45 protein-coding genes and 1 tRNA gene (2 of these 46 only partly in view) are annotated in these 57,671 nt (G+C 72.2%); 28 read left to right on the forward strand and 18 right to left on the reverse strand.

All coding sequences use genetic code 11. The features are described 5' to 3' along the window. Positions 1–487 carry the 5' portion of a TetR/AcrR family transcriptional regulator gene (locus tag AB0H64_RS06180; RefSeq protein WP_357620636.1) on the reverse strand. 98 nt of this gene lie to the left of the window's left edge, so 487 of the gene's 585 nt are visible here — the first part of the coding sequence; its start codon is at positions 485–487; the stop codon falls past the left edge of the window. A gap of 75 nt (positions 488–562) precedes the next feature. On the opposite strand from AB0H64_RS06180, the gene AB0H64_RS06185 reads away from it, so the two are divergent. From AB0H64_RS06185 to AB0H64_RS06200, 4 genes are all read left to right on the forward strand, one after another. Next, the gene (locus AB0H64_RS06185; protein ID WP_357620638.1) at positions 563–1,522 is read left to right on the forward strand and encodes a carbohydrate kinase family protein; all 960 of its coding nucleotides are present in this window, start codon (positions 563–565) and stop codon (positions 1,520–1,522) included. Between the two features lie 34 nt (positions 1,523–1,556). Then, complete coding sequence (locus tag AB0H64_RS06190; RefSeq protein WP_357620640.1) at positions 1,557–2,771, forward strand: aminotransferase class III-fold pyridoxal phosphate-dependent enzyme; 1,215 nt, start codon at positions 1,557–1,559, stop codon at positions 2,769–2,771. 218 nt (positions 2,772–2,989) lie between these two features. Next, positions 2,990–3,265 carry a 4a-hydroxytetrahydrobiopterin dehydratase gene (locus tag AB0H64_RS06195; protein WP_357620642.1) on the forward strand — a complete coding sequence of 92 codons (276 nt, stop codon included), beginning with the start codon at positions 2,990–2,992 and terminating at the stop codon, positions 3,263–3,265. Between the two features lie 98 nt (positions 3,266–3,363). Continuing rightward, positions 3,364–3,981, forward strand: a complete 618-nt coding sequence (locus AB0H64_RS06200; protein WP_357620644.1) for a hypothetical protein — start codon at positions 3,364–3,366, stop codon at positions 3,979–3,981. Positions 3,982–4,382: 401 nt separating this feature from the next. Here the strand turns inward: AB0H64_RS06200 and AB0H64_RS06205 are convergent, their stop codons facing one another. Continuing rightward, complete coding sequence (locus AB0H64_RS06205; protein ID WP_357620646.1) at positions 4,383–5,228, reverse strand: fused MFS/spermidine synthase; 846 nt, start codon at positions 5,226–5,228, stop codon at positions 4,383–4,385. Positions 5,229–5,276: 48 nt separating this feature from the next. On the opposite strand from AB0H64_RS06205, the gene AB0H64_RS06210 reads away from it, so the two are divergent. The 5 genes from AB0H64_RS06210 to AB0H64_RS06230 all read left to right on the forward strand — a co-directional run bounded on the left by AB0H64_RS06210 (position 5,277) and on the right by AB0H64_RS06230 (position 11,534). Next, positions 5,277–6,788: a penicillin-binding transpeptidase domain-containing protein gene (locus AB0H64_RS06210; RefSeq protein WP_357620648.1), complete on the forward strand. Its 1,512-nt coding sequence runs from the start codon at positions 5,277–5,279 to the stop codon at positions 6,786–6,788. 82 nt (positions 6,789–6,870) lie between these two features. Then, positions 6,871–7,518 carry a hemolysin III family protein gene (locus tag AB0H64_RS06215; protein WP_357620651.1) on the forward strand — a complete coding sequence of 216 codons (648 nt, stop codon included), beginning with the start codon at positions 6,871–6,873 and terminating at the stop codon, positions 7,516–7,518. Positions 7,519–7,626: 108 nt separating this feature from the next. Continuing rightward, the gene (locus AB0H64_RS06220; RefSeq protein ID WP_357620653.1) at positions 7,627–8,160 is read left to right on the forward strand and encodes an HdeD family acid-resistance protein; all 534 of its coding nucleotides are present in this window, start codon (positions 7,627–7,629) and stop codon (positions 8,158–8,160) included. A gap of 74 nt (positions 8,161–8,234) precedes the next feature. Beyond that, complete coding sequence (lat, locus tag AB0H64_RS06225) at positions 8,235–9,509, forward strand: L-lysine 6-transaminase (protein ID WP_357620655.1); 1,275 nt, start codon at positions 8,235–8,237, stop codon at positions 9,507–9,509. Positions 9,510–9,767: 258 nt separating this feature from the next. Continuing rightward, the gene (locus AB0H64_RS06230; RefSeq protein WP_357620657.1) at positions 9,768–11,534 is read left to right on the forward strand and encodes a hypothetical protein; all 1,767 of its coding nucleotides are present in this window, start codon (positions 9,768–9,770) and stop codon (positions 11,532–11,534) included. A 62-nt stretch (positions 11,535–11,596) separates the two neighbouring features. Here AB0H64_RS06230 and AB0H64_RS06235 read toward each other — a convergent pair whose 3' ends face one another. Continuing rightward, positions 11,597–12,856, reverse strand: coding sequence for a nucleotide sugar dehydrogenase (locus AB0H64_RS06235; protein ID WP_357620659.1), 1,260 nt, complete (start codon positions 12,854–12,856; stop codon positions 11,597–11,599). A gap of 216 nt (positions 12,857–13,072) precedes the next feature. Here AB0H64_RS06235 and AB0H64_RS06240 point away from each other — a divergent pair, with 216 nt between their 5' ends. From AB0H64_RS06240 to AB0H64_RS06285, 10 genes are all read left to right on the forward strand, one after another. Next, complete coding sequence (locus tag AB0H64_RS06240; RefSeq protein ID WP_357620661.1) at positions 13,073–14,128, forward strand: ice-binding family protein; 1,056 nt, start codon at positions 13,073–13,075, stop codon at positions 14,126–14,128. Between the two features lie 38 nt (positions 14,129–14,166). Then, complete coding sequence (locus AB0H64_RS06245; RefSeq protein ID WP_357620663.1) at positions 14,167–14,892, forward strand: hypothetical protein; 726 nt, start codon at positions 14,167–14,169, stop codon at positions 14,890–14,892. A gap of 98 nt (positions 14,893–14,990) precedes the next feature. Further along, positions 14,991–16,145, forward strand: coding sequence for a dTDP-4-amino-4,6-dideoxygalactose transaminase (gene rffA, locus AB0H64_RS06250; protein ID WP_357620665.1), 1,155 nt, complete (start codon positions 14,991–14,993; stop codon positions 16,143–16,145). After that, positions 16,145–16,918, forward strand: a complete 774-nt coding sequence (locus AB0H64_RS06255; RefSeq protein ID WP_357620667.1) for a GNAT family N-acetyltransferase — start codon at positions 16,145–16,147, stop codon at positions 16,916–16,918. The genes rffA and AB0H64_RS06255 overlap by 1 nt, the downstream gene beginning before the upstream one ends. Further along, on the forward strand, positions 16,915–17,412 hold the full coding sequence (locus tag AB0H64_RS06260; RefSeq protein ID WP_357620669.1) for a GtrA family protein: 498 nt from the start codon (positions 16,915–16,917) through the stop codon (positions 17,410–17,412). Before AB0H64_RS06255 ends, AB0H64_RS06260 begins: the two co-directional genes overlap by 4 nt. A gap of 78 nt (positions 17,413–17,490) precedes the next feature. Continuing rightward, positions 17,491–18,558 (forward strand): glucose-1-phosphate thymidylyltransferase, encoded by a 1,068-nt coding sequence (locus tag AB0H64_RS06265; RefSeq protein ID WP_357620671.1) that lies wholly within the window; start codon positions 17,491–17,493, stop codon positions 18,556–18,558. Positions 18,559–18,602: 44 nt separating this feature from the next. After that, positions 18,603–19,316 (forward strand): class I SAM-dependent methyltransferase, encoded by a 714-nt coding sequence (locus tag AB0H64_RS06270; RefSeq protein ID WP_357620673.1) that lies wholly within the window; start codon positions 18,603–18,605, stop codon positions 19,314–19,316. Positions 19,317–19,373: 57 nt separating this feature from the next. Then, the gene (locus AB0H64_RS06275) at positions 19,374–21,506 is read left to right on the forward strand and encodes a DUF4082 domain-containing protein (protein WP_357620675.1); all 2,133 of its coding nucleotides are present in this window, start codon (positions 19,374–19,376) and stop codon (positions 21,504–21,506) included. A gap of 81 nt (positions 21,507–21,587) precedes the next feature. Beyond that, positions 21,588–22,583, forward strand: coding sequence for a fatty acid desaturase (locus tag AB0H64_RS06280; protein ID WP_357620677.1), 996 nt, complete (start codon positions 21,588–21,590; stop codon positions 22,581–22,583). Beyond that, complete coding sequence (locus tag AB0H64_RS06285) at positions 22,580–23,569, forward strand: class I SAM-dependent methyltransferase (protein ID WP_357620679.1); 990 nt, start codon at positions 22,580–22,582, stop codon at positions 23,567–23,569. Before AB0H64_RS06280 ends, AB0H64_RS06285 begins: the two co-directional genes overlap by 4 nt. 66 nt (positions 23,570–23,635) lie before the next feature. On the opposite strand, the gene AB0H64_RS06290 is transcribed toward AB0H64_RS06285, so the two are convergent. From AB0H64_RS06290 to AB0H64_RS06305, 4 genes are all read right to left on the reverse strand, one after another. Further along, positions 23,636–24,622, reverse strand: a complete 987-nt coding sequence (locus AB0H64_RS06290; RefSeq protein WP_357620681.1) for an NAD-dependent epimerase/dehydratase family protein — start codon at positions 24,620–24,622, stop codon at positions 23,636–23,638. Positions 24,623–24,627: 5 nt separating this feature from the next. Beyond that, entirely contained in the window at positions 24,628–26,007 is a 1,380-nt protein-coding gene (locus tag AB0H64_RS06295; RefSeq protein ID WP_357620683.1) for a nucleotide sugar dehydrogenase, read from the reverse strand. Between the two features lie 174 nt (positions 26,008–26,181). Further along, positions 26,182–27,174, reverse strand: coding sequence for a glycosyltransferase family 2 protein (locus AB0H64_RS06300; protein ID WP_357620686.1), 993 nt, complete (start codon positions 27,172–27,174; stop codon positions 26,182–26,184). A gap of 189 nt (positions 27,175–27,363) precedes the next feature. Beyond that, the gene (locus AB0H64_RS06305) at positions 27,364–31,104 is read right to left on the reverse strand and encodes a DUF4082 domain-containing protein (protein WP_357620688.1); all 3,741 of its coding nucleotides are present in this window, start codon (positions 31,102–31,104) and stop codon (positions 27,364–27,366) included. A gap of 387 nt (positions 31,105–31,491) precedes the next feature. Between AB0H64_RS06305 and AB0H64_RS06310 the strand changes: the two genes are divergently transcribed. From AB0H64_RS06310 to AB0H64_RS06325, 4 genes are all read left to right on the forward strand, one after another. Next, positions 31,492–33,795 carry a hypothetical protein gene (locus AB0H64_RS06310; RefSeq protein ID WP_357620690.1) on the forward strand — a complete coding sequence of 768 codons (2,304 nt, stop codon included), beginning with the start codon at positions 31,492–31,494 and terminating at the stop codon, positions 33,793–33,795. Positions 33,796–34,000: 205 nt separating this feature from the next. Next, the gene (locus tag AB0H64_RS06315) at positions 34,001–35,332 is read left to right on the forward strand and encodes a polysaccharide biosynthesis C-terminal domain-containing protein (RefSeq protein WP_357620692.1); all 1,332 of its coding nucleotides are present in this window, start codon (positions 34,001–34,003) and stop codon (positions 35,330–35,332) included. Between the two features lie 54 nt (positions 35,333–35,386). Beyond that, positions 35,387–36,523, forward strand: coding sequence for a glycosyltransferase (locus tag AB0H64_RS06320; RefSeq protein WP_357620694.1), 1,137 nt, complete (start codon positions 35,387–35,389; stop codon positions 36,521–36,523). Positions 36,524–36,755: 232 nt separating this feature from the next. Further along, the gene (locus tag AB0H64_RS06325) at positions 36,756–38,960 is read left to right on the forward strand and encodes a hypothetical protein (protein ID WP_357620696.1); all 2,205 of its coding nucleotides are present in this window, start codon (positions 36,756–36,758) and stop codon (positions 38,958–38,960) included. 47 nt (positions 38,961–39,007) lie between these two features. On the opposite strand, the gene AB0H64_RS06330 is transcribed toward AB0H64_RS06325, so the two are convergent. Further along, on the reverse strand, positions 39,008–40,273 hold the full coding sequence (locus AB0H64_RS06330; protein WP_357620698.1) for a hypothetical protein: 1,266 nt from the start codon (positions 40,271–40,273) through the stop codon (positions 39,008–39,010). 397 nt (positions 40,274–40,670) lie between these two features. Between AB0H64_RS06330 and AB0H64_RS06335 the strand changes: the two genes are divergently transcribed. Genes AB0H64_RS06335 through AB0H64_RS06355 form a run of 5 tightly spaced genes read left to right on the forward strand, consistent with a single transcriptional unit; the run spans position 40,671 to position 46,241 of the window. Further along, positions 40,671–41,831, forward strand: a complete 1,161-nt coding sequence (locus tag AB0H64_RS06335) for a glycosyltransferase (RefSeq protein ID WP_357620700.1) — start codon at positions 40,671–40,673, stop codon at positions 41,829–41,831. Beyond that, positions 41,828–42,781 carry an NAD-dependent epimerase/dehydratase family protein gene (locus AB0H64_RS06340; protein WP_357620702.1) on the forward strand — a complete coding sequence of 318 codons (954 nt, stop codon included), beginning with the start codon at positions 41,828–41,830 and terminating at the stop codon, positions 42,779–42,781. The genes AB0H64_RS06335 and AB0H64_RS06340 overlap by 4 nt, the downstream gene beginning before the upstream one ends. A 43-nt stretch (positions 42,782–42,824) precedes the next feature. Then, positions 42,825–43,814 carry a GDP-mannose 4,6-dehydratase gene (locus tag AB0H64_RS06345; protein WP_357620704.1) on the forward strand — a complete coding sequence of 330 codons (990 nt, stop codon included), beginning with the start codon at positions 42,825–42,827 and terminating at the stop codon, positions 43,812–43,814. Continuing rightward, positions 43,811–44,851, forward strand: coding sequence for an MraY family glycosyltransferase (locus tag AB0H64_RS06350; protein WP_357620706.1), 1,041 nt, complete (start codon positions 43,811–43,813; stop codon positions 44,849–44,851). The genes AB0H64_RS06345 and AB0H64_RS06350 overlap by 4 nt, the downstream gene beginning before the upstream one ends. Before the next feature lie 4 nt (positions 44,852–44,855). Next, a complete protein-coding gene (locus AB0H64_RS06355; RefSeq protein ID WP_357620708.1) occupies positions 44,856–46,241 on the forward strand; it encodes a polysaccharide biosynthesis tyrosine autokinase in 1,386 nt (461 codons plus the stop codon). On the opposite strand, the gene AB0H64_RS06360 is transcribed toward AB0H64_RS06355, so the two are convergent. The 10 genes from AB0H64_RS06360 to AB0H64_RS06405 all read right to left on the reverse strand — a co-directional run. Continuing rightward, positions 46,219–46,794 (reverse strand): hypothetical protein, encoded by a 576-nt coding sequence (locus AB0H64_RS06360; RefSeq protein WP_357620710.1) that lies wholly within the window; start codon positions 46,792–46,794, stop codon positions 46,219–46,221. The genes AB0H64_RS06355 and AB0H64_RS06360 overlap by 23 nt on opposite strands. A gap of 2 nt (positions 46,795–46,796) precedes the next feature. After that, the gene (locus AB0H64_RS06365) at positions 46,797–48,527 is read right to left on the reverse strand and encodes a DUF4012 domain-containing protein (RefSeq protein WP_357620712.1); all 1,731 of its coding nucleotides are present in this window, start codon (positions 48,525–48,527) and stop codon (positions 46,797–46,799) included. A gap of 46 nt (positions 48,528–48,573) precedes the next feature. Beyond that, positions 48,574–49,437: an LPXTG cell wall anchor domain-containing protein gene (locus AB0H64_RS06370; protein ID WP_357620714.1), complete on the reverse strand. Its 864-nt coding sequence runs from the start codon at positions 49,435–49,437 to the stop codon at positions 48,574–48,576. 527 nt (positions 49,438–49,964) lie between these two features. Beyond that, positions 49,965–50,159: a response regulator transcription factor gene (locus tag AB0H64_RS06375; protein ID WP_357620716.1), complete on the reverse strand. Its 195-nt coding sequence runs from the start codon at positions 50,157–50,159 to the stop codon at positions 49,965–49,967. Positions 50,160–50,346: 187 nt separating this feature from the next. Beyond that, positions 50,347–50,419 (reverse strand) — tRNA-His (locus AB0H64_RS06380). A 126-nt stretch (positions 50,420–50,545) separates the two neighbouring features. After that, positions 50,546–51,139: an oligoribonuclease gene (orn, locus tag AB0H64_RS06385; protein WP_310716412.1), complete on the reverse strand. Its 594-nt coding sequence runs from the start codon at positions 51,137–51,139 to the stop codon at positions 50,546–50,548. Positions 51,140–51,208: 69 nt separating this feature from the next. Next, positions 51,209–52,495, reverse strand: coding sequence for an APA family fibronectin-binding glycoprotein (locus AB0H64_RS06390; protein ID WP_357620718.1), 1,287 nt, complete (start codon positions 52,493–52,495; stop codon positions 51,209–51,211). Between the two features lie 61 nt (positions 52,496–52,556). Then, positions 52,557–53,936: a hypothetical protein gene (locus AB0H64_RS06395; protein ID WP_357620720.1), complete on the reverse strand. Its 1,380-nt coding sequence runs from the start codon at positions 53,934–53,936 to the stop codon at positions 52,557–52,559. 21 nt (positions 53,937–53,957) lie between these two features. Further along, positions 53,958–55,718, reverse strand: coding sequence for a serine/threonine-protein kinase (locus AB0H64_RS06400; protein WP_357620722.1), 1,761 nt, complete (start codon positions 55,716–55,718; stop codon positions 53,958–53,960). A gap of 190 nt (positions 55,719–55,908) precedes the next feature. Next, a protein-coding gene (locus AB0H64_RS06405; protein WP_357620724.1) for a protein kinase crosses the window boundary here: on the reverse strand, positions 55,909–57,671 show its 3' portion. The gene runs 766 nt beyond the window's last position; the window shows 1,763 of its 2,529 coding nt (coding positions 767–2,529); its start codon lies off the right edge, out of view — the gene reads right to left on this strand; the stop codon is at positions 55,909–55,911.

The following is a 57,671-nucleotide window of genomic DNA, read 5'->3' on the forward strand; positions in this document are numbered from 1 at the left end:
GGGCGAGCAGGTGCTCCGTGACGTCGTCGAGGTTGTCCTCGGTGGTCAGCTCGCCCGCCTCCCGCGCCTGCGCGAGCAGGGTCCGCACGGCCGAGCGCAGCTCGCCGCCCTCGGCGCGCTGGACCTCCGCCAGCCGCTCGGCGGCCAGGCTGCGGCTCCAGAAGCTGACCTCCAGGCGCGTCTCCTGGGTGCGCTCGGCGTCCAGCGGCAGGTTGTCCAGCAGCACCTCGCGCAGCGCCGCGAGCCCCGTGACGCCGTCCACCTTGCCGGTGATGCGGTCGCGGATGCGCTGGTGGGACTGGCGCAGCGCCGACAGCAGGATCTCGTCCTTGTCGGTGAAGTAGTGGGCGAGCACGCCGTTGGAGTAGCCCGCCTCCTTGGCGATGGCACGGGTGGTGGCGGCGTCGATGCCGTCGCGGACGATCACCCGGCGGGCCGCGGAGAGCAGCTCGCGCCGGCGCTCGTCGTGGTCAACGATCTTCGGCAAGGCGTCGTCCCCCTTCGTGCTCCGTACCGCTCCCAGCATATTGACTTTTTATTCGGACGTCTGTCTATTTAGACCATGACCGTCGCCACCGTCGGCGTCCACATCGTCGACATTCTCGCCAGGCCCGTCGAGCGCATCCCCGAGGGCCAGGACACCGTGCTGGTGGACCAGATCCGCCTGACCGCCGCCGGCGCCGCCGCCGGGACCGCCGTGGACCTGGTCAAGCTGGGCAACGAGGTCGTCACCATGGGCGCCGTCGGCGACGACGAGCTCGGTGACTTCCTGCTGGCGGTGCTCGCCAAGCGGGGCGTGGACGCCTCGCGCCTGGTGCGCAGGCCGGGGGAGCAGACGGCCGCGTCGATCCTGCCGATCAGGCCGGACGGCGGCCGGCCCAGCTTCCACGTGCCCGGCGCCAACCTCGGCGTGACGCTCGCCGACCTCGACGTGGAGGCGCTGCGCGGGGCGCGGGCCGTCCACCTGGGCGGGATGGACGTGACGTTCGGGCTGGGCGATCCGCGGTTCTTCGAGCTGCTCGACTCGCTGCGCGCGGGCGGGACCGTCGTGACGATGGATCTGCTGTCGGAGCTGCCCGACCTGCTGGGCATGGCCAGGGCGTTCCTGCCCCACGTGGACTACGTGCTGCCCAACGAGTCGCAGGCGCTGCTCATGGCCGGGCTCGAGCACGGCGACGGCAGTGCGGCCGGAACGGAAGGTGACGGCGGGGACGTGGCCGAGGCCGCGCTGGAACTGCTGGCCGACGGACCGCGCGGGGTGATCGTCACGCTCGGCGGCGACGGCAGCCTCGTCGCCACCGCCGACGGGGTCGAGCACCTGCCGGCCCTGAAGGTCGAGGTCGCCGACACGACGGGCTGCGGTGACGCGTACTGCGCCGGCTTCGTCACCGGCCTGCTGCACGGGCAGGACGTGCTGGGCGCCGCCCACTGGGGGACGGCCGCCGCCGCCCGCGTCGCCACCGGCCTCGGCTCCGACGCGGGCATCACCGACCTCGACTCCACGCTCGCCCTGCTGTCCTGACGAGTGTCCTGACGAACCGAGAGAAGGCTGACCCATGAAAGACGCCGAGCTGCGCGCGCGGGCGCTGAAAGTCGTCCCCGGCGGCATGTACGGCCACCTCAACGCCGCCATCTTCGCCCCCGGCTACCCGCAGTTCTTCGAGCGCGGCGAGGGCTGCCGGCAGTGGGACGTGGACGGCCGCGAGTACATCGACCTCATGTGCAGCTGGGGCCCCGTCGTGCTGGGCCACCGGCACCCGCGCGTGGAGGAGGCCGCGGCCCGGCAGCTCGCCCGGGGCGACTGCCTGAACGGGCCGGGCCCCGTCATGGTGGAGCTGGCCGAGCTGCTGGTGGACCTGGTCCCCAGCGCGGACTGGGCGATGTTCTCCAAGAACGGCACCGACGCCACCACCCAGGCGCTCATGGTGGCCCGCGCGGCGACCGGCCGCACGAAGGTGCTCATGGCGCACGGCGCCTACCACGGCGCCGACCCGTGGTGCACGCCGTCGCCCGCCGGCACCACCCCGAACGAGCGCGCCGACCTGGTGGAGTTCACCTACAACTCGCTGGAGTCACTGGAGGCCGCGGCGGCGACCGTCGAGGGCGACGTGGCGGCGATCATCGTGACACCGTTCAAGCACGACTCGTTCGAGGACCAGGAGCTGGTGGAGCCCGCCTTCGCCAGGGGCGCGCGGGCGCTGGCCGACCGGCTCGGGGCCGCGCTGGTGATCGACGACGTGCGAGCCGGGTTCCGGGTCGACCTGCGCGGGTCGTGGGAGCCGTACGGGGTGCGCCCCGACCTGACGGCCTGGTCCAAGGCCATGGCCAACGGTTACCCGATCGCCGCCGTGACGGGCACCGACGCGCTGCGCGGCGCGGCCCAGACCCTGTACTCGACGGGCTCGTTCTGGTTCTCGGCGGTGGCGATGGCCGCGGCCAAGGCGACGATCGAGACGCTGCGCGACGAGGACGGCATCGCCGTGATGGAGCGCGCCGGCACGCAGCTGCGCGAGGGGCTGTACGCGCAGGCCAAGGCGCACGGCTTCACGGTGAACCAGACGGGCCCGGTGACGATCCCGTGGCTCAGCTTCGACGGCGACGCCGATCTGTCCACGGCCCTGTACTGGAGCGACGCCTGCCTGCGGCACGGGGTCTACCTCCACCCGTGGCACAACTGGTTCATGTCGGCCGCCCACACCGAGGAGGACGTGGCCCGCGCCCTGGAAGGGACGGACCTGGCCTTCGCCGAGACCCGCGCCCACCTGGGCTGACCGGTCCCGGGTGGTTCGCGGCCCTGCTGGGCGGCTGCGCCACCGGCGGCGCCGAGGAGCCGGCCGCGCCCGTCGCCTCCGCCACCGGCTCCACGAGCTCCACGAACCCGTCCGGGGTGGACGTCAGGAAGCCGCTGAAGGTCACCATCTTCAGCGGCGACGTCAGGCATCCGCGCCGGCGCCCTCAAATGATCGGACCTCTCCGGTAGCGTGAGCTCATGGACGTCGAGAAGAAGCTCGCCGAGCTGCCCGCCTGGCATCGTGAGGGCGACGAGATCCGCCGTACGGTCACCGCGCCCGACTTCCCCACGGCCATCCGGATCGTGGACGCGATCGCGGTCAAGGCCGAGGAGCTGAACCACCACCCCGACATCGACATCCGGTGGCGCAAGCTCCACCTGGCCCTCACCACGCATGACAAAAACGCCCTGACCGAGACGGACTTCGCACTGGCCGCCCTCATCGACGGGATCGTCGCCGAACACGGTGCGTAGCCGCGCGGTCACCCGCTAGAGTGGTGGCCCTCCACGAGCCGGCCGTGACCCGCTCGTGACGCGATCCTTTGTCACCACCCCGGGGGTTTTCCATGCGCATGCCCGTTCCCATAGTGCTGCTCGCCGTTCTGGCGGCAGGCTGTGCACCCACCACGGCCGGTCAGGCCGGCACCGCCCAGACCCAGGACACTCCGGCCCAGGAGGCGGCGGCGCACACGCCGTCGCCGGCGCCCAGCCCCGAGGGCGGGCACCGCGGCGCGGCCGCCAAGTCGGGCTCGCTGTCGTCGAGCGGTGACTTCACGCCGGACGGCAAGCGCGCCATCGTCTACGACCGCAAGCTGGCCCCCCAGGGGGCGCGGGCCAGCGTGACCGTCGAGTCGTCCAGCGGTCAGACGCTGTCCTCGCTCGTCGTCGAGGGCCTGCTGCCCGAGCGCGCCTACGGCGCCCACCTCCACACCAAGCCGTGCGGCGCCAAGCCCGACGACTCGGGCCCGCACTACCAGCACGAGAAGGGCGAGGCCAGCGCCGCCAACGAGGTCTGGCTCGACTTCACCACCGACTCCACGGGCGCCGGTCGCGCCACCGCGCGCAACGCGTGGACGTTCTCCCCGGACCGCCGGCCGCACTCGATGGTGATCCACGCCAAGCAGACGACCGCCAGCGGGCCCCAGGCCGGCGTGGCGGGTGCGCGCGTCGCCTGCCTCACCCTGGGCTGAGCCGCCGCGCCACCACGCACCACACCGCACCGGCCGCCGCCCGAAGATCGGGCGGCGGCCGATGGTCGCTGATCGGTGGTCCCTGTTGGCGGCCTGCGGTCAGGCGTGTCCGGCCGGGACGGTGCCGAGGCGGCCGGCCTGGAAGTCCTCGAAGGCCTGTTTCCTTGTGCAGGAGGCCGGATCCTGTGACATTCCTCAGTGTGTACCTATGACTCAGCGGATCGCCCTGGATCCGATCAAGATCCGTGGCGGAGGTCAGAAGGGCCTGGACTGGACCCGGTCCGCGTCCTCCCGGTTGGGTCGGAGGAGTGGATCACGCTCCCGCCGCGCGGGGAGGCAATGCCCTCCTGATCTGCCCTAAGTCGCCCGTGGCACCGTGCGGAGAGCCGTGGACTGGCGGGTCAGCCGAAGACGGCCGGAGGCGGGACCGGGGCGAGGACCGGGTCGCCGTCCCTGATGGGCGCCGCCCCTGCGACGAAGCGGGTCAGCGCGTCCCCGTGCAGGCATCGCGCCTGCGTGAGGCCGCCGGCGGCGCGGCGCGTGAGGAGATCGACCGGCAGGGCCGTCCGTGAGGCGGCCAGGATGAGGTTGCCGAAGCGCCGCCCGCGTAGCACGCCCGGCTCCGACAGCAGAGCCACGTGGCCGAACGTGCTCTGCACCGTGGCCGCCAGCCGCCGGGCGAAGGCCAGGCCCTTGCCGTCGGCGAGGTTGACGAGCAGCGTGCCGGACGGCCGCAGGACCCGGGCGAGGTCGTCCATGTACTCGGCCGTCGCCAGCTCGACCGGCATGGTCGCCCCGGCGAACGCGTCGAGCACGACCAGGTCGGCCGAGGTGTCCCAGACCCGGGCGACCCCTTCGCGGCCGTCCATGACGAGCACCTTCAGGCGCGGCACCGAGCGCAGGTCGAGCTGCTCGCGGATCAGGTTGACGAGCAGCCCGTCGGGCTCGACGACGATGTGGCGGGAGCCGGGGCGGGTGGTGGCCACGTAGCGGGGGATCGTGCAGGCGCCGCCGCCCACGTGGAGGCAGCTCAGCGGTCCCTCCGGGAGCACGTCGATGACATCCGCGATGAGCTGTACGTACTCGAATTCCAGATATGTGGGGTCTTGTAGGTCCACATAAGACTGCGGTACGCCATCCTTGGACAGCACCCAGCCGTCCGGCCTGTCCAGATCCCGGAGCAGTTCGATCTCGCCGAAGGTGACCGGATACAGGCCGGGCATCGGTTCGCGCTGTGCTCGTGCCACGTTGCTGCCTCCCTGGGAGAACACCGTATGCGACGAAGAAGGCTGATCGTGCTTACCGTCGCGGTTCTGGCGATATTGGGCGCGTACGGCTTCGCGGTCGCCTCGGCCGCCCGGGTGCGGGGCACGGCCCGGCAGGCGGCCGACTCCTACTTCGCGGCCTGGCGGGAGGGGGACGTGCGGGCCATGGCCCGCCTGGTCTACCAGGCGCCCCCCGACTTCGTCTCCCGCCACCTGACCTTCAGCGAGGAGCTGCACGTCCAGAAGATCGAGCTGCGGCCGGGGGCGTTGAAGGGAACGGGGGAGGGGACGGCCGAGGTGCCGTTCACCGGGACGCGCACGCTCCGGGAGTTCGGGGCGTGGCCGTTCGCGGGCACGCTGCGGCTGGCCGTGCGGGACAAGACGTGGAAGGTCCTGTGGAGTCCCGAGACGCTGCACCCGCTGCTCGCCGGCGGCGGCACCCTGAAGATCGTCGAGCTGGAGGACGTGAAGGCGGAGTTCCTCACCAGCGAGGGCGACAGCATCCCGCACGACAGCTACGCCGACGCCTACCTCGAACGGCTCGCGCCGGAGTTCGCCGTCGCGTCCGGCGGCCGTGCCCTGGTCGCCGCCGCGCCGGGGCAGCCGGAGCGGCGGCTGCTGACGCACGCCCTCGACCCGGTGGTGCAGCGCACCACGCTCTCGCGGCCGGTGCAGGCGGCGGCGGCACGGGCGCTGGACGGGGTCGAGGACGCCGCGATCGTCGCGCTGCGGCCGAGCACCGGCGAGGTGCTGGCGGTGGCCGACCGCCTGGGCGACGGCCACAGCGCCTTCGACGACCTGTTCCCGCCCGGCTCCTCGTTCAAGACGATCACCGCGGCGGCCCTGCTGGCGAGCGGCCTGGACCCGGCGGCCGAGCTGCCCTGCCCGGGGGACTACCAGATCCCCCTGCACCGCTCGTTCCACAACGCGGGCTTCGCGGACCACGGCACGGTCAGCTTCACCGACGCCTTCGCCCTGTCGTGCAACACCACGTTCGTCGAGCAGGTCACCACCCGTCTGGCGGCCGGCGACCTGCTGGCGACGGCCGGGCAGTGGGGGTTCGGCAGGTCGCTGCCCACGGGCGCGGGCGGCACCTGCGGCACGATGGAGGAGCCGGAGGACACCGACTGGCTCGGCGCCGACGCCATCGGCCAGGGCTCGGTGCAGGCCACCCCGCTGTGCATGGCCGCGGTCGCCGCCGCCGTGCAGAGCGGGACCTGGCGCTCGCCGCGGCTGCTGCCCGAGAAGGAGGTGCGGCGCCTGGAGGGGCCGCCGCCCAAGCCGGTCGAGCTGGACGCGGGGATCGTGGACGCGCTGCGCGGCATGATGGCGGCGGTCGTGGACCACGGGACGGCGAGCGGGGCGGGCCTGCCGGCGGGGGTGGCGGGCAAGACCGGGACGGCCGAGACGATCGACGGCGCCGATCACGGCTGGTTCATCGGCTACCGCGACGACCTGGCCTTCTGCGTCTTCGTCCGGCACGGCGGGGCGGGGCGGACGGCGGCGCTGCCGATCACCTCCCGCTTCCTCAACGGGCTGTGAGCCGGCCGGCGACGATCCCTGGAGCCGCGTTCCGCGGTCCGCCAAAGGCGGCGAATCTCGTACCTACGGTACCGTAGGTTTCATGACGACCATCACCATGAAGCCCAGACTGCGTGGCTGGTTGCACACCGGAGCGCTGCCCGTGACCCTGGTCGGCGGGTTCGCGCTCGTGGCGCTCGGCCCCACCCTCCAGGCCCGTCTGGCCGCCGCGATCTACGCGATCACCTCGGGTCTGCTGTTCGGCATCTCGGCCACCTACCATCGCGGCACGCTGGGACCCCGCCTGGCCGAGGTGCTGCGCCGCTTCGACCACGCCAACATCTACCTGATCATCGCGGGCACCTACACGCCGTTCGCGCTGCTCGCGCTCAACGGCGCCGCGCGGGTGGCCGTGCTGTCGGTCATCTGGGGCGGGGCGCTGGCCGGTGTGGTGTTCCGGGTGTGCTGGATGGGCGCGCCGCGCTGGCTCTACACGGCCCTCTACCTGGTGCTCGGCTGGACGGCGATCTTCGTGATGCCGCAGCTCCTGGAGGGCGCGGGGGTGGCCGCCGTGGCGTTGATCGCCGTCGGCGGCGTCCTCTACAGTGCCGGTGCCGTCGTGTACGGCCTGCGCCGCCCCGACCCGTCGCCCCGCTGGTTCGGCTACCACGAGGTCTTCCACGCCTGCACGATCGCCGCCTATCTGGTGCAGTACATCGCGGTGTCGATCGTGGTCTACTCCCAGATGTGATCTCCGGCCGGGCGCCGGTGCGGAGCATGGAGATCGGTGGGCGGCGGATCGCCGACTCTTGACCGGGTGGTGGTCTGCTTTCGGGATCTTTCTGGAGAAGAGACCGACATGGAGCAAATCGCGCGGATCTGGTGGCTCATTCTCATCCGGGGGATAGCCGCCCTCATCTTCGGCATCCTCGCGCTCATCTGGCCCGGAAAGACGCTGCTGATCGTGGTGATCTTCTTCGCCGCCTACGCGATCGTGGAAGGCATCTTCGCGATCTTCGCGGGCGCCCGGCACAGCGCGCAGTCCCGGGCCTGGCTCATCATCTCCGGCATCCTCGGCGTCGTGGCCGGCATCGTGGCGTTCCTGTGGCCGGGCATCACGTCGCTGGCGCTCTTGTACGTCGTGGCCTTCTGGGCCATCTTCGCCGGCATCACCGAGATCGTGGCCGGCATCCAACTGCGCAAGGTCGTCGACAACGAGTGGATGCTCATCATCGGCGGCATCCTGTCGATCATCTTCGGCGTGCTGCTGCTGATCTGGCCGGGCGCCGGGCTGCTCACGCTGATCTGGCTGGTCGGCGTCTTCGCCGTCGTGTACGGCATAGCGATGATCGTGCTCTCGTTCCGTGTGAAGAAACTTCAGCCTGCGGCGTAGATTTCCCGAAAATTTCCGGATGAATGGGGATATGGGCGGGGAAGTATGTCCTGTTGGTTCGCTGTGGAGGAATCATGGACGTACACGCCCGCCTCGCCCGCCACCTACTCGTCGACGGCTACCGCCTCGTGCTCGACCTCGACCGCAGCCGGGGCTCCTGGCTCGTCGACGCCCGCGACGGCCGCCGCTATCTGGACTTCTACACCTTCTTCGCCTCGGCGCCGCTCGGCGTGAACCCGCCCTTCGACCCCGAGACCGCCGAGCTGCTCGGCCGGGTCGCGCGCAACAAACCCGCCAACCCCGACATGTACACCGAGCACCTCGCGGACTTCGTCGAGACCTTCACCCGCGTCCTCGGCGACCCCGAGCTGCCCCACCTGTTCTTCGTCGAGGGCGGTGCCCTGGCCGTCGAGAACGCCCTGAAGACGGCCTTCGACTGGAAGAGCCGCCGCAACGAGGCCGCCGGGCGATCTCCCGACCTCGGCACCCAGGTGCTGCACCTGACCCGGGCCTTCCACGGGCGCAGCGGCTACACCCTCAGCCTGACCAACACCGAGCCCGGCAAGACCGACCGCTTCCCCAAGTTCGCCTGGCCCCGGATCGACGTGCCGGCCGTGCACCTCGGCGACGTCGAGGCGGCGGAGGCCCGCGCGCTGGAGCAGGCGCGGGCCGCGTTCGAGCGGCACCCGCACGACATCGCCTGCTTCATCGCCGAGCCCATCCAGGGCGAGGGCGGCGACAACCACATGCGCCCCGAGTTCCTGCAGGCCATGCAGCGCCTGTGCCACGAGTACGACGCGCTGTTCGTGCTGGACGAGGTGCAGACCGGCGGCGGGACCACCGGCACGCCCTGGGCCTACCAGCAGCTCGGCCTCGCGCCGGACATCGTGGCCTTCGCCAAGAAGGTGCAGGTGGGCGGCATCATGGCGGGCCGCAGGGTGGACCTGGTGCCGGACAACGTCTTCCAGGTCAGCGGCAGGATCAACTCGACCTGGGGCGGCGGCCTGGTCGACATGGTCCGCTCCCGCGCCCTGCTGGAGATCGTCGAGCGGGACGGCCTGATGCCGCGCGCCGGGCGGCTCGGCGCGCTGGTGGTCGAGCGCCTGACCAAGATGCAGGCCGAGCGGCCCGACGTGCTGTCCGGCGTGCGGGGGCGCGGTCTCATGTGCGCCTTCGACCTGCCGGACCGGCAGAGCAGGGACGCGCTCGTCTCCCGGCTGCGGGAGGACCAGGGTGTGCTGGTGCTGTCGTGCGGGCCGCGCTCGGTGCGGCTGCGGCCGGCGCTCAACATCACCGAGGACGAGCTGGACCACGGCCTGCGCGCCATCGCGACGGCACTGGACGCCTGACACGCCGCCAGCCTCACACGCGGCGCGTGTGAGGCGTCGTTCCCGGCCCTCCCGAAACCGGCAAGGATTGGCAAGGACATCGCCGTGGGTGGGCTTTCCCGCGTCGGCGGGGGCCGGGACGTCGTCAGGCTTGCCCGCATGGCCGAAGCTCCACCCTTTCCGCGTTCAGCGCCTCTCGCCCCCGATCCGCTCACGGAAGGCGCGCCCCCCACGGCCCCGCCCTCGCCGCGGCCGTCCGCCTGGCTGCCCGCGGTGGCCGTGGCGGGGTGTGTCGGGGCGATCCTCGGGTTCCACGGCGTCTCCATCTCCGACCTGAGCGTCTTCACCCTCTACGTCGCGCTCGGCCTGGCCGTGCCCGGCCTGCTCTGGGTCCGCGTGCTCTACCGGCGCCCGCACACGCTGCCCGAGGAGCTGGCCCTGGGCCTGGCGCTCGGCTACGCGGCCGAAGTCCTCTGCTACCTGCCCGCCCGCGCGGTCGGCGCGCCGCTGCTGGTGGCCGCCTGGCCGATGGGCACCTACGCGCTGTTCGCCGCCGTGCCGCGGCTGCGCGCCCACTGCAGGGTGACCCGCCGGCCCAAGGCCCCGCTGTGGTGGTCGTGGTGCCTCGCGCTGGCCGTGATCGGCCTGACCCTGTGGATCTCCGTGGGCCACTTCGCGGCCCATCCGATCGGCGGGCCGCGGGGAACGGGGCCGGTCGCCGCCCTGCCCCACCTGGACATGATCGACCGGCTGATGAGTCACGGGCCGGGCGGCGGGCCGTTCGGTCACGACTGGTTCGTGCACGCCCATCTCGCCGCCGCGAGCTGGATCACCGGCGTGGAGCCGTCCGTGCTGCTCTTCCGGCTGGCCCCGCTGCCGATGCTGGCCGCGCTGGTCGTGCTGCTCGGCATGGCGGGCCGCCGCTTCACCGGCTCGCGCCGTCAGGCGCTGGCCGCCCTGGCGGCCGCCGCGCTCGTGACGGCGCCCAGCCTGTACGCGGGGACGGCCGCCGGTCTCCTCACCTGGACGCCCGCGCAGGAGTGGGCCATGCCCGCGCAGACCTTCGGCGCGCTGCTGTGCGCGCCCCTCGTCGTGCTGCTGCTCGACCTGTTCGGCGACCGGGCGCGGCGGCGGGGCGTGTGGCTGCTGTTCGCCGTGCTGCTCGCCGCCCTGGCCGGGGCCAAGGCCGTGTACGTGCCGCTGCTGGCGGCCGGGCTGCTGGCGGTCGTGACGGTCGAGGCGGTCAAGTGGTTCTCGCTGCCCCGCCGCGCCACCGCGGCCCTCGGGCTGGCGGCGTGCGCGCTCGCGGCACAGGCGGCGCTCCTGGGCGACGCCTGGCAGGGGACGGCCGTGCAGCCGCTGGCGTTCGTGCGGGCGTCCTGGGCCGGGCTGACCGGCGCGGGGGACCTGGCCGAGGCGCCGGCGTCGTCGCTGGCCGGCGTCACCGCGCTCTGCCTGCTGTGCGGGGCGATCACCTGGTGCGGCGTGCTCGGGCTGCTCAGGCGGCCCCGGCTGCTGGCGCGCCCGCCGGTCGTGCTGGCGCTCGGCATGGGCGCGGCCGGGCTGGGGGCGCTGCTGCTGCTCGGCGACCCGTACCAGGCGCAGGGGGACTACCTCCAGGCCGCCTGCCCGTACCTGGCGATGGCCGCCGTCTACGGGCTCGGCTGCGTGACCAGGAAGGCGGGCGTCTCGTTCCGGGCCGGGCTGTGCGCGGCCCTGGCCGGGGTGGCGGCGGCCTGCGCCGTCCGCTCGGTCTTCGGCGTCCACGTCCCGCTGCGGCCGGGCGGCGGCGAGTTCGCCCTGTACCTGCCGTACCTGACGCTGGCCGGAGTGGTGCTGGCGGTGGCCGCCCTGCTGGGGGCGGCCGGTCTGCCGCGCCCGCGCGTCTGGGCGCTGACGCTCGTGCTGGTGACGGCGGCGGGCACGCCGGCCGCCTGGCTCGGCCAGGTGCTGCCCGGCCCGGACACCGTCGCGACGGCACCCGGCCCGATCACGCCTGCCCGGCAGGCCGGGCCGATCACACCTGCCCGGCAGGCCGGGCCGTGAGCACCGGGACATGAGTGAGGCCCTCCGGAAGGGTTCCGGAGGGCCTCACGCGTGGGTCATGGTCACAGCACCTCGACGTTCGGCCCCCGGCAGCGGTTGCGGGTGTCGAAGACGTACGGACTGACCTCCCGCACCAGCTCGTAGTCGAAGTCGTCGTGGTCGGTGAGCACCAGGACGGCGTCCGCCTCGGCCAGCTCCCGGCGCGTGGCCTCGACGATCTCGATGCCGGCGGGCAGCCGGCAGTCCGCCGCGTGCGGGTCGGCGGCCCGCACGCGGGCGCCCAGCTTGTGCAGCGCCCTGACCACCTCGAGCGCGGGCGACTCGCGGCAGTCGCCGGCGTTCTTCTTGTACGCCAGTCCCAGCACGACCACCCGGCTGCCGTTGAGCGCCTTGCCGCGCTGGTTGAGCGCCAGCATCAGCCGGTTCACGACGTGGTCGGGCATGTGGTCGTTGATGTCGTTGGCCAGCTCCACGAACCGGAAGTTGTGCCCGAGGCTCCGCTTGACCTTCCACGACAGGTACGACGGGTCGATCGGCAGGCAGTGCCCGCCGACGCCGGGACCGGGCGTGAAGCGCATGAAGCCGAACGGCTTGGTCGAGGCGGCGTCGATGGCCTCCCAGACGTCGATGCCGAGCTGCTCGGCGAAGATCGACAGCTCGTTGACCAGGGCGATGTTGACGTGCCTGAACGTGTTCTCCAGCAGCTTGCACAGCTCCGCCACCTGCAGCGAGGACACCGGCACGACCTGGTCCACGACGCGCCGGTAGAAGCCCTGGATGCGCTCCAGCGAGGCCTCGTCCAGGCCGGAGACGACCTTCGGCGTGTTGTCCAGGCGCCAGACGGCGTTGCCCGGGTCGATCCGCTCGGGGCTGTAGCCCAGCAGGAAGTCCTCGGGCGCGCGCAGCCCCGAGCCGTCCTCCAGGATCGGCAGGAGGTACTCCTCGGTGGTGCCGGGATAGGTGGTCGACTCCAGGACCACCGTGGCGCCCGGCCGCAGCAGGGGCGCGATGGACCGGCCGGCCGCCGCGATGTGGCAGAGGTCGGGGGCGCCCTCGGACAGCGGCGTCGGCACGGTGATGACACACACGTCGAAGCCCGCGGCGTCGGCGTAGTCGGTGCTGGCGAGGTAGCGTCCGCAGCTCAGCGCGGCGGCCACCTGATCGTCGCTGATGTCCTCGACGAACGACTCCCCGGCGTTGAGCCGCTTGACCCGCCAGTCGTCGACGTCGATCCCCACGACGTCGAACCCGGCCTCGACCGCTCGCATCGCCAGCGGCAGGCCGACGTATCCCTGGCCGACGACCACCAGTTTCTCTCTCATGTCTGGACCCCCGTCGTTTCGAGATGAGATATCACCCGACTGTAGGAGCCAGGTGATCTCGTGCCGCCGATTCGGCCGGAGGTCCGGCGTGTCGTCGGCGGTGGCCGCGGGGCGGTGCCGGGCGAAGGTCGCCCCGCAGGCAAGGACTGGCAATGACATGGCTCAGGCGTGATGTCCGCGCGTGCCGGGAGTGATCCGGTCGCCACACTTGCGGGCATGGCCAATCTTTCGCCGCGTTCATGGCTGTCCGCTGCGCTGACCGGTCTGCTGGCCATGGGGCTGCTGACGGCCTCCACCAGGACCGCGGACGCCCGCCAGCAGCCCCTCGAGCTCGGCGAGGCCGAGGACTGCGCGGTCATGGCGGGCCTGGCGGTCAACAGCACGGATCTGACCAGGATCGCGGGCGACATCGGCGTCAGCCCCGGCACCATCGTCACGGGCTTCCCGCCGGGAGAGGTGCTGGGCGACATCCACACGGGCGGCGGCTACGCGGCGAAGGCCCACGCGGACGCGGTGGCGGCCTACCAGGAGGCGCGAGGACGGGCGGCCAACGGCGAGATCCCCTCGCAGCTCGGCGACCGGACTCTCGGGCCCGGCGTGTACGCGAGCCGGAACGGCGCCTTCCGGATCGACGGCACCCTGACGCTGGACGCCGAGGGCGACCCCGACGCCGTCTTCATCTTCCGGGCCGACACCACCCTGGACACCGCCCGGGTGAGCAACATCGACGTCGTGAACGGCGCCCAGGAGAAGAACGTGTTCTGGGCGGTCGCGAACACCGCCGGTCTCGGGAAGCTCTCGACCTTCCGCGGCACCGTCCTGGCCCGCAACGGGATCGTGGTGGACGAGGGCGTGGCCGTGGTCGGGCGCCTGATCTCGCTCGACACCTCCGTCGCCCTCGAGGGCACCGAGGAGGAGCCCACCACCCACATCACCATCCCGGTCCGCCCACCCACCTCCACGGGGCTCACGTCCTCGCCCGAACCGTCGCGCCTGCACGAGCCGGTCACCTTCACCGCCGTCGTCGAGGGCACCTACAACGGCGTCCACGCGGGCGGCGAGGTGCTCTTCAAGGAGGGGCAGACCGTGCTCGGCTCGGCCCTGCTGAACGACGCGGGCGTCGCCCGGTTCACCACCGACGAGCTCCCCAGGGGCGTGCACCTGATCCAGGCCGTCTACCTGGACGGCGGCAGCGCCGTCCACGAGGCATGGGTCTACTTCGAGCCCAGCGAATCCCCCGTGGTGCAGCACCAGGTGCTCAATCGCCGATAGGACCTGACCGACACAGGGGGAATGCAGTGTTTCGTGGGATGAGGACGCCGGCGCTGGCGCTGACGATGGCCTGTGCCGCCTGGGGGCTGTCCGGCATGGACGCGGCCGCCGCAGGCACGGGCGCCATGACCGGAGGAGTGGCCGGCGTACGGCCGGTGACCGCGGACGGGCGCGGCGCCGTGGCGCTCGCGCCCTGCCGCAGGCACCACTGCGGATGCCGGCGCGCGTGGTGCGGGCGGGGATGGCCCGGTCCCGTGGGCCCGCGCGGACGGCGGGGGCCGCACGGCCACGAGGGCGCGCGCGGTCCCGCGGGGCCGCCCGGCAAGGACGGCGCGACCGGCCCCCAGGGGCCGCACGGCCCGGCAGGACCCAGGGGCCCGGCAGGACCCAGGGGACCGGCGGGACCGGCCGGGGACGAGGTCCCGGACATCGACACGACGCTCGTGTCGCTCACCTTCTTCCCGTTCGACACGAACTTCGCGGCCTACACCCAGGGCGGTACGACGTGGGTCCGCGACCCTCGCTCCGACGCGCCCTGGCACAGCCTGAACACGGTGCCGAACTACCCGGCCGGGGTGGTCGGCGTCTCGCTGACGGAGGCCGTGCCGCTCAACGCCCTGCTGGTCACCGTGGTCACCGCGGAGGGCGGCATCAGGGAGACGACCTGCCGGTTGACCGAGGGGAAGCCGCCCGTCGAGCCGCTCTGGGCCGACCAGTGCGACGACTTCACCCAGGTCACCGCGCCCACCACCCCGCCGGCCTGACGGAAGCCGGTCGGCTGCGGGTAAGGCTTGCGCAACGGCTCCGCCACACACGGTGGCGCGCCGCCGGCCCGCGGGTTCCGCCGGGATTCACTGCGGCAGTGAGCACCACCGCGTCGAGAACCGTTCCCTTCAACCGGCCGTACGTCAGCGAGCGCGAGCTCGACTACGTCGCGGAGGCCGTCCACAACGGACGGACCTCCGGCGACGGGCCGTTCACCCGCCGGGCCACCGCGCTGCTGGCCGAGCTGACCGGAGCGCGCCAGGCGCTGCTGACCACCTCGTGCACGCACGCCCTGGAGATGTCGGCGCTCCTGCTGGGCCTGCGCCCCGGGGACGAGGTCATCGTGCCCTCGTTCACGTTCATGTCGACGGCCAACGCGTATGTGCTGCGCGGCGCCGTGCCGGTGTTCGCCGACTGCCGGCCGGACACGCTGAACATCGACGAGCGCCTCGTCGAGGCCGCCATCACCGAGCGGACGCGCGCCATCGCCGTCGTCCACTACGCGGGCGTCGGCTGCGCGATGGAGGAGCTCGGCAAGCTCGCCGACCGGTACGATCTCGCACTCGTCGAGGACAACGCGCACGGCCTGGGCGGCTCCTACCAAGGCCGCCCGCTCGGGTCGTTCGGCGCCCTGGCCGCGCAGAGCTTCCACGAGACCAAGAACGTCCAGTGCGGGGAGGGCGGCGCGCTGCTCGTCAACGACGAGGAGCTGGCGTCCCGGGCCGAGATCATCCGCGAGAAGGGCACCGACCGCAGCCGGTTCTTCCGCGGCCAGGTCGACAAGTACCGCTGGGTCGACCTCGGCTCCAGCTACCTGCCGTCCGACCTGCTCGCGGCGCAGCTCACCGCGCAGCTGGAGTCCTTCGAGGTGATCCAGCGCCGCCGGCTGGCGGTGTGGCGGGCCTACGACGAGGGCCTGGCCGGCTGGGCGGAGAGCAACGGGGTCCACCGGCCGACGGTCCCCGAGGGGTGCGAGCACCCCGCCCACCTCTACTACCTGCTGCTGCCCGACCTCGCCACCCGGCAGGCGTTCATCGGCCACCTCGCCGACCGCGGCGTGGGGGCGGCCTTCCACTATCAGCCGCTGCACGACGCGCCGGCCGGGGTCCGGCACGGGCGGCCGGCGCCGGGCGGCTGCCCCGTCACCGAGCGGGTCGCCGACACGCTCGTCCGCCTGCCGCTCTTCGCCGGTCTCGGCGAGGAGGACGTGGCGCACGTCATCGGCGCCGTCCGGGAATTCGAGGTGCGCTGATGGCCTGGAACGACGTGATCGAGGCGCGGGCCGTGCGGGCGGTGCCGTCGCCGTTGGAGTCGGCCCGGTTCGGCCGCGCGGTCGAGCGCCTGACCGTCGGCGCCGGGTCGGAGAGCACGATCGACGCCGTCCGCGCGGCCGTCCAGGCGTCGGACGCGGACGTGATCGTGCTGCGCTACCCGGCCGAGCGCGTCGGCTGGTTCGCGGAGCTGACCGGCCTCGGCCGGACCGCCCTGTTCGCCGACTGCCTGGTGTACTGGAGCCTGCGCGCGGGGCAGGGCCGCCCTCCCGCGCCGGCGCCCGGCCTGCACACGGCGCCGCTGGGCGCTCCCGACGCGGTCGGGACGCTGGTCGCCGACATCTTCGCCGCGTACGGGAACCACTACCTGGCCGATCCGCTCTTCGACGCCGCCGCGGCGCTGGAGGGTTACCAGGAGTGGGCGGTGCGCTCCGCCGCCGAGGGCGGCTGCCTGGCCCTCGACGACGGCTCGCACGTGCTCGGGCTCGCCACGCTGGAGGACAGCGGCCCCCGGACCGAGATCCTGCTGGCGGGCGTGGTCCCCGCCGCGCGGGGGCGCGGGCTCTACGCCCACCTGCTCAAGGCCGTCGAGGACCACGCCGTGGCCCGCGGCGCGGGAGAGGTCGTCATCTCCACCCAGAGCCACAACACACGGGTGCAGCGGGCCTGGGCCAGGTACGGGTTCGCGCCGGTCCAGGCGCACGTCACCGTCCACCTCGTGCGGACGGCGCTGCTGCGCCCGGCGGGGCCGTGAACTCCCTGACCCGGCCGCCGGCCGCGCCCCCCGCGGCCCGCCCGCGGCTCCGGCACCGGGTGGCCTACCTGGCCGGTGGCGGCGGGACGGCCGTCATCTACTACGGCATCCTCGCCGCGGCGCTGCCCGCGCTCGGGGGCCGGGTGCCGTACCTCGGGCTGGTGGTGGCGAGCCACCTCGTCACCGTGATGATCGTGTACCCGTGGTACCGGCTGGTCGTCTTCCCCGGCACGGGTGACGGCTGGCTGGCCGGCTACCTGCGGTTCTACGCGGCCGGGCTGAGCATCCTGACGGCCTCCCTCGTGGGGCTGCCGATCCTCGTCGAGCTCGCCGGGCTCTCCGTGCTGCCCGCCCAGGCGCTGATCATCGCCGTGACGTTCCTGCTGAGCTACGCGCTGCACCGGACCTGGACATTCCGCGGCCGGGGATCGTCCAGGTCCGGCAACCCGCCGCACAACCTTCGGCCAAGCCGCAGCGCGGCGAAGGTCCGCTGACCCGGGCCGTTCGTAGCTTCGACCCGAAATGGTTGATCACCACGGGCCACGCGCTCGTCGCGAAAGGACTCCACGGCGATGAAGGCGCTCGTCCTGGCAGGGGGAAAGGGCACGCGGCTGCGCCCGCTGACCCACACGTCGGCGAAGCAGTTGGTGCCGGTCGCCAACAAACCGGTCCTCTACTACGGCCTCGAGGCCATCCGCGCGGCCGGCATCACCAGCGTCGGCATCGTCGTCGGCGACACGGGGGCGGAGGTGCGCGAGGCCGTCGGCGACGGCTCGCGGTTCGGCCTCGAGGTGACCTACATCCCCCAGGAGGCGCCGCTCGGGCTGGCGCACTGCGTCCTCATCGCCCGGGACTTCCTCGGCGACGAGCCGTTCGTCATGTACCTGGGCGACAACTTCCTCATCGGCGGCATCGCGGACCTGGTGGACGCCTTCGGCACGGCGGGTCACGACGCCCAGATCCTGCTCACCAAGGTCGCCGAGCCGCAGTTCTACGGCGTCGCCGAGCTGGGCCCCGACGGGCAGATCCTGCGCCTGGAGGAGAAGCCGGAGCACCCGCGCAGCGACCTCGCGATCGTCGGCGTCTACACCTTCTCGCCGGCCATCCACGAGGCGGTCCGCGCCATCGAGCCGTCCGCGCGCGGCGAACTGGAGATCACCGACGCCATCAAATGGCTCATCGACCACGGCTACAGCGTCCACTCGCACTTCGTCAGCGGCTACTGGAAGGACACCGGGCGGCTGCAGGACATGCTGGAGTGCAACCGGATCGTCCTGGAGGCGATCGGCCCCGACATCCAGGGGACCGTCGACGGGCGCTCCGAGATCAGCGGGAACGTCGTCATCGGGCGGGGCGCGTCGGTGGAGGGGTCCGTGATCCGGGGACCCGCCGTCATCGGCGCCGACACCGTGATCCGCGACGCCTACGTCGGCCCCTACACCTCCATCGGTGAGAGCTGCCTGCTCCAGGACTGCGAGGTCGAGTACGCGATCGTGCTGCGGGACTCCTCCATCACGGGCGTCTCCCGGCTCACGTACTCGCTCATCGGGCGCAACGTCGAGGTGACCCGGGCCCAGGGCATGCCCAACGCCCACCAGCTCATGGTGGGCGACCACAGCAAGGTCCAGGTACGGGCGTGACGGCACGGCCACCACACCGGTGGCGCCTGAGCTAGGAGGGGATCATGGAAGCCACGGAGATTCGCCGCACGGTCGAGCTGGAGGACCGCCACTGGTGGTACCGCGAGCGGCGCGCCATTCTCGCCCGGGAGCTGCGCGCGCTGCGCCGGTCCGGCCGGCCCGGCAAGGCGCTCGACATCGGGGCGGCCGGCGGCGGCAACACGCGGGTCCTCGTCCGGCACGGGTGGGACGCGCTGGTCGCCGACTACTCCGAGACCGCGGTGGAGCTCGCCCGCGAGCGGGGCCTGCGCGCGATCCAGGCCGACGCGCGGAAGCTGCCGCTGCCCGACGAGTCGTACGACCTGGTGCTCGCCTTCGACGTGCTGGAGCACATCGACGAGGACGACCGGGCGGCGGCCGAGATCACGCGGGTGCTCCGCCGCGGCGGCACGGCGCTGATCACCGTGCCGTGCGACATGAGGCTCTGGTCGGCGCACGACGTGGCCTCCGGTCACGTCCGCAGGTACACCCGGCCGACCCTGCGCGCCCTGCTGGCCGGCCAGGGGCTCGTGCTGGACCGGATGTGGAGCTGGAACGTCCTGCTGCGGCCCGTGGTGGCCCGCCACCGCAGGAGCAGCTCCGGCTCGGACGTCATGGAGACGCCGCCGCTGGTCAACCTGGCGCTCAAGGCGGTGGTCACGGCGGAGCGGTATCTGCCGGTGAAGTCGCTTCCGGGGGTCTCGCTGATCGTCCGGGCACACCGGCCGGCTCACGGTTAGCATGACGTACCATAGTCGCTCAGTTACTCAGCGCTGTAATTGCAGTACAACGGGGGAGTGATTCACCCCGAGGGGCACACCCCCGCGACATCCGCCCCGTCGCACCGCACCCCAAGGCCGATCGGCTCGTCCTACCGGACACCGCTCGCCCGCCTTCGCTCCCGCCGTGCGCTGCCCCCGCGCCGGCCGGGCGCCCGCCGCACCGCGCTGGTGACGATCCTCGCGACCATCCTGGCGACGGGCGCCGTCGCGGTGATGCCTGGCAGGGCCGTCGCCGCGCCACTGATCCCCCTCGGGAACGCGGCGGCCTTCGCGGTCCTGGCGGGCGGCGCGGTCGTCAACACCGACAACACCACCGTCACCGGAGACCTGGGCACCAGTCCGAGCAACGTGGTGTCCGGGTTCCCGCCCGGTCAGGTGATCGGCACGATCCACGCGGGCGACGCCACGGCGGCGGCGGCCAAGACCGACGCGGTCGCCGCCTACAACAACGCGGCGGGGCGAGGCGTGACCGACAACGTGGCTCCGCAGCTCGGCGGCACCACCAAGCCGCCCGGCGTCTACACCCCGTCGTCCGGCACCGCCTTCCAGATCGCCGGTACGCTCACCCTGGACGCGGAGGCCGACCCGAACGCGATCTTCGTCTTCCGGGCGGCCACGCTGACCACCGCCACGGTGAGCAACATCAACCTCGTCAACGGCGCGCAGACGGACAACGTCTTCTTCCAGCTCACCGGCACGGCGACCCTCGGCGTGAACTCGACGTTCCGCGGCAACGTGCTGGCCTCGAACGCGGCCTCCGTCAGCTCCGGCGCCGCGGTCTCCGGCCGGATCTTCGCCCTGACCAACAATGTCGTGCTCCAGGGGACCACGTCCGGACCGCACACCCGCATCTCCCTGCCGGAGGAGTTGCCGACGCAGACGTCGCTGACCGTGTCGCCCTCCGGCTCCTCGATCGAGGGGCAGCAGATCACGCTCTCCGCGGAGGTCGCTCCCCAGTCCGGCACGGTCTCCCCACAGGGGAAGGTGGCCTTCAAGGACGGCAGCACGCTTCTCGGCACGGACTTCGTCGACGAGAACGGCGACGCCCAGCTCCAGGTCTCGACGCTGCCCGGCGGTAACCACCGGCTCACGGCCGTCTTCCTGGGCGGTGAGACCTTCGACGGTGAGGAGCTCGTCTACCTCGCCCCGAGCACCTCGCCCGGGGTGAACCACACGGTGACCGAGACCCTGTGGCCCACCTCGGCGACTCCAGCCGTGGCCAACCATCCCGACAGCGACGCGATCACGCTGGGGGTCAGATTCGCGTCCTCCACGTCCGGGGTCGTGCGGGGCATCCGCTTCTACAAGGGCTCGCAGAACACCGGCACCCACATCGGCAGCCTGTGGACCACCGGTGGCACGCAGCTCGCCACCGTGACCTTCTCGGGCGAGACCGCCTCGGGATGGCAGCAGGCGAACTTCTCCTCCCCTGTCCCGATCAGCGCCGACACCGTCTACATCGCTTCCTATTTCGCGCCTTCGGGGCACTTCTCGTATACGCTCAACTACTTCGCCGCCGAACGCAACAGCCCGCCGCTGACCGCCCCGGCCAGCGCCCCGGGGGCCCGCAACGGCATCTACACCCTCGGCGCGGCGAACGCGTTCCCGACGAGCACCTTCCAGGCCACCAACTACTGGGTCGAGCCGGTGTTCCTGCGGTCGGACACTGTCTGGACGGACGCGGCGACGCCCGCCGTGCGCAACGACCCCGACACCGACCCGGTGACGCTGGGGATGAAGTTCCGGGCCGACACGGCGGGAGTCGTCCGGGGCATCCGCTTCTACAAGGGCTCGCAGAACACCGGCACCCACATCGGCAGCCTGTGGACCTCCGGCGGGACGCAGCTCGCCACCGTGACCTTCTCGGGCGAGAGCGCGAGCGGCTGGCAGCAGGCGTACTTCTCGTCACCGGTCAACATCACCGCCGACACCACCTATATCGCGTCCTATTTCACGCCTTCGGGGCATTTCTCGTACACGCTGCAAGGCTTCTTCGACGCACAACGCAATTACCCGCTGACCGCACTGGAGAACGGCGGCGTCTCGGGCGCCAACGGCGTATTCACATACGGGGCGACGAACACGTTCCCCACCAACACCTACCAGGCCACGAATTACTGGGTTGACGTATTGTTTGACATCAGTTAATCGGCCTGCCCGCACGGCGGTCCCCGATATCGCGAAGCCTTTGGTTAGAGTTCCGGAAGGCTCAGCAGAAGGGGGACTGCCGTGCAGGTAGACGCCGAGGCCCTGGACATCGGCAAGGTGCGCCATTCCGCGTTGGTCGACTCCTCGGGCACCCGGTACGTCGATTTCCGGCGCACTCTGACGCCCCGCTGGAAGGTGGTCTGGGCGACGCTGCTCTGCGGCCATCTCGCGCTCGTCGTCTCGGCGGCGCTGATCGTCTACCTGGGGCACGTCACCGCCACGACCTGGCCGGCCTCGGGGCTGCTCGCCCTCGCCGGGGGAGCGCTGCTGGGCTTCTGGCTGCACTACCTCATGACGTACCTGCACGAGGGCGCCCACTACAACCTGGCGCCGGGCCGCGACACCAGCGACGCGCTGACCAACGCGTTCGTCGGCCTGTTCGTCGGCATGAACGTGAAGTCCTACCGGAAGGTCCACTTCGAGCACCATCGTTACCTCGGCACCACCCGCGACCCGGAGCGCAGCTACTTCGCCCCGCTCAACCGGCGATTCCTGGTCGAGGGATTCACCGGCATCCGGCTCGTCCGGGCGCTGAAGGGCTACCGCGAGGTGGTCAGGAGCAAGTCCCGCCCGGGGGAGGAGCAGGCGAAGGGCGGCTCCGTGGACGTCGTGTTCCTCGTCTCGGGCGTCTTCAACGCCTCGGTCGTCGTCTGCGCGTTGTGGAGCGGCGCCGTCGTCCTCGCCGTCGCCTGGGCGATGGGGCAGCTGCTCTTCCTGCCGCTGCTCAACACCGTCCGGCAGGTGCTCGAACACCGCAGCGAGTTCGCCGACGACCTGACCGACTACAGCGTCGTCCCGCACGGGCCCGTCAACCGGCTCTTCGGCGACGGGCTGTTCGCCGCCGTGTTCGGCGCGGCCGGATTCAACCGCCACCTGCTGCACCACTGGGACCCCAGCGTGTCCTTCACCCGGCTCAAGGACGTGGAGCTCTTCCTGATGAACACCGACGTCGCGCCGCTGCTCCAGCGGCGCCGGACCACCTATTACCGCACCTGGCGGCAGCTGGACAGGACATGAACGAGCACACCGACACGATGCGCGGCCGGGCGCCGCGGGCGGACGACGCCGGCACGAGCACGAGGTGCCCGGCGTGCCAGGAGACCGGGGCCGCGCACTGGGCGACGGCTCGCGACGTCGAGTACCGCACCAGCGAGCAGGAGTTCCAGTACTACCGCTGCGCGCGCTGCGGCGCCCTCTTCCTCGACCCCATGCCGGTCGACCGGCTCGCCGAGATCTACCCGGCCAACTACTACGCCTATGCCTCGGACGAGCAGTCGTTCGCCCACCGGGTCAAGGACCGGCTCGACGCGGTACGGCTGCGGCGCATCCTGTCGCGGCTGTCCGGCGACGACCTGAAGGTGCTCGACGTCGGCGGGGGAGACGGCTGGCAGCTCGACGTCATCCGCGGCCTGGACCCCCGCGTGACCTTCACCCAGGTCGTCGACCTGGACGAGGCCGCCAAGTCGCGGGCCGTGGCGCGGGGGCACGAGTTCTTCTGCGGCCGCGTCGAGGACTTCTCCACTGAGCAGCGGTTCGACCTCATCCTGCTGATCAACCTGATCGAGCACGTGAGCGACCCGGGTGACGTGCTGAGAACGCTCGGCCGCCACCTGACGCCGCAGGGCGTGATCCTCATCAAGACGCCCAACACCGACAGCATGGACGCCCGGATCTTCCGGCACCGCGACTGGGGCGGCTACCACTGCCCGCGGCACTGGGTGCTGTTCGACCGGCGCAACTTCACCAGGCTCGCCCTGGCGTGCGGGTTCACGGTCCGCCGCTTCGCCTACACGCAGGGCGCCCCGTTCTGGGGCACCAGCATCCTGGCGGGGCTGGTCCGCCGCGGGTGGGTGAAGGTCTCCGCCGACCGCCCGATGACCCGCCATCCGCTCTTCCCGATCCTGGCCGCCGGCTTCGCCGCCTTCGACCTCGCCAGGGGACTCCTCGGCGGCCGGCCGTCGCAGATGTTCGTCGAGCTCGTCCCGGCGCGCGCGAGGCGCTGACGGCAGACCGCTGACAGCAGAGCGGGGACGGCACCACCCGGTGCCGTCCCCGCGTGCCGTCCGGGGCTAGGACTGGCCGCTGTCGGCCAGCTCCAGCCACCAGGGGTTCGCCCGGGCCCACTCGATGGTGCGGGCCAGCCCCTCGCGCAGACCGGTCGAGCTGCGCCAGCCGAGCACCTCGTACGCCTTGCGGGCGTCGGGGATGCGGCGGCGCAGGTCCTGGTACCGCCCGCCGAGCCGCGAGCCGGTGTCGACGGGGACCGTCGCCCGGTCGTCGCCGGCGAGTTCGAGGACGAGCCGGATCACCTCGCCCACGGTCGTCTCCTCCGAGCTGCCGACGTTGAAGCACTCGCCGTCGGCCTTCTCGCTCGCCCCGGCCGTCAACGTGGCCGTGATGGCGTCGTCGACGAACGTGAAGCACCGGGTCTGGCCCCCGTCGTCGTAGACGACCGGCGGCAGGCCGTTCACCGCCCGGTGGATCGTCCGGCTGACGACGAAGGCGGGCCGCTGACGCGGGCCGTACACGTTGAAGTAGCGCACGATCGTCGCGCGCAGCCCGCGCTGCCGGATGAACCCGAACGTCAGGTGCTCGGCCAGCGCCTTGCTGGAGGAGTAGCTCCACCGGTCGACGGCGGTGCTGCCCAGCACCCGGTCGTCGTTCTCCGCCCACGGCACCGCCGGGTTCTTGCCGAAGACCTCACTCGTACTGGCCAGCACGACCTTCGCGCCGGCCCGCTCGGCCAGCTCCAGCACGTTCCTCGTGCCCATGAGGTTGATGTCGATGACGTCCAGCGGCTGGTCGAGGTAGCGGTCCACCCCCACCACGGCGGCGAGGTGGTAGACGACCTCGACCCCGGGCTCGATGGCCGCGGCCACCTGGTCGCGGTCCCGGATGTCGCCCCTGACGTACCGGACGGCGTTCTCGCCCTCGGGCAGGCCGGGCGGCGGCCCGCCGAAGTCGAAGACCGTCGTCTCGTTGCCCTCCGCGGCGAGCCGCTCGACGAGATGGCTCCCGACGAACCCGCTGCCGCCGGTGACGACCACGCGTGCCATGGCGTCTACCGTCCGATCCCGCGGTAGGCGAAGCCCAGCTCACGCAGGCGGGCGATCGTCTCGCGCGGGTAGTAGGCCCGCCCGTCGATCACCGCGCACGACGCGGCGACCTGCCCGCGGATGCGCGCGAAGTCGAGGCTCTGGAACGGCCGGTGCCAGGCCAGCACCGCCAGGCAGTCGGCGTCGCGCACGGCCTCCTCGACGGAGGCGCACGGCCGCAGCCCGAACGTCTTCTCGGCCTCGTCGTCGTCCACCAGCGGATCGAAGAGCGTGACCTGCGCGCCCGCCTCACGCAGCGCCGCGACGACGGGCTGGGTGGGCGTCGCCCGCAGGTCGCCCGTGTTGTTCTTGAACGCCAGCCCCAGCACCGCGACCTTGGCCTCCTCCGGCGCCCGGCCGACCCTGGCCAGCTCGTCCACGATGAGGCGGAACGTGTAGTGCGGCATGCCGTCGTTCACGTGCCGCGCCGCGGGGATGGTCAGCAGGTCGAGGCCGCGCTCGCCCGCCGAGCGCCACAGCATCCACGGGTCCTTCGTCAGGCACGAGCCGCCGACGCCGACGCTCGGCAGGAGGATGTTGACGCTCCCGCTGCCCTTCTTGATGGAGTTGGCGGCGCTGATCACGTCGAGCACGTCGACGTCGACGGTGGCGCACACCTGGGCCAGCTCGTTGGCCATCGCGATGTTGTGGTCGATCCACCAGTTGTCGGCCAGCTTGACCATCTCGGCGGTCTCCAGCGACGCGCAGCGGATGATCTCGACGTTGAGGGCGCGCTGCCAGAACGCCGCCGCGGCCTCCGTGCTGTCGTCGCACCAGCCGCCCACGACGATGGGGAACGTGCGCAGCTCGTTGAGGGCGTTGCCCTCGGAGAGCCGCTCGGGGCAGAAGGCCAGGCCGAAGTCCACCCCGCAGGTGAGCCCGGAACGCTCCAGCAACGGTACGACCAGCTCCCGCGTCATGCCCGGCGGGACGGTGCTCTTGAAGATCAGGAGCTGGCCGGGGCGCAGGTGGCTGCTCAGCTCCTCGCAGGCGCTCCTGAGCTGGAGGTCCACCAGCACGCCCTGGTCCCGGATGGGGGTGCCGACCGTGACGATGACCACGTCGGCGGAGGCGACCGCCGCGCACTCCGTGGTGGCCGTGAAGCTCGTGGTGCCGGCCAGGCGGGAGACGAGTTCGGGCAGCCCCGCCTCGCTGAACCGGCAGTGACCGCCGTTCAGCTCCTCGACGAGCGAGACGTCGGTATCCACCCCGATCACGTGGACGCCTCTGTCGGCCAGGGTCGCGGCTATACACGATCCGACATATCCCAGGCCGATGACTCCGGCCGTGATGTTCTCCTGAGCGGGCAAGAAACGCACACTCACTCCATTCGACGGGTGTTTCATCGGGCCGGTGGCATTTCCTCAGCACGAAAACGACCCCGGCCGATATTCCTGCTCCTGCATCTAAACCGGTCTCATTTGACGCGGACCGTGACGGCGCGCGTTCCGCGGATTCACGGGCGATAGCTTGGCCCGTCGGTGGAGAACCGATGACGCAATGGCGCCGGCCGCGTACGGCTATGGGGCGTTGCGCGCGGGCGCGCCCGCGCCGCTGCTCTGCCGGGGCAGCTCGACGAGGGCGGCCGAGCCGACCCGCTCCCGGATCACGTAGGTGGGATGTCCCATTCCGCTGCCATGAATGCGGCCGACGTATTCGCCGAGCACGCCGATGGCGATGAGCTGCGCGGCCGAGAAGAGCGCGACCATCGAGGCGATGGTGGTGAACCCGGCGACCGTCGTGCTGCCCGTCGCGAAGTTCCACAGGACGGCCACGCCCAGCAGCAGGCCCACCAGGCCGACGAGGAAGCCGAGGTAGCTGGCCAGGCGGAGCGGCGCCGCGCTGTAGCCGAGCACCATGTTCGCCGTGTGCCGGACCAGCAGCGGCAGCGAGTAGTTGGACCGGCCGTGCCGGCGGTGGTTCATGTGCACGTGCGCCGAGCCGACGCGGGTGGTGGCCCAGGACAGAGCCACGTCGATGGAGGCGTGCGGCCCCGACAACTGCGCGAAGCCGTCACGCAGGTGGGTGCGGAAGGCGCGGAACGCGCTGATCTTGCGGGCGGTGCGGATCCCCAGTGTGGCGGACATGCACGCCTTCACCGAGCGGGAGGCGAAGCTGCGCAGGAACCCGTGCTCCTCCACGTGCGGGACGCCGTAGACCAGGTCGAGCCGGTCGCCCTCCAGCGCGGCCAGCAGGTTCGGGATCTGCTCGGGCGGGTGCTGCAGGTCGTCGTCCATCGTGACGACGACCTGCGAGCCCGCCTCCCTGATGCCCGCCACCAGGGCGTTGTGCTGGCCGTAGTTGCGCGACAGGTGGATGGCCCGGACGCCCTCCACCCGCTCGGCCAGGTCCGCGGCGGCCGGCCAGGTGTCGTCCGGGCTTCCGTCGACCACGAGGATCACCTCGTACCGGACGTTCAGCTCGCGCAGGACGGAGACGAGCCTGGGCACCAGCACCGGGAGCGTCAGCGCTGACCGGTAACACGGGATGACCACCGACACTGACTCCGACATGGATCCTCCGATATCTCGGCGAAGGCGCCCGTGGCGGACGCGCGTTCGCGCAACGGTCCTTTCGCCATGGCTCCTGGCGGCATCGCATCACACGGCCGGTGAGGTCGTCATGACGGGCTGCGCCGCATTGCGTTCTCCTTGGCGCGGTATTACCGGCCGCCGGAAGACGCTTCCGGCGGCCTCTCGCGGTCAGTCGGCGTAGAACACCACGTCGACCCAGTAGTTGCTGGACTTGAAGGTCTGGGTCGGGAATTTGTTGGTGGAGGTGTAGAGGTACACGCCGTTGCCCTGCACGCCGCTCGCCAGGGCGAAGAGCGGGGCGTTGTAGAAGTTGGCCGTGAAGTAGTTCTGGTTGTACGAGAAACGCCCGGTGGGTGTGTTGTAGGAGGCGACATAGGTGGTGTCGGGAGATATGTGGATGGGCGTGGCGAACCGCACCTCCTGCCATCCGGACGCCGTCTCGTTGGTGAAGGTCGCACTCGTGAGCAGCTGGCCACTGTTCGTCCACAGGCTGCCGACGTGCGTCCCGGTGTTCTGCGGCCCCTTGTAGAACCGGATGCCCTGGATGGTCCCGGGCCGCAGCGTCTGGAACCGCACGCCGAGCACGACGGACCTGGCGTCCGCGGCCGTCACCACCGCCGGCACGGCCGTGCTCGGCCAGATGCTCGTCGGCGAGAACACCACGTCCACCCAGTAGTTGCTCGCCTTGAACGTGGACGTCGGGAAACCGCTGGCCGAGCCGTACCGGTAGACGCCGTTGCCGCCGGCGGAGGCGCTGGCGGGCGCGGTCAGCGGGCCGCTCACCAAGGCGGTGCTGAAGAAGTCGGTGTTGAGCGCGTATCTGCCGACGGGTGCGAAATAGGAGGCGACGTACGTGGTGCCCGGCGTCACCTGCACGGGCGTGGCGAAGCGCACCTCCTGCCAGCCGGCCGCCGTCTCGTTGGTGAACGTCGCCCGGGCCAGGAGCTGCCCGGTGCTGCTCCACAGGTTGCCGATGTGCGTCCCCGTGTTCTGCGCGCCCTTGTAGAACCTGACGCCCGAGACGGCGCCCTGCTTGGCCACCTGGAACTTCACCCCGACCTCCACGGACCTGGAGTCCGCCTGGGAGACGACCGCGGGCACGGTGGTCGAGGGCCACAGGGTGCAGGGGCAGGTCGCGACGACCGTGACGGTGACCGAGGCCGGAGTGGTCTGCAGGTTGCCGATGTCGTCAACCGCCCTGGACATGATCGTCGTCACCCCGCTGGGCTGAGGAGGCAGCCAGCTGTACTCCCAGTTCGTCATGCCGGTGGCCCCGCGCCAGGTGGCGCCGCCGTCGAGCGAGACCTCGACGGCCGACACCACGCCGCCCCCGGTGTCGGACGCCGTGCCGCTGATGGTGATGGGCGCGTTGGACGTCAGCGTCACGTTGCTCACCGGCGTGGTGATCGCCGAGGTGGGCGGCGCCGTGTCGGTGGACGCGGTCGCCGGGACCAGGCCCGGCTGGAGCGTCGCGGGCTGCGCGCCCATGTCCGCGAAGAGGTTGACGGTCGCCTGCTGCATGCGGATGTCGGTCGGGCTGCCGTCCCGGTCGTGCACGGCGTCCAGCCCCCACGGCCACTGGATGGTGCCCGCGCCGAACACCATCCCGCCGCCCGGCTCCTGGTAGAGCGTCAGATGGTGCGTCGCGGTGCCGGCGCCGTAGATGCTGCCGAAGTTGAGCAGGTACTTGTTGGTGTAGCTGAGGGTGGTGCTGGAGAAGCGTGCCAGACCAGCGGGCGCGACGGCGTTGTCGGGCTGGTTGTCCCATTCGAATCCGAGCGTGCCGGCGGGGAACGTCGCGACCTCTCCGGGCTGCAGGTTGGCGATCGAGGTGTTACGCCACAGCCGCATGGCCGCGTACTCGGACGGCACCTGCATCGCGTCGTTGACGACGCCGTTGATGATGAACAGGGTGCCGGTGAGCCGGTTCTCCGGTTTGCCTCCGTCGGAGGGGGGTGAGAAACGTGGGTCCCGCCAGGTTCCCGTCCACTGCGGGCTGGGATCGATCTTGGCGTTGGCGATCGTCTCCTTGTAGCAGGTCATCGTGCGGAACGGCGTGCCCGCCCCGTCGATGCTGTCCTCCCAGCGGACCTTCCAGAAGACCTCGTTGGCGGAGAAGAAGGCGAGGTCCACGCCGTCGTCCCGGGCCGCGGCGAAGTTGTCCCGCATCTCGTTGGACCAGTACTCGTCATGGCCGACGGACAGCAGCGCCTCGTGGCCGAGCAGGGAGGCCGGCCGGGTGGTGGCGTCGATGCTGGAGATGTAGCCGACGTCGTAGGCGTTCGCCTCCAGCCAGCGGAGCATGGGGTACTCGGAGTTGAAGAAGTAGTTGGGCGAGCCGTTGGGGATCCCGCGCGTGATGATCGGGCGGTTGTAGCTGACCTTGTAGGCGCGGTTCGCGGGCTGGCCGAAGTAGAGGCTGTTGCCGCCGTACCTGTTGTACGCCTGCCACGTCGTGTCGGAGGTCTTGAACAGCAGGTCCGAGGGGCGGGCGTCGTCGCGGACGACGAAGAGGATCTGGCTGTCGCCCGGCGTGCCGTCCTCGCGGACGAGCTTGGCCTCGTAGACGCCCGTGACGGCGGTGGCCGGCACCGTCCAGGAGGCGGACACCCCCCAGGTGCCGCAGTCGACCAGCCCGGTGGAGGTGTCGCTCACGCAGTCCGGCTGGGACTGGGGCAGCGACACCGACGGCTGGATCGTGGTGATGAGCCGGGCGCCCATGCCGCCGTAGTAGCCGAAGCGGTAGATGTCCAGGCGGTAGTCCGTCGCGGGGGTGTTCACCTTGAAGTCGATGGTCTGCCCGTGGTCGACGCTGATCCGGGTGGGATAGCCCTGGATGTCGCCGGTGCCGGACCCGATGATGTCCCACTCGCTGGGCGGGTTGCCCGGGAGCTGGTTCTCCTCGCAGATGATCGAGCCGGCCGGGCACTCCGCCCGGGCCCTGCGGCGCTCCGGGGCCCTCGGCGCCTCCGCCGCCGGGCGGGCCGCCGTGGTCTTCGCCCCCAGAGCCGAGGTGACGGCCGCGCGGGCGGTCGTGGCGTCGGCCGCCGTGATCACCCGGGGCCGGGCTCCGTCCGACAGCACGGGTGAGCCCTCGTGGCCTGAGCTGTTGCGGCGTGAGCTCTCGTGGCCGGGCCGGCCGGACGGGATCCCGGCGGCGGGCACCACGGCCGGGAAGCGCTGCACGGCGGCCTGGGCCGAGGTGAGGGTGCCCTCCTGGTGCATGGCGTCGATCACCGCGCGCCAGCGGGAGCGCATGCCCGCGGCCGGCTCGGACGCGGGGCCGCCGGCCGGGTCCGGGCGCCGGATGGCGGCGGCCAGGTAGGCGCCCTCCGCCACGGTGAGGTCCTGCACGTTCTTGCCGAAGAACGTCCGCGCCCCCGCCTGGATCCCCACGGGTCCCCGGCCGAGGTCGAGCACGTCGAGGTACCTCTCCAGCACCCACTCCCGGGACCGCGACAGTTCGACCTTCGCGGCGACCGCGAGGTCGGCGAGCCGGCGTGCGAGCGAGGTGTCCTCGGCGTGGTGGCCGCGCACCATCCGCTGGGTGAGCGCGGAATCCTCGGTGCTCTGCCCGGTGAGCGCGAACCACAGGCCCCGGGCCAGCTGTTCCACGCTCACGCCCGCCTCGGGCGCGGGGGCCGCGGCCTCACTGGCGAGGACGGCTTTGACCACGTGGTACGGCACCTGGTTGAGCTGGACGGAGGAGTCCGGACTGCGCACCGTCGTGGTCGACTCCGTGGACACGGGGGCGGCCATCGGGTCGATCGGCTGCTCGCCGCCGGGCAGGGGCGTCAGGGTCCAGGCGGTCCAGAGCAGGGCGGCCGCGCAGGCCGTCCCTCCGAGAACCGCCGGCACCACACGCGGCCAGCGCCGTCTCCGGCCGATCTTCTCCTCGCTGTCCGGCATGCGAAACCCCCAAGAGCGCGTTTGCTAGGTAAATACGGAGCAAAGGCGATGTGAATGCACCTCAACGCAGAGTAGGGATGAATTCGGGCGGTGATCGCTTGGGATGGACAATGACAGCACTCGATAGGGGATGGGCGTGTCGGGGGGCGAATAGGGGGTTGTGATGATGCGTCCGTCTTTGCGGTGAGGCCCGTCGGGAGGTCGTCAACCCCGGCAAAGCAGATGTAAGAACATCGCACCACTAGGGCATGCGCGCTCCGTGAGCGGGGGATCGTCGCCAAGCTTGCGCGCATGGCCGACGCCCCGCCCCATCCACAGTCCCCGGCATCCGTCGATGTGCCCGCGACCGCGCCCGCGGACCTTCCGCCCCGGCCACCGGCCCGCGTCTTGCGTCAACTGCCGGCCCGCGTCTCGCGCCGGCTGCCGGCCCGCGTCTCGCGCCGGCTGCCGGCCCGCGTCTCGCGCCCGCTGCCGGCGGTGGCCGTGCTCGTGTGCGCCGCCCTCGCGCTGAGGCTGAACGGCGTCGCGACCAGGGACACAGTCGTGTTCGGGCTGTACGTCGCGCTCGGCCTCGCGCTGCCCGGCACGCTGTGGGTGCGGGCGCTGTACCGTCGCGCGCACGCGCTGCCGGAGCAGGTGGCGTTCGGCGTGGCGCTGGGCTACGCGCTGGAGGTGCTCACCTACCTGCCCGCCCGCGCGCTCGGGCAGCCGCTGCTCGTCGTGGCCTGGCCGCTCGGCACCTACGCGCTGTTCGCCGCCGTTCCGCGGCTGCGCGCGCACTGGAGGCGGCGGCCGGGCGCGGGCGCCGCCCCGCTGTGGTGGTCGTGGAGCCTCGCCCTGGTCGTGATCGCGGTGATCGCGCTGGTCGCCGCCGGCTTCTTCGCCGGCCAGCCGCTCACCTGGCCGTCGCTCCTGAGGTCGTCCGTGGACATGCCCTTCCACCTGGCGCTGACCGGCGAGCTGCGGCACCACGTGCCGCCCATGGTGCCGTCGGTCGTGGGGGAGCCGCTCGCCTACCACTGGTTCGTGTACGCGCACCTGGCGGCGGCGAGCTGGGTCACCGGGATCGAGCCGACGATCCTGCTCTTCCGGCTCGCCATGCTGCCCATGCTGGCCGCGTTCGTCGTGCTGGTCGCGATGGTCGGCCACCGCCTGACGGGCTCGCGGAAGGCGGCGCTGGCCGGTGTGGCGGCCACGGTGTTCGTGGCCGCGCCCGGCCTGTACGCGGGGTCGGTCTCCGGCCTGCTGACCTGGACGCCGCCGTACTCGTGGGCCAGCCCCACCCAGACCTTCGCGGCCCTGCTGTTCGCCCCCGTGATGCTCCTGCTCCTCGACCTGTCCGGGCGGCGGCCGCAGAGCCGGGGCTGGTGGGCCATGCTGACGGTCATGCTGATGGCCCTCACCGGGGCCAAGGCCACCTACCTGCCCCTGCTCGCGGCCGGCCTGCTGGTGGTCGTGGTGGTGGAGACGGTCACATGGTTCCGGCCGCCCCGGCAGGCGGCGGCGGTGCTGGGCCTGACCGTGGCCTGCCTCGTGTTCGCGCAGACGGTCCTGTTCGGCGGCGCGCGGCAGGGCATCGTCGTCGATCCGCTGTCGATGGTTCGGGCGACCTGGCGCAACCTGACGGGCGCCGCAGCGCGGGCGGAGGTCCCGTGGCAGGCGCTGCTCGGCGCGTCGCTCCTGTGCCTGCTGTGCGCGGCGATCTGCTGGTGCGGCGTGCTCGGGCTGCTGTGCCGGCCGCGGCTGCTCGCCCGTCACCCCGTGCCGCTGATCCTCGGCATGTGCGCGGCCGGGCTGGGCGCCGCGCTGCTGCTCGGCCACCCCAATCTGTCGCAGGGGTACTTCCTCCAGGCGCCGTTCCCGTACCTGGCGATCCTCGCCTGCCACGGCCTGGCCACGGTGGTCCGCCGGGCCGGGGTGCGCCCGGCCGCGGCGGTGGGCGCGGGCTGCGCCGGGGTGGCGGCCGTCCTGGCGATCCGGGTGCTGCTCGGCGTGGGGGTCCCGTTCCGGGACGGCGAGGACGCCGCCGCGCTGTACCTGCCGTACGCCGCGCTGCTCGGCGTGGTCCTGGTGGCCGTGGTGGCGCTGCGCGCGCTGTGCCAGAGCCGGGCGCGCACGTTCGCCCTCGTGCTCTGCCTGGTCACGGCGGCCGGCACGCCCGCCGCGTGGGCGGCCCAGCTCCTGCCCGGCGCCCCGCCCGGCCCGCTGGTGCTCGGCCGGCACCGTCACGTGGGGGAGGAGGCGCCCCGCGGCGCCCTGGCGGCCGGCCGGTGGCTGCGCGCCAACTCGGACCCGGACGACCTCGTCGCCACCAACGCGCACTGCCGCTGGCGTGGGGAGGACCCGTGCGACAGCCGCCGGTTCTGGGCGAGCGCGCTGAGCGAGCGGCGGGTGCTGGTCGAGGGGTGGGCGTACACGGCGACCTCGCTGGCCGGCCTGCGTCCCGGCGAGGCGCCCCGGTACCGCCCGTACGGGGACCAGGAGCGGCTGCGCGCCAACGACGCCGTCTTCCGGCAGCCGTCGCCGGACACGGTACGGCTGCTGCGCGAGCGCTACGGCGTGCGGTGGCTGTTCGTCGACGAGACCCTCATGCGGCCCGGCACCCAGCTGTGGGTCCATGCCAAGCGCCGCTTCCGCTCCGGCGACCACAGCGTCTACGAGCTGACCGGCGACGCCCCGGCACAGACCTGATCGCGGTATGGCCGCAGGCACGAGCGGGCAATGTTTCCCGTGACCGGAGTGCCGCCACCGCCGCGGGCCGTCCGATGGCGATGATGACGCTCGTGAAGGCCATGACGCGGGTGCGCGAAGCGATCAGACCAGCGGACGACGGCGGCGCGGGGACGCCGCTCGCCGAACGGCCGCCCGTGGCGCCTCGGCCGGGCTCTCGCCGGGCATGACGTCCTCGGCGGCCCTCGCTCTTCGCACGCTGGCCTCGCGCGGGGTCAGGCTGGCCCTGGAGACGGCGACGGGGGTGATCATCGCGCGCACTCTCCAGCCGGAGGGCAGGGGCGTCTACGCGGTGATCAGCACCGCGGCGTTCGCCGCCATCGTCGTGGGTCACATGTCGCTGGAGAAGTCACAGATAACCCTCTGGTCGGACCGTTCGCGGCATCAGCCGCTGGCCACGAACGGCCTGATCCTGGGGTTGGTCCTGGGGTCGCTGTCGGCGCTGGGCGCCCTCGGGCTCGTCACGCTGAGCGGCGCGCCCGGAGGGTTGGCCCTGTGGGTGCTGGCCCTGTCGGTGGTGCCGCTCGGCGCAGCCTCCGTCAACCTCAACGGCATCATGACCCTGCAGTCCCGGATGGACGTCGTCAACCGCAAGTCGCTCCTCGCCGCGCTGGCGCGGTGCCTGCCCATCCTGGCGCTCGCAGCCCTGGGGCACCTGACCCTCACCGGTGTGATCGTCTGCTGGGCGCTCTCGATCGCCCTGCCCTTCGTCCTCGTGGTGGGTGGGATCCGGCCGATCTCCCTGCGCATGGACGGTGCGCTCGTCCGGCGTCAGCTGGGCCTGTCCGGGAGGTACCACGTCGGATGGGTGGCCCTGTACCTCATCGTCACCGTCGACGTCCCGCTGCTCAGCGCTCTGGACTCGCCGGCTGCGGTGGGCATCTATACCGTCGCCGTCACGATCATGACCCTCACCCGGATCCCCTGCGAGACGATCACGCAGATCGTCCTTCCCAAGCAGGCGTCCCTGGACGTGGACGAGGCCAAGCACGTCACCGTCCGCGCGCTGCGGCTCATGCTGCTCGTCTCCTCCGCCTTCGTGGTGGTGCTCGTGGCGGCCTCGCCGTGGATGATCCCGCTGGTCTACGGCGACTCCTTCGCGGGAAGCGTGGCCCCCCTGCTCGCGCTCGCCCCGGGAACGGTCGCCCTGATGCTGGTCAGGGCCGTCGAGCAGCATCTCGTGCGGCTGGAACGCCCGTTGACGATGACCGCCGTCTCGGTCGGGGTCCTCTGCGCGAACGTCCTGCTCAACCTGGTGATGATCCCCCGCTGGGGTGCGGTGGGCGCGGCACTGGCGTCCACCGTGACGTACGTCGCCATGGCCGTCCTGGAGATATCACGCTTCGCCCGGTTGACGGGGTTGCCGGTGAGGGCGTTGGTCCCCGGCAGGGCCGAGGTCCATTCGGTCATGAAGCCGTTGAAGGCGCTGGCTTCCGGAAATGCGCGACACGCCCCGCGGCATCCGGCATCGCACCGCACGGATTCCTACTCTGAGTGATGGTGACATTGCTGTGAGTGGTCGCTCGGCTGCTCGCCGACGTACGGAGGAACCATGGGGACGTCAGGAGAGCGGTCCGATCTCAGGCGCGTGGCGTTGCTCATCGGGCAGCTGGGCCTGGGCGGCGCGGAGAAACAGGTGTCCCTCCTCGCGCGCGAGCTGCACAGCAGGAAGATCGCTGTGGATGTGCTCCTGTTGTCGAAGGGCGGTCCGCACGAGGCCACGCTGCGAGCCGCCGGGATCGACGTCCACCGTCTGGGCTTCGCCAGGAGACCGTCCGGCCGCGTCGCGCTCCTGCGCAACGTCCGGGCCTTCGCCCGCCTGGTGCTGCTGCTGCGCCGGCTCCGGCCTGACGTGGTGCACGCGTTCCTCCTGCACAGCTACTTGATCGGTGCGCCTGCGGCCCTGCTGGCACGCGTGCCCGTGATGGTCGCCGGCCGTCGCGGGCTCAGCGACATCAAGAGGAAGCAGGGACGCCTCTTCTCGCTGGGCAGCGCGATGACGGCGATCACCGACCACGTCGTCGCCAACGCGGCGGCGGTCGCCGAGGACGCGCGGACGGTCGAGGGCATCCCGCCGCACCAGCTGAGCGTCATCTACAACGGCCTTTCCGACGCGGCGCTGGAGGTCGTCGAGCCCGCGATCGTGGACACCCGGCTGCCCGTGGTGGTGTGCCTGGCGCGCCTGCGGCCCGAGAAGGGGCACGACTGCCTGCTGGACGCCGCCGCGATGCTCGCACGGGAGGGCCGGCGGTGCACGTGGGTGCTCGTCGGCGACGGCCCGGAGACGGATCGGCTCGAAGGCCGGGCCCGCGGGCTGGACGCCGACGTCCGCTTCTGGGGAGCGGTGATCGACCCCCGGCCGTTGCTGGCCCGTGCCGACGTCGTCGTGCTCCCCTCCGTCTCGGAAGGGCTGAGCAATGCGATCATGGAGGCGATGGTCCAGCGGCGGCCGATCGTGGCCACCGCGGTGGGGGGCACGCCGGAGCTGCTGGGGGACGACCGCGGCGTCCTGATCCCGCACTCGGACCCGGCCGCTCTCGCCCGGGCCGTGGCCGGCCTGCTCGACGACCCCGCCCATGCCGCGCGCCTGGCCACCGAGGCCCGGGCCTGGGCCCTGAAGAACCTCGACGCCACCACCATGGTCGAGGAGCACATAGCGCTGTATCGGCGGCTCCTCGCCGGAAGGTGAACGGCGTTCCCCTCGCTCATGGCCCTTTCAGGGAACGGCAACGACTCCGTCCAGCGCAGAGCGCCTGCCCTGTTGCGATCGCCGGCACGTCCAGACTCCCCTCATGGCCATATCTCGACCGGGTTACGCACTCGAAGAGCAGAAGAAGACACAACCGGGCCGCCGCGCCGGCGAGGGAGGGGATCTCCCTCGCCATGAGAGGGCGCGGACCCTTCTCCGGTGGGCTCCCGCCGTGCTCACCGCCGGCTTCGTCGCGGCTGTCCTGAACCGCTACGGCGTCTCCTTCTCGGACATGGGTCTCTACGGCGCGTACGTCGTGCTGTGTCTCGCGCTCCCGGGTCTGCTGCTCATCCGCGCCCTCTACGGCGACAGCCGCACGCTGGCGGAGGAACTGGCGCTCGGCACAGCGCTCGGCATGGCCGTCGAAGTGGGCGCCTACATCGTGGCCCGGGCGGTGGGCCTCCCGCTGCTCGTCCTGGCATGGCCGACGGTCACCTACGCCGTGTTCCTCGTCGTGCCCCGGCTCCGCAGACACTGGAAGGGGGTCGGCCGCCGCCCGGTCGCACCCGTCTGGTGGTCGTGGGTGCCGGCACTGACCGTCTGCTACCTGGTGGCCAAGACCGCCTACAGCCACTTCGGTACCGCGCCCCTCACCTGGCCGGAGCTCGCGAAGTACTCGGACGACGCGCCGTTCCACTTGGGCCTGATCGGCGAGCTGAAGCACCACCTGCCGCCGATGAGCCCCATCGTCGCCGGCGAGCCGATGTTCTACCACTGGTTCGTGTACGCGCACTGGGCGGCCGCCAGCTGGATCACGGGGGTGGAGCCGCTGGTGCTGCTGCTCCGGCTGGGCATGCTGCCCGTGCTGGCCGCGTTCGTCGTCCTCGTGGCGATGCTCGGGCGCCGGGTGACGGACTCCTGGACGGGCGGCGCCCTCGCGGCCACGGCCACGCTCCTCGTGGGCGCTCCCCGCCTGTTCCTCGGCTCGCTGGGCACGTTCACCTGGGGCGGGATCCACGACGCGGCATGGGGCAGCCCCACGTTCGCCTTCGGGGCCCTGCTGTTCGTCCCCGCGGTCCTCCTGCTGACCGATCTGCTGCAACATCGCAGGTACGACCCGGGCGCCTGGCTTCTTCTGGGCGTCTTCCTCCTGGCGGTCATGGGCGCCAAGGCCACCTACCTGCCGATGCTGCTCGCGGGGCTGGTGGCCGTGGCGGTGATCGAGGGGGTGCGGCGGCGCCGGCTGCCGTGGCCCGTCCTGACGGCACTCCTCATCACCGGGACGTGCCTCGTCTTCGCGCAGCTCGTCCTGTTCGGCGGGCAGCGGCAGGGCCTGCTGGTCGCCCCCTTCTCCTTCATGCGCACCGTCTGGCAGGACCTCACCGGCATGCCGGTGAACGCCGCTCCCACGCTGCTGTCGCTGGCCGGCGTCACGGCGGTGTACCTGCTGGCCTGGGCCGTGACGTGGAGCCCGATGCTGGGACTCCTGAGCAGGCCGAGGCTGCTCCTCCGGCCTGACGTGGTGCTCATGCTCGGCATAGCCGCCGCGGGGCTCGCCGGGATGATCGTCTTCGACCACCCCGGCCGGAGCCAGATCTACTTCCTGTGGGGGTCGCATCCCTACCTGGTGATACCCGCCGTCTTCGGCGCCCTCGTCATCCTGCGGCGGGCACGCGTTCCGCGGGTGCCGCTCCTGTGCGCGATCGCCGCCGGCCTGGCCGCCGCCTACGCGATCCCCCTCCTCCTCGGCGTCAGGGCGCCACTGGAGCCGGGCGAGTCCGACACCGTCCTCCTCCTGCCGTACCTGGTGCTGCTGGGCGCCGTCGCGCTCGGGGCTGTCGCCATCGTGGCCACGCGGTCCCGGCTGCGCGGCTGGGCTCTCATGATCGCGGCGCTGGCCGCCATGGGCCTGCCCGCCGCGCACCACGTCCGTGTGATCTCGTTCCTGTCCGGCACGAGCAGGCAGCCGGTCGCCGCTGCGGAGCCGGCGCCGCCCGCCCCGCCGGGAGCCCTGACCGCCGCGCGCTGGCTGCGCGCGCACTCGTCGCCTGACGACCTGGTCGCCACGAACGTGCACTGCCGCTGGGGTCTGGAGAATCCCTGTGACTCTCGCCAGTTCTGGATCTCCGCGATGACCGAGCGGCGCATGCTGGTCGAGGGGTGGGCGTTCACGGCGAAGAACGCGGACAGCTGGCAGCCCGGCCGGTTGGAGCAGCACCAGCCCTTCTGGGACGGGGAACGGCTCGGGGCCAACGACGCCGTCTTCCGGTCGCCGTCCACGGCCACGGTCCAGGCCCTGCGGGACCGTTACGGCGTCCGCTGGCTCTTCGTCGACGAGCGGCGCCCGGGGGTGAGCCGCGCCATCGGCGACTTCACGCGTCTCCGTTTCCGCAGCGAGGCCTTCGCCGTCTACGAGACGGAGCCCGCCGGAGCCTGACGCCTCACGCGGGCGGCGGCTCTCCCGGGGCCGCCGCCGCCCGCGTCTCACGGCCGCGCGGACGCGCGCGGGACTGTGCCTGGCGCGCCCGGCTCGTCCGCCCCCGGTGGCGGAGCAGCGGGCTCCTCCCGGGTGGACCGGGTCCAGGCCACCGCCGTGAGCAGGCTCGCGACCAGGACGATGGGCATGCGTTGCCGGAAGATCAGCCCGATGTTGGCCATCGTGGTCGCGTAGGCGATCGTGCCCGGCACGATGAACAGCAGCAGGATGAGGAGCGTCGTGCGGTCCCGGCGCCACATCTGGCGCCCACCCCGTACGGCCCCGTACAGCAGGATGTACCAGATGACCACGTCGATCTTCCCGAGGTGCAGCGTGAGGCTGCCGCTCTCCCACGGGAAGGGCGACAGCAGCGTGTAGACCACCTTCGTCCCGAGGCCGCTCCACCGGTCGCCGCCGTCGTCGAAGTGCACCCCCGACGCGTTCCCGGCGTTGGAGCGCATGACGGCCTCCGACTGCCCCATGTCGATCTGCTGCTCGGCCAGCTCCAGCGGCGTGTTGTCGTACACGCCGCCCGCGAACAGCATGGCGACCACCAGCAGCGCGCCGAACGCGAAGAGCTTCCGCACGGAGAACGTCGACTTCGAGGCCACCACGCCGCAGACGATCGGGATCACGGCCATGAAGACCATGTACGGGCGGACGTGCCACAGGCACCACAGCAGCGGCCCGGCCAGCAGCAGCACACCCAGCCTGAACCTCTGCGCGACGGACGCCCCGATGCCGACGCAGGCCACCACGAGGAACGCGTTGAACCCGTCCTTGTAGGTGTCGGAGGTGTGCAGCAGGAACGCCGGCGTGAACGCGGTCACCACGAGGAGCCGGAACGCCGCCCGGTCGTCGGCACCGATCAGCCGGGCGATCCGGTACATCACGAGGCACAGCGCGCACGCCAGCAGCGCCACCACGGCCGTGCACGCCAGCGGCGCCGAGCCGCCGCACAGGTACATGATCAACGCGAACATGTTGCACGGCACCGCGGCGGTCCCCAGGATGGGCAGGTCGTGGGCCGTGACGAACTGGAAGCCGTCCAGCTTCCAGGAGGTGAGGATCAACATCGCGCGAGCCTCGTAGCCCAGGTTGTCGCCGCCGTAGTCGATGACGCCCGAGCGCACCACCAGCACGTGGATGGCGAGGCGCACCCCGAACGCGGCCAGCAGGACGGGCATGGCCCGCCGGGCCGCCGGCGCGTCCAGATGCGTGTTGACCAGCAGGACGAGTGTCACGGCGGCGGCCGCGACGATGACGAGTTCCATGGAAGACGACTTTCAGTCCACCTGAGCACCTCGCTCCGATGCCCAGCAGTCGATCCGAACCGCCGGCAGGCAGGTCGGCGACGACGACGCTAGCGGCGAGGACCGTGCGCATCACTTCCCGAGGCGTCTCCATGGCCTGGTGATTACTCCGCTTGGCCGACTCTTTTCCGGTAAGACGGCTTTCCGCCTGTGCTGCTTGTCCCGGGAAGCCCTACAAGTCCTCAGGAGAGTAAGCGGTAGCTCCTCGACGATAACGCCCAGGTAGGGAGCGAGAAAACATTTCACCACTGACCGCGACGCCGTAAGCCGAAATCGCTGATACCGCAGCTAGCTTCGCGGACGTGAGCCAGGCCCGTCCTCTAGGAGCCGCATGAAGCCGGACAGTCGGATTCGCGTCATGGAAATCATCGCCCGGATGAACGTGGGCGGCCCCGCGACCCAGGTGCTCGGGCTTTCCGAGCGGCTCAATCCGGAGGAATTCGAGCACCGTCTCTACACAGGACACGTCGGCGACGGCGAGGGCGACCACCTCGGCCTCCGGCGGTCGAGCGTGCGGGTGCACCGCATCCCCGGGCTGGGCCGTTCCGTCCGGCCCACGGACGACTGCCGTGCCCTGTTCGCGCTGGTCTCCGCGATGCGGGCCTTCCGGCCGCACGTCGTCCACACGCGGACCGCCAAGGCGGGCGCGCTCGGGCGGCTGGCGGCCGGGCTGGCGGGCGTCGGCGCGGCCCGGGTCCACGTCTTCCACGGGCACCTGCTCGACGGCTACTTCTCCGGCCCCAAACGCGCGCTGTACGTGCGCTCCGAACGCGTCCTGGCCTCCATGTCGGATCGGCTGGTGACCGTGGGCGCGCGGGTGCGCGACGATCTGCTGGGGGCCGGGATCGGCCGCCCGGAGCAGTACGTCGTCATCCCGCCCGGCGTCCGGCTGGGGCCCGTGCCCGGCCGGGCCTCCGCGCGGCAGAGCCTCGGCCTGCCCCTGGAGGCCCCGGTCGTGGCGTTCGTCGGCCGGCTCACCCAGGTCAAGCGGCCCGACCGGCTCGCCGCGACGGCGCTGGAGGTGCTGCGCAGGACGCCCGGCTGCCGCTTCGTCGTCTGCGGCGGCGGTGAGCTGCAGGAGCAGCTGGAGCGGGACATCGCGCCCGCCCGCGACGCCTTCCACCTGCTGGGCTGGCGCAAGGACGTCGAAACGGTCTACGCGGCCGCCGACGTGGTCCTGCTGACCTCCGACAACGAGGGAACCCCGCTCACGCTCATCGAGGCGCAGATGGCCGGCACACCCGTCGTCTCCACCCGGGTCGGCAGTGTCGCCGAGGTGGTCCAGGACGGACACACGGGGCTGCTCGCCACCGGCACCGACGCCGGCGACCTGGTGGAGCACACCGTGAGGCTGCTTTCCGACCCCCCGCTCGCGAGCCGGATGGGCGAGGCCGCCCGCCGCTGGTCCACCGCCTCGTTCGACGTGGACCGCCTCGTCGCCGACACCGAGGCCCTCTACCGATCGCTGGGCGAGTCCCGCCGGGACCGTCGTGTCACTACAGGAGGGATCAACAGGTGAAAGTCCTGGTAACCGGCGGCGCCGGCTTCATCGGCGCGAACCTGTGCCGGGCGCTCGCGGCACGGCCGGAGATCGAGAGCATCACGGTGCTGGACGACCTGAGCACGGGGAACCTGGCCAACCTCGACGGCGTCGGGGTGCGGTTCGTGCTGGGCAGCATCCTGGACGAGGACGTGCTGAACGGCCTGGTCGCGGACGCCACGACCGTCGTCCACCTCGCCGCGCGCCCGTCGGTGCCCCGCTCCCTGCTCGACCCGCTCGCCTCGCACGAGGTCAACGCGACCGGCACGCTCCGGGTCCTGGAGGCGTGCCGGCCCGCCAGGCCGCACGTGATCCTCGCGTCGTCGTCGTCCGTGTACGGCGACGCCACGGCGCAGTGCAAGCACGAGGACCTGCCGACCAGGCCGCTCAGCCCGTACGGGGTGAGCAAGCTGGCGACCGAGGCCTACGCCCTGGCGTACGCGTCGAGCTTCGGCCTGCCGGTGCTGCCGTTCCGCTTCTTCAACGTCTACGGCCCGCTGCAGCCCGCCGGCCACGCCTACGCGGCTGTCATCCCCGCTTTCGTGTCCACGGCGCTGGAGGGGGCGCCGGTGCCGATCCACGGCGACGGGCACCAGGCCCGCGACTTCACGTACGTGGGCTCGGTGACGCAGGTGCTGTGCGAGGCGGTCCTGCGCCGCGCGACCAGCGCCAAGCCGGTCAACCTGGCCTTCGGCACCCGCGTCTCGCTCCTGACGCTGAAGGACGTGCTCGGCTCGGTGCTCGACCGGCCGCTCGACGCCGTCTTCCTTCCGCCGCGCACCGGCGACATCCGGGAGTCCCAGGCTTCCCCCGAGCTGCTGGGCCAGCTGTTTCCGGGGGTGCGGCCCGTTTCGCTCGAGGACGGGCTCCGCATGACGGTCGCCTGGTTCCGGCAGGAGATGACCGCGAGCCCCGGCGTGCGCGCGTGAAGCGCCGCCATCCGCAGCCAACGAACGTGTCCCTGGGGGAAACATGAGCAACGCAGTCACGTGCACGTACCTGATAACGGGCGGCAGCGGGTTCATCGGGTCGCACCTGACCGACGCCCTGCTCGCCCGCGGCGATGCGGTGCTGGTCCTCGACGACCTGTCGACCGGACGGCTGAAGAACCTGCGCCCGCACCCCAACCTCCGCTTCGTGCAGGGGTCCATCCTGGACGAGGTGGTGGTGGACGAGCTCGTCCACCAGTGCGACGTGGTGGTCCACCTGGCCGCCGCCGTCGGGGTCAAGCTGATCGTGGAGCAGCCGCTGAGGTCGCTGATGACCAACATCAGGGGCTCCGAGATCGTCATCGAGGCGGCGCACCGCTACCGCAAGAAGATCCTCGTCGCCAGCACCAGCGAGATCTACGGCAAGAACTCCTCGGGCCCGCTGCACGAGGAGGCCGACCGCATCCTCGGCAACACCGGGGTCGTGCGCTGGGCGTACAGCACCGCCAAGGCCGTGGACGAGATCCTGGCCAACGCCTATCACCACGAACGCGGCCTGCCCGCCGTCGTGGTCAGGCTGTTCAACACCGTGGGGCCACGGCAGAGCCCCGCCTACGGCATGGTCATCCCGCGCCTCGTGCAGCAGGCCCTCACCGGAGTGCCGCTCACGGTGCACGGCGACGGCACCCAGACCCGCTGCTTCGCCCACGTCGCCGACGTGGTCGACGCCCTGCTGCGGCTGCTCGGCCACGAGGCGGCGATCGGCCAGACCTTCAACATCGGCTCGGCGGAGGAGGTGAGCATCCTGGAGCTGGCCAAGCTGGTCATCGAGCACACGGGATCCACCTCCGGCGTCGACCTGATCCCGTACCACGAGGCCTACCGCAAGGGCTTTGAGGACATGACCCGCAGGGTCCCCGACACGACCAAGATCCGTAACCTCACCGGGTGGACGCCGCAGCGCACGCTGGACAAGATCCTCATGGAGGTCGTCAGGGAGGCGCGCGAGGAGCTCGCGGTGGCGATGCGGTGAGCGGCGTGCTCCCACCGGCGGCCTTCGTGGCCGCCCTCGTGCTCACGGCGTTGATCGCCGTGCCGCTGAAACGCCTGGCGTCGCGCTGGGGCTTCACCGACCGTCCCGGCGGTCACAAGGCCCACGCACGCCCGACACCGTACCTCGGCGGCATCGCGATCGCGCTGGTCACGGTCGTGATCACGGCTGTCGCCGCGGGTCTGTCCGACCGGCGGCTCACCGCGATCCTGCTGGCGGCCACCGCGGTGGCCGCCCTCGGTCTCATCGACGACGTCGCCTCGCTGCCGGCCGTCACGCGGCTGGTCGTGGAGACGGTGGCGGCCACCGGCGTCGTGCTCGCCGGTGTCGTGCTGACCGTCACCGGCGGCTGGCCCGACGCCCCGCTCACGATCGTGTGGATCGTCGTGGTGACGAACTCCTTCAACCTGCTCGACAACATGGACGGCGCGCTGGGGACGGTCACCGTCGCCACGGCCGCGTTCCTCGCCGCGATCGCCTTCGTGCTGGCACAGCCGGCGCTGGGACTCTTCCTGGTCGTGCTGGCGGGCGCCGCGCTGGGCTTCCTGCCCCACAACTGGGCGCCGGCCCGGATGTTCATGGGGGACGCCGGATCGCTGTTCATCGGGTTCGGCCTGACCTGCTCGGCGATCGTCCTGGTCAGCGGGCGCGGCGTGGACGCCGTGATCGCCGGGCTGCTGCTGCCGACGTTCGTCGCGACGGTCGACACCGGCGTGGTGTTCCTGTCACGCGTGCGGGCCGGCCGCTCACCTCTCGCGGGCGGGACCGACCACGTCTCGCACCGGCTGCGCCGGCTCGGCTTCGACACCCGCATGGTCGCGGTCGTGCTCGGCCTGATCGCCATGCTCGCGGGCGCGCTCTGCGCGTCGATGGTCCTCGGCCTGGTGCCGCCGCTCACCGCTGCGATCGTCGCGGCGGGGACGGCCGTCGCCGCCGTCGCCCTGCTCCAAGGAGTCAAGGTGTACGCGCCACGCCGTCCTCTCGAGAACCCTCCACGAATCCGCGAAAGGCGGGGATGATCCCTTGGACCTGCTCTCCTTCATCAGGCTGGCTCGCAAGGACTGGTGGCTCATTCTGCTGTCACTGGTCCTCTCGGTGAGCACGGGACTGGTCATCACGGCGAACATGCCGCTCAAGTACGCCGCGACGACCACCATGCTGTTCTCCAGCTACGACAAGCAGGGCGGCTTCTCGCCCGCCTACCAGGTGAGCACGCTGTCGCAGGGCGTGCAGTCCTACGCCAACCTGCTGACGAGCCGTCGCATGGTGAGCCAGGTGACCACGCCCGAGGACGTGGACCGCCTGCGGCAGCGCATCACCGCCGAGGTCGTGCCGGGCACCGTGCTGCTGCGCGCGATGGTCACCGACGAGGACCCCGCGCGGGCCGCCTCCCTGGCCAACGCCCTGGGCGCCAAGTTCGCGCGGCTGGTGAGCCAGATCGAGCGGCCGACGCCCACCAGCCGGCCCACGGTCAAGGTGACCATCATCGACGAGGCCGAGGTTCCCAAGGAGCCGGTCAGCCCCATGCCGGTGGTCAACGTCCTGGTCGCGATCCTGGTGGGGCTGGTGGTCGCCGTGAGCTCGCTCATCCTGCGTGACCGCCTGGACACCACCATCAAGAACACCGGCGCGCTGCAGCAGGCGACCGGCAGCTCCACGCTCGGGATCATCAGCTACGAGAGGGACGCCAAGCGCTATCCGCTCATCGTACGCCGAAGGGGACGCTCGTCCCGGGCGGAGGCGTTCCGGTCGTTCCGCACCAACCTGCAGTTCATCGGCGTCGACCGGCAGCCGAAGTCGCTGGTGGTGACGAGCTGCCTGCCCAACGAGGGCAAGTCGTCCACCTCCTCCAACCTCGCCATCACCCTCGCCCAGGCCGGCTGGCGGGTCCTGCTCGTGGACGGCGACCTGCGCCGGCCCCGGCTGCCCGACTACTTCGGCATCGAGGGCGGCGTCGGCCTGACCGACGTGCTCATCGGCAAGGTCAGCCTGGAGAGCGTCATCCAGACGTGGGGCGAGTCGCGCCTGTTCGTGCTGCCGTGTGGCCAGATCCCACCGAACCCGAGTGAACTCCTCGGCTCCCGGGGCATGCGGGAGCTGCTGGCCCAGCTCACGGCGGACTACGACATCGTGATCATCGACGCGCCGCCGCTGCTGCCCGTCACCGACGCCGCCACGCTGTCCGCGCTGTGCGACGGGACGATCATCGTGGCCAGGTACGGCCGGACCCGGCACGAGCATCTCGTGCGCGGCGCGGAGCTGCTGAGGTCCATCAACACCCGGGTCGTCGGCACGGTGCTGAACTTCGTCCCGCTCAAGGCCTTCCGTTACGACGGATACGGATACGGATACGGATACGGGCAAGAGACCCCGGTGGCGGTCGAGGTCAAGACGCCGGTGGACGCGTGAGCAGCCACAACGGCACCGCCAGCGCCTCGGCGATCCGGCGCCCGGCGGCCCGATAGGCCCATCGGGACCTGCCGTACGGGTCGGGGATGTCGACCTGGCCGACCCGGACCAGGCCGCGCAGCGACGCGGCCTGGTCCACGAGCATCCGGGCCCGGCACACGGGGTCGGGCTCCCGGCCGGCGTCCTCGCCGGCCACCTCGCTCGCCAGCGCCCCGAACTCGGTGACGGTGAACGCCCGCGTGGCCGACGGCAGGTGCAGTGCCACGACCTCGGCCCGGTGGGCGGCGGTCGCGGTCAGCACCAGGTCGGCCTCGGCCACCAGAGCGGCCGTCAGGGTCCGGGAGAGGAAGCCGGACGGGTCGCCGCCGAGCCGCAGCAACGCCCGCCGGGCCTGCTCGGGCATCTGCCTGCCGGGCACCGCGCGCGTTCCCGCGCTCCCCACCAGGAAGCCGGGGCCGAGCGCCGCCCGGGTGAGCCGCTCGGCCAGCGGCGACCGGCAGAGGTTGCCCGTGCACACGAACAGGATGCGGAAGTCGTCCGTGGTGTCGCGCACGGTCATTCCTGGGGCGAGGGGGACAGGCAGCCGCGCCGGTCCTGGAGGATCCGCGTGGTCTGCGGCCGGACGAGCGGCTGCACCGGCACCTCCGGCGCCGCGGCCGACGCGGGCTCCATCAGCAGGAAGTCCACGGTCCGCGCCTGGCCGGGGGCGAACTCCAGCACCGTGGAGTAGACGGGATGCGAGCGCTCCACCTCCCGGATGGGCTCGATCCGCTCGCCGTCGACGCGCACCTCCTCCGCCCGGGCGCCCACGCCCGCGTACAGCGACACCCAGAGCAGCGTCGAGCCCTCGGTGTGGCGCTGCTCCGGCGCGTCGAGGCGGGCCGTCACGTACTCCGGCAGCCCGCGGCGCGGCACGTCGTTGCCCAGCCGCACGCGGACGCGTGAGGCGCGCCACCCGCTGGGGCTGCACCGCCCGAGCCGGTACTCCAGCGAGCGGTTCAGGTAGTAGTCGAGCTTGTTGCCGGCGGAGTTGTTCACGACCAGCCCGGCGAACGGCCCGGCGTCGCGCGGCAGGACGCCGCCGAGCGGGGTGTCGGCCAGGCGCCGCTCCTCGGCGTCGTGGCGGCTCCAGATCTGGATGCGCCGCTCCTCCACCATACGCGTCAGGACGGACACCGCCCTGAGCGCGTCGGGGCGGGCCTGGAACATGGCCTCGCTGACCGCGCCGGCGATGCGGATGAGGAACCGCTTGCGCCGCCGCGGGTCGTCGAAGCGGGCGTACGCCTCCCGCTCGGTGAGGTCCACGACGTTCCGCGCGGTCACGACCGTGCCGTCCGGCAGCTTGACCGGGCCGATGAGCTCCAGCAGGCGGGACAGGCCGACGGGGTCGGTGGCGATCGCGCCGTCCAGGCGCTGCCCGGTCTGCCGCTCCCACAGCCCGGCCCACGTGGCCGCCGCGTACGGGAAGTGCGGGGACAGGTTGGAGATGGACAGCATCGAGAGGGCTTCGCGGCCGTAGCGGGCGCGGTAGGCACGGCCGTGGTCGGCGACCGGTACGGGGCTCTCGGCCAGGCCCGTGTTGGAGGAGAGCCGGTCGATGCCGATCTTGCCGTGTCCGGCGTGGAGGATGCCGAAGGCGCCGACCAGGCCGCCGGTGCCGCGGGCCTCGGCGTTGGTCTGGAAGGCCAGGAAGTAGTGGCGCGGGCCGTCGTGGCCCAGCATCGGGGGGAGCAGCGCGGCGGCGCCCGCCGCGGCGTGGAGGTAGCCGTGCAGCCGGTCCGTCTCGCGCAGGACCGTCGCGCGGGCCGTGTCCAGCTCGGCCAGGCCGGTGTCAGCCGGGGTGGCGGTCAGGCGCTGCCTGGCCTCGGCGATCCGGGTCGCGGCGGAGTCCAGCCCGGGCCCGGCCGCGGCGAGCTCGCCGAGCAGGCGGGAGGCGTCGCGCATGGAGAAGCCGCCGGGCCGCACCAGCCGCTCGCCGCTCCGGTGCACGGTGGCGAGGACGTCGGTGAGCTCGGCGGCGGTGTCGGCCAGGCCGCGGACGGCCGTCGCGCCGTCCCCGACGAGGGGCGAGCGGGTGAGCAACGACCAGTCCGGGCCCGCGGTGAGCCGGCGCGCCTCGGCGGCGTGCCGGCGCGCGTCCGCGAGCGCCCCGTCCATGAGTTCCGGGGCGCTCGCGGGGAGCCGTTCCAGCGCGTCCCTGGTCGCCTGGAGGTGCTCGCGCACGTCCAGGCCGAGACGCGCCTCCCAGGCGCCGGCCAGCGTGAGACACGCGGCCGGACCCAGCAATCCGGCGACGAGGAGTCGACGCCGGGTCCTACGTGGCTGCCGCTTCTTACTTGGCATCGGAGGAGCGGCGGCGCCTCACGGCGACGACGGTGCCCGCGGCGCCGATGAGCAGCAGGCCCGTGCCCGCGGCCATCAGCGGACGCACGTCCGTGCCGGTCATCGGCAGCTCGGCGGCCTCCTTCTTCCAGCACTCCACCTCGAAGCAGCCACCGTCGTGGCCGTGGGGACCGCCCCACGGGCCGTCGTCCCACGGGCCGAGGTCAACGGTGAAGTTCTTGTCGAAGTCGCTCGGCGTGGGCGTCGGGGTGACGTTGTCGTCATCGTCCCCGTCGTCATCGGAGTCGTCGTCGCCATCGTCGCCGTCGTCGTCCCCGTCGTCATCGTCGTCGAGGGCTTGGATCAGGCCCGCGTCGGTGTCCGCCAGCTCCTCGGCCGTGGTGCTGTCCGCCGTGAGACCATGCTCGCCGTCGTCGGCCGCCAGGGCACCCGGGGCGTCACAGTCCTCGTCGCAGTTCGCGGCCGAGCCCGGCACGAGGTCGGAGATCGGCTGGGGCGCCGGCGAGTTCGACAGGACGTCGAGCTGGCTGAAGTCGCCGAGGTCCACGTCGCCGGACGACTGGTGGGCGGAGGTGGACTCGGTGGCCTCCTCCTCGTCCTCGTCCTCGCCCACGTCAACGGCGACGGCGTCGGCCACGGCGTCGTTGTCGTTGTCGCTGACATTGTTGTTCTGGAGGCAGGCGTCGACGTCGGCGTCCACGCGAGGGCACGGCGGGTACGGCGGCTGCAGGAGCGGCACCCGCAGGGCCGTGCCGGCCTGCGCGGCGGTGGTGGCCTGCGCGGCGGCGGCCGTGTGCGCGACGGCTGTGGCCAGCCCCGCGGTTCCGAAGGCGATCCCACCTCCTACCGCCACGGCCGCGAATATTGATTTCCTGACTTTTTGTGCCATTTCGGACTCCCCGAGACGGTAGTGCGGGCCATAGAACATGGCGACGGGAATGGCCGGCGACATGTTCACTACGGAACCCGTTATATGTGCCGGGTCGGGGGACGCTCCGCGCGGCACACGAGCCTTACCGAACGATCAGGCATCGTTCGCCGGCCGTTGACGCTGCCGGGATGGCCGGGCCCGCAAGGGGTTTCGCGTATTCGCCGTCTCACCCGGAGTGTCCCGCGTTCGCGGTCGTCCGGCGGGTGGCTGGCGGCCATGTGCCCTTCTTTTACCCTTCATCCCCCTAACCCGGGCGTCCGCCTTTCTGGTCGTTCTATTTGCCGTTAAAAGGCATGAAAGGCCGTACGAGCGGAAAAAGGGGGAACAGCGGGAAAGGCGGGCACGGCCGGAAAAGTGGGTATGTGAGAACTCCCGCGTGGCGCCGGAACCGGGCCGCGCGGGATCGTGGAACGTGGGCGGGGATACCCGGAAGAGGGGCGTGCCCGGGGTCAGCCGTTGCGGGACAGCCAGAGGCGGATGGCGGTGACGCGCGAGTCCACGCCCAGCTTGGCGTAGATGCGGTTGACGTGGTTCTTGACCGTCTTCTCGCTGAGGAAGAGCCGCCGCGCGATCTGGCCGTTGGACTGACCCGTGGCGATCAGGTCCATGACCTCCGCCTCGCGCTTGCTCAAGGACGTGAACACGCTATCGAACGCTGCGTCGTCGACTCTCATCCGGCCTCCGGGGGCGCGCAGACGGTCAGAATCGCCGATGCCCCCGCGCTTCCGGCGTTAGCGGTAGACAGCGAGCATAACTCGCATTGACTCGCTTTGGGGATGACAAGGAGAAAACGGCGATGGCCGGTCCCGTGGGACCGGCCATCGCGTGCGGGGTGAGTGAAGGGACTTGAACCCTCGGCATCCAGGACCACAACCTGGCGCTCTGCCAACTGAGCTACACCCACCATGAGCCGCCCCGCGAGGCGGCACAGGAAAAGTGTAGCGGTGTTCGGGAGTCTTTACGCCATCAGCGGCGCGCCGACACGTGTTTCGTCCCCCACACCCGCCGGCGCGTTCGGTCGTCTCCCGGGTCAGCCGCTGACGCGCTCGGCCAGTGTGCGCGCCGTCGCCGAGTCGGGGCCGGGCTGGGCCACGAACACCGCCGCGCGGTAGTAACGCAGTTCCCTGATGCTCTCCGTGATGTCGGCCAGCGCCCGGTGCCCGCCCTGCTTCTCCGGCGCCGCGAAGTAGACACGGGGGTACCACCGGCGCACCAGCTCCTTGATGGAGGACACGTCGATCATCCGGTAATGCAGGTGGGCGTCGACCGCCGGCATGTCACGCGAGATGAACGTGCGGTCGGTGCCGATGGAGTTGCCGCACAGCGGCGCCCTCTTCGGCTCGGGGACATGGCGGCGGATGTAGTCGAGCACAAGCGACTCCGCCTCCGCCAGCGTCACCCCGCCCGCGAGCTCAGGCAGCAGCCCCGAGGCGGTGTGCATCTCGCGGACGACCTGCGACATCTGCTCCAGCGACTCGGGCGGCGGCTTGATGACCACGTCGACGCCCTCGTCGAGCTGGTTGAGCTCGCTGTCGGTGATGACGCACGCCACCTCGACGAGCGCGTCGCGGCCAAGGTCCAGCCCGGTCATCTCGCAGTCGATCCAGACCAGCACGTCACTCATTCGTTCTCCTCGCCCAAGCGGCTCGGAGACACCCGCCGCTTGCTCTCAGGACCAGACTAGTGCCAAGCGTCAGGCAGGCTTGAGTGAGCTGAGAACCTGGGCGACCACATTGGTCCCGAGATTGTCGGGAACGGACACGTAAAAGAGGGCCGGGCGCTCCCCCTCACCGCGGTCCATGAGCACGATCGCGCCGTTCTCCTTGTTCCACTTGTAGCCCTTCTGCTTCGAGACCTTGCTGAAGTCGAGCTGGAACTGCATCAGCCAGGCGTCCTTGCCCCCGACCTTGATCGCCTTGTCCTGCAGGATCTTGGTCGTGTGCTGGAGCTGGTAGTACTTGCCGAAGTCGATGTACACCGCCTTGGCCGTCAGGCCGAGACTCTGCTTGCCCTCGTAGGGGAACAGGTCGTTCAGGCGGCCCGTGTAGATGTTGCCGATCCAGTTGCTGTCGCCCTCGTACTTCTCGTGGGCGATCTTCTCCACGCCGCTCGACCAGCTCTGCCGCGTGGGCTCGGTGCTGGTGACCTCGGAGGCGTCCGGCACCGTCCAGCCCTCGGGCACGGCGTACGAGAGGCCGGCCAGCGGGTCGGTGACGCGGCCGTCGTGCGGCTTCGGCAGCTCGGCCGGCGTGGGCTGCGAGCTGGGGGGCGGCCCGGTCGGAGACTCCGAGGGCGGGTCGGACGGCGCCTCGGTCTCGGTCGGCCCGGAGGTCGGGGACGAGGCGACCGGCGAACCCTCCCGGTTGACCAGGAAGATGCCCGCGACCACGATGAGCGCCACCACGACCAGCGCCGCCAGGCCGCCGAACACCCACGGCATGGGATTGCGCTGCTTCGGCGGCGGGCCGAAGCCCGGGCCGGGGAGCGGCGCGCCGCCCCACTGCGCCTGACCGCCGGGCTGCTGCCCGTAGGGGCCGCCCTCGTGCCCGTACGTGGGCAGCACCTGGGTGGGCTGGGGCGAGCCGTACGGAGGCTGCCCGGGGCCGTTCGGCTGTCCGGGGCCGTACGGCTGGTTCGGTCCGCTCTGCTGCGGCGCGCCGTATGCCTGTCCCGGTCCGCCCGGTCCGCCCGGTCCGCCCGTGCCGTACCCCGGCCCGCCCGGCTGTCCCGGCTGGCCGGGCTGGTCGCCCTGCGCGTACGGCTGCGGGGCGAAGGTCGGCTGGCCGTACTGGAGCGTCGGGTTCGCGGGGGTGGCCGACCAGTCGTGGCCGGGCTGCGACCCCGAGGGCGGCTGCTGCTGCGGCGCCGTCCCGGGCTCCTGCGGATGCGTGGCGTCGGTCCACTGGGCGCCGTCCCACCAACGGAGTTGGGGCGATCCGTAGGGGTCCGGGTACCAGCCCGCGGGGGTCTGCGTGGTCATGCTCGCCAGATTAGTAAGAACCGCATTGATATGCATTGTCGGCGCCGCCGCCGACCGCACCTCAGCACTTGTACGTGAAGCTCGCCTTGTCGGTGCGCACGGGGCCCGGCGACACGACGCGCAACGTGGCCGTCGCCTTGACCGTGCTCCTGCCCTTGAGTGACCACCTCAGCGGCACCTGGTAGGAGGTCCGGTCGGCGGTGGTGCGCAGGGTCCGACTGACCACCTCCTTGTCGAGACTCTTGCGCCACTCGTACCGGATCTCGCCCGTGCCGCCGTTGGTCACGATGGTGCCGGTGATCACCACGGCGCTGTCGCAGCCCTGCGGCTTCTTCGGGCCGGTGACGTCCACCGACGCGACCGCCAGCTCGGGTCCGCCGCCGCCCAGCCTGAGCCAGGCCAGGATCGCGCCCGCCATGACGACCGCGAACAGCGCCGCGGCGAGGACCGTGCGGCGGCGCCGCGCCCGTGAGGCCCGGACGGCACGGCCGCCCTGGACGGTCCGCTCCTCCTTGCCCTCGCGCCACATCCGCTCCGCGGCGGTCTCCGCCCGCTCCTGCCGCGTCTCCACGCCGGGACCGAACCGCATCGGCGCCGCGCTCTCGGCGGGACCGCCGTAGGGGGCGGGGGAGCGGCCGGGCACATGCAGGAGCGTGACGATGTCGCCCTCGTCCACCGGCTCCGGCGGGTACGGCAGCGCCCGCACGGGCGGCTGGGCGAACGCCGAGCGTCCCCGGGCCGCCTGGGCCAGCCGGTCCCGGCTGACCGTGCCGCCCGGCAGCGCGCCCCGCCCGGACAGCACCGTGTCGCGCGCGGCGGCCAGGCCGTGGGTGGTGGCCGTGGCGGCCGCCCGCTCGAACAGCTCGACGGCTCCCGGCGCGTCCCGCACCGAGGCCGCCAGCCCACGGGCCAGCGCCGCCCACGACTCGGCGTCGCGCGCCGGCGGCGACGCCTGGCCCCGAATGGCGTCGCTCAGCCCGCGCTCCGACAGCAGGGCGCCGCCGTCGGCCGCGACGACCACGGTCCCCGGGTGCAGCGAGCCGTGCGTCACCCCCGCGGCGTGCAGCGCGAGCAGCGTCTGGGCCGTCTCCGCGAGCACCGACGCGGCGCCGCCCGCGTCCACGGCGCCGGCGTTCAGCAGGTCGGACAGCGTGGGGCTGACCGCCTGCGCGGTGAGCAGCCACACCTGCTCCCCGGCGGCCACCACGTCCGCCACCGGGATCAGCCCGCCGAGCCCGCCCAGCACCAGCCGCTGGTCGGTCAGGACGGTCGCCACGACCCGGTCGCGCACGCCGGGCAGCCCGACCACTCTCGGGTCGAACAGCAGCGCCCCGGCCCGTCGGCCGTCCGGCGAGATCGCGTCGATCCAGTTGCCCACCTCGGTGATCCAGGTGTGCTCGGTCAGCCGGAAACCGGCGATACCGTCCCTAGAGTTCTCCATCGCCGCCGCCCCCCGGCGCTGTCATCGCCGCCTCCGGTGCCGCCCCGCCACGCGGCGTCTGACCGCAAGTGTGACCGGAACCGCTCCCGACGTCACCAGCCCGGTCGCCAGCAGCACGCCCGCCGCGCTGCCCCGCTCGTCGGCCGGAGCCACGCGCGGGACGTCGCCCCCGGTGGGCTCCCCGTCGCCCCTCGTCGGCTCGCCGCCGGTGGTCTCACGCCCACCGCCTCCCTCGCCCCCTCGGGTCGAGGAGGGCTGGGTCGTCTGGGACGGCGGAGGGGCCGTCTCGGTGGGCTCGCTCGTCTGGGTGGGCGGGGTGCGGGTCGGCATGGTGAAGGTCGGCCGCGGGCTCGTGGCCGGGGGCGACGAGGGCCGCGGCGCGGTCGTGGCGCCGTCCTGGTCGTCGAGCGTGCCGAGGACCTGCGGCTCGTCCGACGCGGTGGGCGTCGGCGTCCTGGTCGCCCGCGTCGCCCGCGTCCTCGTCGGGGTGGGCGTCGTCCGGGGTGTGCGGCGGGCGCGGGGCGTGGGCGTCGCGGTCTTCGTCGCCACGGGCGCGGCGGTCGCGGTCGGCCCGGTCGTCGGCGTCTGCTCGGCGGAGGGCGCCGGGTCGTCCGACGGCTCCTCGGTGGGCTCCTCCGACGGCTCCTCCGAGGGGTCGTCCGACGGGTCGCCGATGCCGGGCTCGCCCGCCGCGGGTGAGTCCGCGGTGGGCGTCACCGGGGTGATCTGCGCCCTCAGGGTCGTGTTCCCGTCGAACACGTTGACCGCCACCAGCGCCACGCCGACCACCACGGCGACGCAGGCCGTACCGATGAGGATCTTCGACGACAGCCTGGCCAGTAGCTTCGACGGCTCGGGGAAGCGGGTCTCGGCCAGCGAGGTCTGCGCCTCCGCCGGCGCGTCGGGCGGCGTCGGGAACAGCGCGAGCAGCAGCGCCGCCAGGCTCGACAGGCGCCGGCGTCCGCGCTCCTCCCAGCCGGCTCCGTACGCCTCGGCCGCGACCGCCTCCAGCTCGGTCAGGAACGCCTCGGCGGACGGCGGCCGCTCGGAGGAGTCCTTGGCCAGGCCCCGCCGGACCAGCCCCTGCAGCGGGGCGGGAACCTCGTCCACCGGCGGCTGCGCGCTCTGGTGCTGCCGGGCGAGCGCGGCCATGGTGGACCCGCGGAACGGGCGGGTGCCGGTCAGGCACTCGAAGAACACCACCGTGGCGGCGTACACGTCGGTGGAGGGCGCGGCCGGCGCGCCCGACCACTGCTCGGGCGCCATGTACGGCGGGGTGCCTGCGGCGCTCGCCTGCTCGCCGGCCCGCGCCGCGATGCCGAAGTCGACGAGCTTGCTCGCGCCGTCGGCCTGGACCATGACGTTCTCGGGCTTGAAGTCGCGGTGCACCACGCCGATGGCGTGCGCGGCGGCCAGGCCCTTGAGCGAGCCCTTCAGCACGGCCAGCGCGGCCTCGGCCCCGGTCGGGCCCTCGGAGCGGAGGAGCTGGCGCAGTGAAACGCCGTTCACCAGCTCCATCACGATGGCCGCGCCGGCGCCCGCCTCGACGTAGTCGATCAGGCGGGCGTTGTACGGGCTGCGCAGCGTGCCGAGGAGGCGCGCCTCGTGCCGGAAGCGGGCGACGAAGCCCACGTCGGCCCGGAGCTCGTCGGAAAGGTACTTGACGGCGACCTCGGCGCCGTCGTGGTCACGCCGCGCCAGCACCACCCGTCCGGCGGACCCGCTGCCCAGCTCCCGGACGGCGCGGTAACCGGGGACCTCCCATTGCCCACCACCGTGCACAACTGTCTCCTCTGCACATTCATGGGCCCCCACCCTGAACAAACGCACCGTAGCTTAACCAGCGGCAAGCGTTTTCTGGGCTCGGTTATCCCGATAAGTCAGAAATCGCAAGCTCACCACCGCCGTCCCCAGCCGCTGGGGCCGGGGTGCCGGTACGGATGGCGGGACCCAGAGAGGCCGTTCCAGAGGGTCAGCCGGGCTCGCCCGGTGCCGGCCGGTCGGTCGAGGGCCGGTCGGTCGTGGGCCGGTCGGTCGTGGGCTCGTCCGGGCGGGGTGAGGGCGTCACGGAAGGGCCGGAGCTGGGCGGGTCCGTGGACGGCTCGGGACCATGGGAGGGTTCCTCCTCCGGCGGGCACTCCGGTGTGGAGCCGCTCGCCGCGTCGCCGCCCCCGGCCGCGCGTGGCCGCGTCGCCGCCCGGACGGCCCAGCGCGCTCCGCACGGCAGCTCGCCGAACGCGTGGCTCAGCGTACGGGTGTACGACGTGTCGCCCGACAGCGTGAGCTGCTCGGTGTGCTGCCTGCCCCCGGCCGAGAACGTGACCGCCAGCCGCACCGGGCGGTCGTTCACGGTCGAGACCGTGACCACCGAGACGGCCCCGCCCCGGCCGTCGACCGTGGCCCGGACGATGGAGACCCGCCGGACCCCCGGCGGGCACGTCACCCGGGTGCGGGCGCTGGCCTGCTCACCGCCGGCCGTGACCGTCACGGACAACGTCGCCCCGCACGGCCTGGTCCTGAAGCCCTGGCCGAACGAGCGGCTGTAGGAGGTGCGGCCGGCCAGCGTGGCGGTCCCGGTGCCGACGGTGTCCCCGTTGACCGCGAACCTCGCCTGCACCGGCACCTCCCCGGTGCCGCTCGTCGTCACCCGGACTCGCGCCGAGGCCCCGGTGCCCGGTGAGGGCGACATGTCCAGCGACACCCGCAGACCCGTCACGGTCGTGGGGCACGGCGGGACGCTCAGCGTGGCGGTCCTGGCCCCTCCGGGAGCGGCGGGCGTGGTGGCGACGGTCAGCGTGACGGTCCTGCCGCAGGGACGCTCGGCCAGCGTGTGGCTGAGCGCGCGGGTGTAGGAGGTGCCGCCGCTGAGCCGCAGCCGCTCGGTGTGGACGGCTTCACCCGCCACGGCCCAGGTGGCGGTCGCGGCGATGGGCGCGGCGCCGGTGGCGCGGATCGTGACCGTGGCCGCGGCGACGGCGTCCTCGTTCACCGTGAGGCCGCCGAGGGCGAGCGCCGCCACCGAGGTCGCGGGCACCGGTGTGGGGGCCGGCGTGCCCGGAGGAGGCGTGCCCGGAGGAGGCGTGCTCGGAGGAGGCGTCGTCGGGGGAGGAGGGGGCGGCGTGGTCGGGGGAAGCGTGGTCGGCGGGGATGTCGTGGGCCGCCGGGTGGCGGGCGGCTGGGTGGCCGGCGGCGTGACCGTCACCCGCGGTGTGGGCCGCCGCGTGATGCGCACGGGCGGAGGCGTGGGCGTCCGGCCGCGCGTCGCCGGGGGCGTGGGGCCGCCGCTGGTCGCCGGGACGACCACGGCCGGCCCGGTGCTCTCCGGTGGGAACACGGCCGGCTCCGGCGTCGGGCTCTCCGTGGCGCCCACCGGCGTGGCGGGCGGCGACACCAGCTCGGCGGGCCCGGCGGAGTCGCTCGGCGCGGCGGCGGCCACGTCGATGGGCCGGGGCAGCAGGCGGTCCCGGCTCGCCAGCACGAACACCGCCGCGACGGCCACCACGACGGCCAGGCCGGCGCCCATGGCCAGCCGCACCGCGTTGTGCCGGGCGGCCCGCGCCACTGTGCGCCCCAGCTCGTGCCCGCCGCGGAAGACCGTCCGCGCCAGAGACGTGCTCACCTGCGCGGGCGGCGTCTCGGGCACGGGCAGCAGCAGGGCGAGCAGCGCGACGAGCCCGGCCAGCCGCCGCCTGCCGCGCTCCTCCCAGTCGTCGCCGTACGCGGCCCGCGCCGTCT

It is taken from the genome of Nonomuraea sp. NPDC050733 (genome assembly GCF_040654215.1).
Lineage (GTDB): Bacteria > Actinomycetota > Actinomycetes > Streptosporangiales > Streptosporangiaceae > Nonomuraea.

Coding starts and splice junctions, on each gene's coding strand:
- AB0H64_RS06185 (WP_357620638.1), top strand. CDS start 563: ATGACCGTCGCCACCGTCGGCGTCCACATCGTCGACATTCTCGCCAGG.
- AB0H64_RS06190 (WP_357620640.1), top strand. CDS start 1,557: ATGAAAGACGCCGAGCTGCGCGCGCGGGCGCTGAAAGTCGTCCCCGGC.
- AB0H64_RS06195 (WP_357620642.1), top strand. CDS start 2,990: ATGGACGTCGAGAAGAAGCTCGCCGAGCTGCCCGCCTGGCATCGTGAG.
- AB0H64_RS06200 (WP_357620644.1), top strand. CDS start 3,364: ATGCCCGTTCCCATAGTGCTGCTCGCCGTTCTGGCGGCAGGCTGTGCA.
- AB0H64_RS06215 (WP_357620651.1), top strand. CDS start 6,871: ATGACGACCATCACCATGAAGCCCAGACTGCGTGGCTGGTTGCACACC.
- AB0H64_RS06220 (WP_357620653.1), top strand. CDS start 7,627: ATGGAGCAAATCGCGCGGATCTGGTGGCTCATTCTCATCCGGGGGATA.
- lat (WP_357620655.1), top strand. CDS start 8,235: ATGGACGTACACGCCCGCCTCGCCCGCCACCTACTCGTCGACGGCTAC.
- AB0H64_RS06235 (WP_357620659.1), bottom strand. CDS start 12,856: ATGAGAGAGAAACTGGTGGTCGTCGGCCAGGGATACGTCGGCCTGCCG.
- AB0H64_RS06240 (WP_357620661.1), top strand. CDS start 13,073: ATGGCCAATCTTTCGCCGCGTTCATGGCTGTCCGCTGCGCTGACCGGT.
- AB0H64_RS06245 (WP_357620663.1), top strand. CDS start 14,167: ATGAGGACGCCGGCGCTGGCGCTGACGATGGCCTGTGCCGCCTGGGGG.
- AB0H64_RS06255 (WP_357620667.1), top strand. CDS start 16,145: ATGGCCTGGAACGACGTGATCGAGGCGCGGGCCGTGCGGGCGGTGCCG.
- AB0H64_RS06265 (WP_357620671.1), top strand. CDS start 17,491: ATGAAGGCGCTCGTCCTGGCAGGGGGAAAGGGCACGCGGCTGCGCCCG.
- AB0H64_RS06270 (WP_357620673.1), top strand. CDS start 18,603: ATGGAAGCCACGGAGATTCGCCGCACGGTCGAGCTGGAGGACCGCCAC.
- AB0H64_RS06285 (WP_357620679.1), top strand. CDS start 22,580: ATGAACGAGCACACCGACACGATGCGCGGCCGGGCGCCGCGGGCGGAC.
- AB0H64_RS06290 (WP_357620681.1), bottom strand. CDS start 24,622: ATGGCACGCGTGGTCGTCACCGGCGGCAGCGGGTTCGTCGGGAGCCAT.
- AB0H64_RS06295 (WP_357620683.1), bottom strand. CDS start 26,007: ATGAAACACCCGTCGAATGGAGTGAGTGTGCGTTTCTTGCCCGCTCAG.
- AB0H64_RS06300 (WP_357620686.1), bottom strand. CDS start 27,174: ATGTCGGAGTCAGTGTCGGTGGTCATCCCGTGTTACCGGTCAGCGCTG.
- AB0H64_RS06305 (WP_357620688.1), bottom strand. CDS start 31,104: ATGCCGGACAGCGAGGAGAAGATCGGCCGGAGACGGCGCTGGCCGCGT.
- AB0H64_RS06315 (WP_357620692.1), top strand. CDS start 34,001: ATGACGTCCTCGGCGGCCCTCGCTCTTCGCACGCTGGCCTCGCGCGGG.
- AB0H64_RS06320 (WP_357620694.1), top strand. CDS start 35,387: ATGGGGACGTCAGGAGAGCGGTCCGATCTCAGGCGCGTGGCGTTGCTC.
- AB0H64_RS06330 (WP_357620698.1), bottom strand. CDS start 40,273: ATGGAACTCGTCATCGTCGCGGCCGCCGCCGTGACACTCGTCCTGCTG.
- AB0H64_RS06335 (WP_357620700.1), top strand. CDS start 40,671: ATGGAAATCATCGCCCGGATGAACGTGGGCGGCCCCGCGACCCAGGTG.
- AB0H64_RS06345 (WP_357620704.1), top strand. CDS start 42,825: ATGAGCAACGCAGTCACGTGCACGTACCTGATAACGGGCGGCAGCGGG.
- orn (WP_310716412.1), bottom strand. CDS start 51,139: ATGAGTGACGTGCTGGTCTGGATCGACTGCGAGATGACCGGGCTGGAC.
- AB0H64_RS06390 (WP_357620718.1), bottom strand. CDS start 52,495: ATGACCACGCAGACCCCCGCGGGCTGGTACCCGGACCCCTACGGATCG.
- AB0H64_RS06395 (WP_357620720.1), bottom strand. CDS start 53,936: ATGGAGAACTCTAGGGACGGTATCGCCGGTTTCCGGCTGACCGAGCAC.